Origin of the sequence: Nitratireductor sp. (assembly GCF_017794765.1) — a bacterium.
Lineage (GTDB): Bacteria > Pseudomonadota > Alphaproteobacteria > Rhizobiales > Rhizobiaceae > Nitratireductor.
Genome location: NZ_CP051236.1, coordinates 2,736,739 through 2,793,925 on the forward strand (window position 1 = coordinate 2,736,739; position 57,187 = coordinate 2,793,925).

At 58.8% G+C, this 57,187-nt stretch carries 53 protein-coding genes and 1 tRNA gene (1 of these 54 cut by a window edge); 28 read left to right on the forward strand and 26 right to left on the reverse strand.

The features are described 5' to 3' along the window. The first annotated feature begins 7 nt into the window (after positions 1 to 7). Complete coding sequence (locus HF949_RS13020; protein WP_292895880.1) at positions 8 to 871, forward strand: flagellar biosynthetic protein FliO; 864 nt, start codon at positions 8 to 10, stop codon at positions 869 to 871. 123 nt (positions 872 to 994) lie between these two features. Here the strand turns inward: HF949_RS13020 and dksA are convergent, their stop codons facing one another. After that, complete coding sequence (gene dksA / locus HF949_RS13025) at positions 995 to 1,411, reverse strand: RNA polymerase-binding protein DksA (RefSeq protein WP_223020818.1); 417 nt, start codon at positions 1,409 to 1,411, stop codon at positions 995 to 997. 265 nt (positions 1,412 to 1,676) lie between these two features. Between dksA and HF949_RS13030 the strand changes: the two genes are divergently transcribed. From HF949_RS13030 to HF949_RS13045, 4 genes are all read left to right on the forward strand, one after another. Then, a complete protein-coding gene (locus HF949_RS13030; protein WP_292895883.1) occupies positions 1,677 to 2,183 on the forward strand; it encodes a SixA phosphatase family protein in 507 nt (168 codons plus the stop codon). 70 nt (positions 2,184 to 2,253) lie between these two features. After that, the gene (locus HF949_RS13035) at positions 2,254 to 3,735 is read left to right on the forward strand and encodes a YcjX family protein (protein WP_292895885.1); all 1,482 of its coding nucleotides are present in this window, start codon (positions 2,254 to 2,256) and stop codon (positions 3,733 to 3,735) included. Further along, entirely contained in the window at positions 3,732 to 4,790 is a 1,059-nt protein-coding gene (locus HF949_RS13040) for a YcjF family protein (protein ID WP_292895887.1), read from the forward strand. Before HF949_RS13035 ends, HF949_RS13040 begins: the two co-directional genes overlap by 4 nt. A 200-nt stretch (positions 4,791 to 4,990) precedes the next feature. Beyond that, complete coding sequence (locus tag HF949_RS13045) at positions 4,991 to 5,536, forward strand: hypothetical protein (protein WP_441338374.1); 546 nt, start codon at positions 4,991 to 4,993, stop codon at positions 5,534 to 5,536. A 63-nt stretch (positions 5,537 to 5,599) separates the two neighbouring features. On the opposite strand, the gene folK is transcribed toward HF949_RS13045, so the two are convergent. Genes folK through folP form a run of 3 tightly spaced genes read right to left on the reverse strand, consistent with a single transcriptional unit; the run spans position 5,600 to position 7,322 of the window. Next, positions 5,600 to 6,109 carry a 2-amino-4-hydroxy-6-hydroxymethyldihydropteridine diphosphokinase gene (folK, locus tag HF949_RS13050; RefSeq protein ID WP_292895889.1) on the reverse strand — a complete coding sequence of 170 codons (510 nt, stop codon included), beginning with the start codon at positions 6,107 to 6,109 and terminating at the stop codon, positions 5,600 to 5,602. Between the two features lies 1 nt (position 6,110). Beyond that, positions 6,111 to 6,470 carry a dihydroneopterin aldolase gene (folB, locus tag HF949_RS13055; RefSeq protein WP_229449254.1) on the reverse strand — a complete coding sequence of 120 codons (360 nt, stop codon included), beginning with the start codon at positions 6,468 to 6,470 and terminating at the stop codon, positions 6,111 to 6,113. Positions 6,471 to 6,485: 15 nt separating this feature from the next. Continuing rightward, positions 6,486 to 7,322, reverse strand: a complete 837-nt coding sequence (gene folP / locus HF949_RS13060; protein WP_292895891.1) for a dihydropteroate synthase — start codon at positions 7,320 to 7,322, stop codon at positions 6,486 to 6,488. Between the two features lie 152 nt (positions 7,323 to 7,474). Between folP and HF949_RS13065 the strand changes: the two genes are divergently transcribed. Next, on the forward strand, positions 7,475 to 8,089 hold the full coding sequence (locus tag HF949_RS13065; RefSeq protein ID WP_292895893.1) for a DUF922 domain-containing Zn-dependent protease: 615 nt from the start codon (positions 7,475 to 7,477) through the stop codon (positions 8,087 to 8,089). A gap of 40 nt (positions 8,090 to 8,129) precedes the next feature. On the opposite strand, the gene HF949_RS13070 is transcribed toward HF949_RS13065, so the two are convergent. Together HF949_RS13070 and HF949_RS13075 are read right to left on the reverse strand one after the other, a co-directional pair. Continuing rightward, positions 8,130 to 8,450: a 2Fe-2S iron-sulfur cluster-binding protein gene (locus HF949_RS13070; protein WP_292895895.1), complete on the reverse strand. Its 321-nt coding sequence runs from the start codon at positions 8,448 to 8,450 to the stop codon at positions 8,130 to 8,132. A 149-nt stretch (positions 8,451 to 8,599) separates the two neighbouring features. After that, complete coding sequence (locus HF949_RS13075; RefSeq protein ID WP_292895897.1) at positions 8,600 to 8,953, reverse strand: Hpt domain-containing protein; 354 nt, start codon at positions 8,951 to 8,953, stop codon at positions 8,600 to 8,602. 269 nt (positions 8,954 to 9,222) lie between these two features. Between HF949_RS13075 and HF949_RS13080 the strand changes: the two genes are divergently transcribed. After that, positions 9,223 to 14,028, forward strand: coding sequence for a hypothetical protein (locus tag HF949_RS13080; RefSeq protein ID WP_292895899.1), 4,806 nt, complete (start codon positions 9,223 to 9,225; stop codon positions 14,026 to 14,028). Positions 14,029 to 14,239: 211 nt separating this feature from the next. Continuing rightward, positions 14,240 to 15,280 (forward strand): zinc-dependent alcohol dehydrogenase family protein, encoded by a 1,041-nt coding sequence (locus HF949_RS13085; protein WP_292895901.1) that lies wholly within the window; start codon positions 14,240 to 14,242, stop codon positions 15,278 to 15,280. 19 nt (positions 15,281 to 15,299) lie between these two features. On the opposite strand, the gene HF949_RS13090 is transcribed toward HF949_RS13085, so the two are convergent. From HF949_RS13090 to HF949_RS13105, 4 genes are all read right to left on the reverse strand, one after another. Then, complete coding sequence (locus HF949_RS13090) at positions 15,300 to 15,902, reverse strand: ABC-type transport auxiliary lipoprotein family protein (protein WP_292895903.1); 603 nt, start codon at positions 15,900 to 15,902, stop codon at positions 15,300 to 15,302. Between the two features lie 110 nt (positions 15,903 to 16,012). Continuing rightward, a complete protein-coding gene (locus HF949_RS13095; protein WP_292895905.1) occupies positions 16,013 to 17,386 on the reverse strand; it encodes an MlaD family protein in 1,374 nt (457 codons plus the stop codon). Positions 17,387 to 17,395: 9 nt separating this feature from the next. Continuing rightward, a complete protein-coding gene (locus HF949_RS13100) occupies positions 17,396 to 18,208 on the reverse strand; it encodes an ABC transporter ATP-binding protein (protein WP_292895907.1) in 813 nt (270 codons plus the stop codon). Positions 18,209 to 18,216: 8 nt separating this feature from the next. After that, positions 18,217 to 19,407, reverse strand: a complete 1,191-nt coding sequence (locus HF949_RS13105) for an ABC transporter permease (protein WP_292895909.1) — start codon at positions 19,405 to 19,407, stop codon at positions 18,217 to 18,219. 114 nt (positions 19,408 to 19,521) lie between these two features. Here HF949_RS13105 and dgcA point away from each other — a divergent pair, with 114 nt between their 5' ends. Then, the gene (gene dgcA, locus HF949_RS13110) at positions 19,522 to 20,505 is read left to right on the forward strand and encodes an N-acetyl-D-Glu racemase DgcA (protein ID WP_292895911.1); all 984 of its coding nucleotides are present in this window, start codon (positions 19,522 to 19,524) and stop codon (positions 20,503 to 20,505) included. 41 nt (positions 20,506 to 20,546) lie between these two features. Here dgcA and HF949_RS13115 read toward each other — a convergent pair whose 3' ends face one another. Continuing rightward, positions 20,547 to 21,377 carry a UDP-2,3-diacylglucosamine diphosphatase gene (locus tag HF949_RS13115; RefSeq protein ID WP_292895913.1) on the reverse strand — a complete coding sequence of 277 codons (831 nt, stop codon included), beginning with the start codon at positions 21,375 to 21,377 and terminating at the stop codon, positions 20,547 to 20,549. Positions 21,378 to 21,686: 309 nt separating this feature from the next. On the opposite strand from HF949_RS13115, the gene HF949_RS13120 reads away from it, so the two are divergent. Both HF949_RS13120 and HF949_RS13125 read left to right on the forward strand, forming a co-directional pair. Beyond that, positions 21,687 to 24,002 (forward strand): NADP-dependent malic enzyme, encoded by a 2,316-nt coding sequence (locus tag HF949_RS13120; RefSeq protein ID WP_292895915.1) that lies wholly within the window; start codon positions 21,687 to 21,689, stop codon positions 24,000 to 24,002. Positions 24,003 to 24,170: 168 nt separating this feature from the next. Then, positions 24,171 to 25,268: a DUF2865 domain-containing protein gene (locus HF949_RS13125; protein WP_292895917.1), complete on the forward strand. Its 1,098-nt coding sequence runs from the start codon at positions 24,171 to 24,173 to the stop codon at positions 25,266 to 25,268. On the opposite strand, the gene gltX is transcribed toward HF949_RS13125, so the two are convergent. Then, entirely contained in the window at positions 25,186 to 26,559 is a 1,374-nt protein-coding gene (gene gltX, locus HF949_RS13130; protein WP_292895919.1) for a glutamate--tRNA ligase, read from the reverse strand. The genes HF949_RS13125 and gltX overlap by 83 nt on opposite strands. A 46-nt stretch (positions 26,560 to 26,605) precedes the next feature. Continuing rightward, positions 26,606 to 27,823, reverse strand: a complete 1,218-nt coding sequence (locus HF949_RS13135) for an MFS transporter (RefSeq protein ID WP_292895921.1) — start codon at positions 27,821 to 27,823, stop codon at positions 26,606 to 26,608. A 147-nt stretch (positions 27,824 to 27,970) separates the two neighbouring features. Here HF949_RS13135 and HF949_RS13140 point away from each other — a divergent pair, with 147 nt between their 5' ends. Genes HF949_RS13140 through HF949_RS13150 form a run of 3 tightly spaced genes read left to right on the forward strand, consistent with a single transcriptional unit; the run spans position 27,971 to position 29,316 of the window. After that, entirely contained in the window at positions 27,971 to 28,285 is a 315-nt protein-coding gene (locus HF949_RS13140; protein WP_292895923.1) for an ArsR/SmtB family transcription factor, read from the forward strand. Then, positions 28,282 to 28,638, forward strand: coding sequence for an SRPBCC family protein (locus HF949_RS13145; RefSeq protein WP_292895925.1), 357 nt, complete (start codon positions 28,282 to 28,284; stop codon positions 28,636 to 28,638). The genes HF949_RS13140 and HF949_RS13145 overlap by 4 nt, the downstream gene beginning before the upstream one ends. A 39-nt stretch (positions 28,639 to 28,677) precedes the next feature. Continuing rightward, the gene (locus HF949_RS13150) at positions 28,678 to 29,316 is read left to right on the forward strand and encodes an ATP-dependent Clp protease proteolytic subunit (RefSeq protein WP_292895926.1); all 639 of its coding nucleotides are present in this window, start codon (positions 28,678 to 28,680) and stop codon (positions 29,314 to 29,316) included. Between the two features lie 21 nt (positions 29,317 to 29,337). Here HF949_RS13150 and HF949_RS13155 read toward each other — a convergent pair whose 3' ends face one another. The 8 genes from HF949_RS13155 to rpiA all read right to left on the reverse strand — a co-directional run bounded on the left by HF949_RS13155 (position 29,338) and on the right by rpiA (position 37,164). Beyond that, complete coding sequence (locus HF949_RS13155) at positions 29,338 to 31,023, reverse strand: NAD+ synthase (RefSeq protein ID WP_292895928.1); 1,686 nt, start codon at positions 31,021 to 31,023, stop codon at positions 29,338 to 29,340. A gap of 86 nt (positions 31,024 to 31,109) precedes the next feature. Beyond that, positions 31,110 to 31,703: a hemerythrin domain-containing protein gene (locus HF949_RS13160; protein ID WP_292895930.1), complete on the reverse strand. Its 594-nt coding sequence runs from the start codon at positions 31,701 to 31,703 to the stop codon at positions 31,110 to 31,112. Then, positions 31,700 to 32,131 (reverse strand): GFA family protein, encoded by a 432-nt coding sequence (locus HF949_RS13165; RefSeq protein WP_292895932.1) that lies wholly within the window; start codon positions 32,129 to 32,131, stop codon positions 31,700 to 31,702. The genes HF949_RS13160 and HF949_RS13165 overlap by 4 nt, the downstream gene beginning before the upstream one ends. Positions 32,132 to 32,231: 100 nt before the next feature. After that, complete coding sequence (locus HF949_RS13170) at positions 32,232 to 33,608, reverse strand: class II 3-deoxy-7-phosphoheptulonate synthase (protein WP_292895934.1); 1,377 nt, start codon at positions 33,606 to 33,608, stop codon at positions 32,232 to 32,234. A gap of 132 nt (positions 33,609 to 33,740) precedes the next feature. Then, complete coding sequence (locus HF949_RS13175) at positions 33,741 to 34,343, reverse strand: gamma-glutamylcyclotransferase family protein (protein WP_292895936.1); 603 nt, start codon at positions 34,341 to 34,343, stop codon at positions 33,741 to 33,743. Position 34,344: 1 nt separating this feature from the next. Next, positions 34,345 to 35,730: a glutathione-disulfide reductase gene (gor, locus tag HF949_RS13180; RefSeq protein WP_292895938.1), complete on the reverse strand. Its 1,386-nt coding sequence runs from the start codon at positions 35,728 to 35,730 to the stop codon at positions 34,345 to 34,347. A gap of 164 nt (positions 35,731 to 35,894) precedes the next feature. Then, on the reverse strand, positions 35,895 to 36,440 hold the full coding sequence (locus HF949_RS13185; protein WP_292895940.1) for a DUF2059 domain-containing protein: 546 nt from the start codon (positions 36,438 to 36,440) through the stop codon (positions 35,895 to 35,897). 22 nt (positions 36,441 to 36,462) lie between these two features. Beyond that, complete coding sequence (gene rpiA / locus HF949_RS13190; protein WP_292895942.1) at positions 36,463 to 37,164, reverse strand: ribose-5-phosphate isomerase RpiA; 702 nt, start codon at positions 37,162 to 37,164, stop codon at positions 36,463 to 36,465. Positions 37,165 to 37,309: 145 nt separating this feature from the next. On the opposite strand from rpiA, the gene HF949_RS13195 reads away from it, so the two are divergent. From HF949_RS13195 to HF949_RS13245, 11 genes are all read left to right on the forward strand, one after another. Beyond that, positions 37,310 to 37,993: an HAD family hydrolase gene (locus HF949_RS13195; RefSeq protein WP_292895944.1), complete on the forward strand. Its 684-nt coding sequence runs from the start codon at positions 37,310 to 37,312 to the stop codon at positions 37,991 to 37,993. 78 nt (positions 37,994 to 38,071) lie between these two features. Then, positions 38,072 to 38,146 (forward strand) — tRNA-Val (locus HF949_RS13200). A gap of 184 nt (positions 38,147 to 38,330) precedes the next feature. Further along, positions 38,331 to 38,534, forward strand: coding sequence for a hypothetical protein (locus HF949_RS13205; protein ID WP_292895946.1), 204 nt, complete (start codon positions 38,331 to 38,333; stop codon positions 38,532 to 38,534). A 163-nt stretch (positions 38,535 to 38,697) separates the two neighbouring features. Then, a complete protein-coding gene (locus HF949_RS13210; RefSeq protein ID WP_292895948.1) occupies positions 38,698 to 39,183 on the forward strand; it encodes a hypothetical protein in 486 nt (161 codons plus the stop codon). A gap of 498 nt (positions 39,184 to 39,681) precedes the next feature. Continuing rightward, the gene (locus HF949_RS13215; RefSeq protein ID WP_292895950.1) at positions 39,682 to 41,478 is read left to right on the forward strand and encodes a hypothetical protein; all 1,797 of its coding nucleotides are present in this window, start codon (positions 39,682 to 39,684) and stop codon (positions 41,476 to 41,478) included. A gap of 165 nt (positions 41,479 to 41,643) precedes the next feature. Continuing rightward, positions 41,644 to 43,611: a type I secretion protein gene (locus HF949_RS13220; protein WP_292895952.1), complete on the forward strand. Its 1,968-nt coding sequence runs from the start codon at positions 41,644 to 41,646 to the stop codon at positions 43,609 to 43,611. A gap of 21 nt (positions 43,612 to 43,632) precedes the next feature. After that, on the forward strand, positions 43,633 to 45,759 hold the full coding sequence (locus HF949_RS13225; RefSeq protein ID WP_292895954.1) for a type I secretion system permease/ATPase: 2,127 nt from the start codon (positions 43,633 to 43,635) through the stop codon (positions 45,757 to 45,759). A 13-nt stretch (positions 45,760 to 45,772) separates the two neighbouring features. Continuing rightward, complete coding sequence (locus HF949_RS13230) at positions 45,773 to 47,116, forward strand: HlyD family type I secretion periplasmic adaptor subunit (protein WP_292895956.1); 1,344 nt, start codon at positions 45,773 to 45,775, stop codon at positions 47,114 to 47,116. 91 nt (positions 47,117 to 47,207) lie between these two features. Continuing rightward, complete coding sequence (locus HF949_RS13235; RefSeq protein ID WP_292895958.1) at positions 47,208 to 47,702, forward strand: hypothetical protein; 495 nt, start codon at positions 47,208 to 47,210, stop codon at positions 47,700 to 47,702. Between the two features lie 157 nt (positions 47,703 to 47,859). After that, complete coding sequence (locus HF949_RS13240) at positions 47,860 to 48,660, forward strand: methyltransferase, TIGR04325 family (protein WP_292895960.1); 801 nt, start codon at positions 47,860 to 47,862, stop codon at positions 48,658 to 48,660. Positions 48,661 to 48,789: 129 nt separating this feature from the next. After that, complete coding sequence (locus HF949_RS13245; RefSeq protein WP_292900182.1) at positions 48,790 to 50,244, forward strand: TrkH family potassium uptake protein; 1,455 nt, start codon at positions 48,790 to 48,792, stop codon at positions 50,242 to 50,244. A 53-nt stretch (positions 50,245 to 50,297) separates the two neighbouring features. On the opposite strand, the gene HF949_RS13250 is transcribed toward HF949_RS13245, so the two are convergent. Both HF949_RS13250 and HF949_RS13255 read right to left on the reverse strand, forming a co-directional pair. Continuing rightward, positions 50,298 to 52,178: a L,D-transpeptidase family protein gene (locus HF949_RS13250; protein ID WP_292895962.1), complete on the reverse strand. Its 1,881-nt coding sequence runs from the start codon at positions 52,176 to 52,178 to the stop codon at positions 50,298 to 50,300. Positions 52,179 to 52,303: 125 nt separating this feature from the next. Then, positions 52,304 to 53,257: an alpha/beta fold hydrolase gene (locus tag HF949_RS13255; RefSeq protein WP_292895964.1), complete on the reverse strand. Its 954-nt coding sequence runs from the start codon at positions 53,255 to 53,257 to the stop codon at positions 52,304 to 52,306. Between the two features lie 47 nt (positions 53,258 to 53,304). Here HF949_RS13255 and HF949_RS13260 point away from each other — a divergent pair, with 47 nt between their 5' ends. After that, a complete protein-coding gene (locus HF949_RS13260) occupies positions 53,305 to 53,757 on the forward strand; it encodes a MarR family winged helix-turn-helix transcriptional regulator (protein ID WP_292895966.1) in 453 nt (150 codons plus the stop codon). Between the two features lie 30 nt (positions 53,758 to 53,787). On the opposite strand, the gene HF949_RS13265 is transcribed toward HF949_RS13260, so the two are convergent. Beyond that, positions 53,788 to 54,630 (reverse strand): AraC family transcriptional regulator, encoded by an 843-nt coding sequence (locus HF949_RS13265; RefSeq protein ID WP_292895968.1) that lies wholly within the window; start codon positions 54,628 to 54,630, stop codon positions 53,788 to 53,790. Between the two features lie 108 nt (positions 54,631 to 54,738). On the opposite strand from HF949_RS13265, the gene HF949_RS13270 reads away from it, so the two are divergent. Next, on the forward strand, positions 54,739 to 55,941 hold the full coding sequence (locus HF949_RS13270) for an MFS transporter (protein WP_292895970.1): 1,203 nt from the start codon (positions 54,739 to 54,741) through the stop codon (positions 55,939 to 55,941). 18 nt (positions 55,942 to 55,959) lie between these two features. Next, positions 55,960 to 56,310, forward strand: coding sequence for a VOC family protein (locus HF949_RS13275; protein ID WP_292895972.1), 351 nt, complete (start codon positions 55,960 to 55,962; stop codon positions 56,308 to 56,310). 6 nt (positions 56,311 to 56,316) lie between these two features. Here the strand turns inward: HF949_RS13275 and HF949_RS13280 are convergent, their stop codons facing one another. Both HF949_RS13280 and HF949_RS13285 read right to left on the reverse strand, forming a co-directional pair. Further along, positions 56,317 to 56,943 carry a pyridoxamine 5'-phosphate oxidase family protein gene (locus HF949_RS13280; protein ID WP_292895974.1) on the reverse strand — a complete coding sequence of 209 codons (627 nt, stop codon included), beginning with the start codon at positions 56,941 to 56,943 and terminating at the stop codon, positions 56,317 to 56,319. Next, positions 56,936 to 57,187: the 3' portion of a DUF971 domain-containing protein gene (locus tag HF949_RS13285; RefSeq protein WP_292895976.1), read on the reverse strand. The gene runs 102 nt beyond the window's last position; 252 of the gene's 354 nt are visible here — the last part of the coding sequence; the start codon falls outside the window, past its right edge; its stop codon occupies positions 56,936 to 56,938. Before HF949_RS13285 ends, HF949_RS13280 begins: the two co-directional genes overlap by 8 nt.

Sequence of the window (57,187 nt, forward strand, 5' to 3'; positions counted from 1 at the left end):
TGAACGAATGCGCGATTGGCTTGTGGGAATATTTGGAGAGGCTTACGCAACCGCGGCCTTCTGGACGATCATTCTCGTTGCCGTCGCGATTGTTCTTCTCGTTTTTGTACGGGTCAATCGTCGTTTTACTGCCGGAACCTTCATTTCTGGTACACGGGGCAGGCAGCCACGTCTGGCAGTAACGGACGCCACTCCTGTGGACAATAACAGGCGCCTTGTCCTGGTGCGCCGCGACGAGGTCGAACATCTTATTCTCATAGGCGGACCGACCGATCTGGTGATTGAAGCCAATATCGGAGGAACGCCTTCTGCTCAATCTGAGCCCAGTGTCCATACCCGCGAAGAGCGACCGTCACCGGCGGAACCGGAACCTTTGATCGTCGGTGAACCGGACAGCGAGGGAGATACGACCTCCTCCGCGCCCTCTTCGGGAGAAAAAGAAACGCCGGAGCCCGAGCGCAGGCCTGCAACGCCGCACCGTGAGATCCAGATAGCCAGCCGGCCGACACCAGCGTCCGCTCCGGCCCCAACCCCAGTACCCGCCCCGCGTCGATACCCGGCAGAGGGGGCGCAGCCTCTCCGTGAATCTGTCACATCGATCTCTGCACGGCCCGCCGTTGCTGCAACGTCGGCTGGTACTCTGGCCGCGGTAACGCCCTCCGCCCCAAAGCGCGAGCCAGCAGCCGATCATTTGAGTGAACGCCCGCAAACACAGGACGAGGTGCAAGCGCCCCGCACCAGTGACGCCCCTGTTGTCGACCTCGATGTTTCACGCGCGGAGCGTTCCAGCCCTCAGGAGAGCGCCAGCGAGCACACACTCGAAGATGAAATGAGCAGGCTGCTCGAAGAGCTTTCGGAGCAAAAGCACTGACGATTGGCGACAGCCCTTTTCGGGCACCTCCCATTCGAGCGCATTCCAGGCAAGAAAAAAGCGCCAACCCGGAGGGTGGCGCGTACAAACAAGACAAACTTCCGTCCAAGCCTGTAACAAAAATCAATCGTCGCGATAGACTTTCTCACGACGTTCATGACGTTCCTGTGCCTCGATCGACAACGTGGCGATCGGGCGCGCATCGAGACGTTTCAGTGAAATTGGTTCACCCGTCTCCTCGCAATACCCGTAAGTCCCCTCCTCGATCCGCTGCAGGGCGGCATCGATCTTGGAGATCAGCTTGCGCTGACGGTCACGCGCTCGCAATTCGATTGCACGATCCGTTTCGGACGACGCTCGGTCTGCGAGGTCCGGGTGGTTTGCACTTTCCTGTTGCAGTGCCTCGAGGGTCTCACGCGCTTCTTTCAGAATATCGCTTTTCCAACGCAACAATTTCGCACGGAAATATGAACGTTGGCGCTCATTCATGAAGGGCTCGTCCTCGGTGGGCACGTATTCGGCATTACTGAGCTCATTCATCGAGTCACCCTGAGATGTTGTGACGCCCGCGCCTATATATTCACCCGCCCCCACAACCACAAGCACAAAGGCCGCATGCTTCACGCTTTTGTTAATTGCGGCGGAAAAAGTGGATATCTCCTACTCCAGATGCGCGATGCGTATAAACTCCCGATAAGGCTGGAAGGAGTTCTACGGAGAGTGAAATGACAGAAAAACTTCCCATTCTCGGCTTGATCTGGAGTGTATCAGGCACGTTTCCTCCAGTTTTTTCCGGATTTCTTTAATGTCCCGGCTCCTCCTGCTCCGTCACGCGAAAGCCGGCTGGGCGGCGCCCGGCATGTCGGATTTCGAGCGCGCTTTGACCCATTCGGGACAGACTGACGCCAGAAAACTCGGTCAGCGCATGCGCACCAGCGGATTGATTCCCGATCTGGTTTTGTGTTCGCCGGCAAGGCGTGCCGTCGAAACCCTGGAGTCCGTCGTCTCAACGCTCTTCGAGCAACCGCCCAAAACGAATATGATCCGGGAATTGTACAATTCCGACGCAGCCGATTACCTCCAGGCCGTGCGCGAAGCTCCGGCGGCCAGCACACTGTTGGTGGTAGGGCACAATCCGATGATGGAGGATCTTGCATTCGAACTTCCTGCCGCGGGGGATCAACAGGCCATGCAGGCAACGGCTTCCGGCTTTCCCACTTGCGGCCTCGCGGTGATCAGCTTCGAGGGCCCGCTTTCCAAGGTGCGACGGAATGGCGGGCGCCTCGAAGCCTTCCTGAAACCGGATCGTTGAGGGAACGCTCTTCAATCACGGCTTCGGGTTCCTATATGCAAGGTCTTGCGATTTTTGAGGATTTCGCCATTTGGCTTCATTGACCACATACACAGACGAAGCGCGGATTGCTCTCGACACGCTCGCCGGTCGCGCTGCCGGTCTCGTTTCGCCCTCGCTTAGAATTGGGGTCACCGGGCTTTCGCGCGCAGGCAAGACCGTGTTCATCACCGCATTCGTGCACAATCTGCTGCATGGCGGTCGCCTGCCCCTCTTCGAAGCACAAAGCTCGGGTCGGATTTCAAAAGCCTATCTCGAACATCAGCCCGACGATGCCGTACCTCGTTTTCAATATGAAGATCACATTGCCGCGCTTGTTGAAAACCGCGTCTGGCCAGAATCCACGCGCGCCATCTCCGAACTCCGCCTGACCGTGGAGTTTGAGTCCGCATCGGCATGGAATCGACTGCTGTCGCGCGGAAAATTGTCCTTCGATATCGTTGATTATCCTGGAGAATGGCTTCTCGATCTCCCCCTCCTGTTGAAGGATTACGAGACTTTCAGCCGTGAGGCGCTGGAGATGGCAGTCCTGCCTGTACGAGCCGATCTCTCGGAGGAGTGGCGTGGCCAGACGCGCGATTGCGACCCGGACCAACCAGCCGATGAAATGACGGCACGTAGACTCTTCGAGGCTTTCTCATCCTATCTGCGTGCCTGCAAATCCGATCACCGTGCACTCTCGACACTGCCGCCCGGCCGGTTTTTGATGCCTGGCGAGCTTGAAGGTTCTCCAGCCCTGACTTTTGCTCCTCTCAACGTCCAGCCTGGCACAAAGGCCAGGTCCGGTTCACTCCACGCCATGATGGAGCGACGTTACGAGGCCTACAAAACGCATGTAGTTCGCCCATTCTTCCGCGAGCACATCGCCCGGCTCGACCGCCAGATCGTTCTGATCGACGCAATGCAGGCCATGAACGCCGGAGCTGAGGCGGTGACCGACCTCGAACGGGCACTGACGGAGATCCTTTCGTGCTTTCGTCAGGGGCGTGGAAATCTTCTGACCGGGCTGTTTTCCCATCGCATTGACCGGATACTCGTCGCTGCGACCAAGGCGGATCATATTCATCATGAGAGCCATGACCGGTTGCAGGCGATCGTGCGAAGGCTCGCCGACCGCGCCATTGCCAGGGCCGATTTCTCCGGCGCCACGGTGGACGTCCTCGCAATGGCAGCCGTACGGGCCACACGCGAAGGAACTGTGAGACAAGGCAGGGAAACACTGCCTGTCATTATCGGAACACCTCTCGAGGGTGAGACCATCGCCGGCGACACATTCGACGGCGAAACGGAAACGGCTGTTTTTCCGGGCGACCTGCCCGAAAAGCCCGGCCTGATCTTTCAACAGCCGAAACCGGATCAAGACAGCAGCAGCCCCGCTCCAGAACAATCGCTTCGTTTTGTGCGGTTCCGTCCACCGCGGCTGGAACGGACGGCAGAAGGCATTACCCTTTCACTACCGCATATCAGACTTGACCGGGCCCTTCAGTTTCTCGTCGGAGACCATCTTGCATGAAGAGAGCGCCCGCTTCATTTCGCATCGATCCACCGAAATCCGCCAATCCCGAAAAGCCGGCGACCAAACGGAAACCCCGGTCAATCGAGCCGGGCAAGGCGGTAGCGGTGGTCGCCGAAAGCGACGATTTCTTTGCCTGCCCGGACCCGGCATTCACTGACCCACCACCCGTCCCGCCTCGCCGCCGATCCCTCCTCGGGCGTGTGTTCTTCGCAGCATTCGGAATTCTCATTTCGCTGGCGATCGGCCTTTGGACCGACCGGTTGATCCGAGATCTTTTCAACCGTGCCGACTGGCTTGGCTGGCTGGCGCTGGGCGTGGCCGCGATCGCTTTGGCTGCCTTCGTGGCAATCATCGTTCGGGAGGTGCTCGGCATCATGCGGCTCGCTTCCATCGAAGCCCTGCGTCGGGATGCGACGGATGCGATCCTTCGAAATGACGCCAGAGAAGCCCGGAAAACGGTGGAACATCTCGTGGGTCTTCTTGCGCAAAAACCCGAGACGGCGGCCGGACGCAAGACTCTCCACGGTCTGAACGATGATGTGATCGACGGCGCGGACCTGCTCGCAGTTGCCGAGAAGGAACTCCTTGCCCCCCTCGATGCGTTGGCGCGCACGCAAGTTTTGAATGCTGCCAAGCGGGTTTCGGTGGTAACAGCCGTCTCCCCCCGTGCACTTGTTGATATCGTCTATGTGCTTTTCGAGGCCGCGCGGCTGACGCGACGCATCGCCGACCTCTACGGCGCGCGGCCCGGATTTCTAGGATTCATGCGTCTCGTGCGCAGCATTCTCGCACATCTTGCAATCACCGGCTCCATGGCTGCGGGTGAAACCCTTGTGCAGCAGGTCGTCGGCCACGGGCTCGCTGCGCGCCTGTCTGCAAAACTCGGCGAAGGCGTGGTCAATGGCATGATGACGGCGCGCATCGGCATTGCTGCAATGGATGCAGCCCGGCCGCTGCCCTTCAACGCCATTCCGCGGCCTGGTGTGGGAGATTTCCTAAAAGCGCTGACGAGTTTCACTGCAACCAAGAATGCGAGCAAAGACAGCGCGTAGGCGGAAACGACTCTTCCGCACACACGAGGCAGCCAGGTGAGTCTCAAAAGACACACCCGGCAAACATCATGTCTGGGCGCCAGGGTTTGATGCGCACAGCGGCTGCACCGAATCGCCCCGGTATGGTAGATAAAGCCTTAACCAATCTGCGGCAGGATTCCCGTCAGATTTTGTTTCAACCAGACCTGGTCATTTAGCTCATGCTGAAATTCGCGCTCAAGCTTGCCCTTTTGGCCGCTGCTGCAGCCCCAATGTCCGGATTGGCCGGCGCGGCGGAAGCTTCAGAAAGCGAGAGGCGTTTTTTCCAGTCCGTCGAAGGAAGCTGGTCTGGCCCGGGCGAAATCGTCGCCGGCAAGTACAAGGGAACGAAATTCGTCTGCAATTTCGACGGCGGCACCCCCGAGAAAAATATCGGGATGGCGCTGGACGGAACTTGCCGTGTCGGGGTTTTCACGCAACCAATGAAGGCCAGTGTTGTCCGCGAAAAAGGCGGCTACCGTGGCACATTCCTTGATGGCGCAGCCGGAAAGGGTCTCGATGTTACCGGAGGCAAGGTCATTGGGAACGATGTGGTCTTCGCGCTTCACCGCTCCTCACTGAGCGGTGCCATGCGCGCGCGCATCAGCGACAAAAATACCATGCACATCACGATATCCGTGCAGGTGAACGATGACATGGTTCCTGTGATCGGAATGAAGCTGAAGCGCACGGATTCCGGTGGCATTGAAGCCATCGCTCGCCAATAACCGACTGCACGATAGAGAGGCGTTCTCGCCTCTATAGAGTGAGAATCGCTTGTCGACTGCCTTCTATGCGCTGCCCTCGCGCCACCACCATCCGTCCCGTGTGATGCGCTCCATGCCGCTCTGATCAAGCGTTTCCAGAAGTGTCCTGACTGATCGTCCGCCGATCTCCAGCGCCGGCGCGATCTCGGCCAGCGGAGCCAGGACAAACGCACGCTCAGCCATGCGCGGATGAGGTATTGTCAACCCGGCGTCATCCACGACCCTGTCTCCATAAAAAAGTATGTCCACGTCGATGGGGCGCGGTCCCCACCGCTCCTGGCGCACGCGCTTGAGCGCGCGCTCAATCGTCAGGCATTGTTCAAGGAGCGGGTGCGGAGCAAGACTGGTGCGCACCCAGGCAACGGCGTTGAGAAAATCAGGCTGATCAAGCTTGCCCCACGGCGGCGTTCGGTAGAGCGATGAAACTAAACGGACTTCAGTATCATCCCTGGCATCCAACGTGGACAAAACCATCTGCATCGCGCGACGTGGATCGCCGACATTGCCACCCAACCCCAAATAGACATCCTGCATCTTATTGGGGCCAGGCCAGGGAAACCTCGACATAGTCCAAGACCCCGGGAACGGGTGCGTTGGGCTTGCGTATCGTGATTTCGGAGCGCGCGATCTGCGGGAAACGGGAAGCAAGGGCCTTCGCTACCTCGAGTGCCAACGCCTCGATCAGAAAGCGGCGTTTGCCGGAAATGATCTCTTCAATGACCTTGAAGGCGGCGCCGTAATCAACTGTCCCCTCAAGGGAATCGTCGCTAAGTGCCCTCCCGGGCTCTACGGTCAGCTCCGCGTCCACATAAAAACGCTGCCCCAGGCGCTCCTCTTCGTCATGCACGCCATGTCGCGCGAAGAAAGCGCAGTTCTTCATCCGGATTACATACATCATCGCCTCACCGGCCTATCTCTGAGCTGCAAGCATAGCATCCGCAATTCTCAGGGAATCCCTGTTGATTGCGACATTGTGCACGCGAAAAACGGCCGCGCCCTTCATTCTCAGCAGCGCACTGGTCGCGGCTGTTCCCACATCCCGCGCTTCGGCACTCTCCCGGCCTGTGACAGCCCCGACAAAGCGCTTCCGCGATGTACCGACAAGGAGAGGAAAGGCAAGCCCTGCCAGTTCTTCGAAACGGGCCATGATCTCGACATTCTCCGCCGTATCCTTGGCAAAGCCAAATCCCGGATCCAGTATGATCTGTTCGTCTCTGACACCTGCCTGACGAGCAATCTCCAGAGAGAGCCGCAGGAACGAGAACTGGTCTGCAATTACATCAGGCAGCTTCTCACGCTCGCGGCCCGTGTGCATGATGGCAAGCCCTGCCCCGCTTTTCGCAGCAACAGCCGCAATACCCGGCTCACGCTGGAGCCCCCAGACATCATTGACGATATGCGCTCCCGCCGCGACCGCAAGCCGGGCTGTCTCGGCCCGATAGGTGTCTACAGAGAGTAAAATGTCATCGCGGCCGGCGAGCGCTTCGAACACCGGCAAGATCCGGTCCTGCTCTTCGCTTGCGGACACAGGGGCACCGCCTGGACGCGTCGATTCACCGCCAATATCGACGATATGTGCCCCGTCTCCGATTAATCGCTCGGCCTGACGGAGAGCAGCCTCCAGACTCACAAAAGCGCCACCATCGGAAAAACTGTCCGGTGTAACGTTCAAAATGCCCATGATGATGGCATCTGGTCCGAGAACAAGTTCGCGCCCATGCGCAAGTCTCCAGACAGGAAAAGTCATAGGGCTTTCAGCCTCCGGATCACAATCAGGCGTTTTTGCGGCTCATTGCCGCCAAAATCAACCGCAATGTGTTTGACGGAGCGAGTCGGAAACCGCTCAGGCCAGGCTTGTCATCGTGCGGCCGAAGTCGCAGGGTGTTTTTGGGAGACAATATGAAACGCATCACGCTGACATTCGCCCTGCTGGCCTTTGTTGCATGGCCCGCCGAAAGCGCCGACATTTCCCGCACCTATAGTTACTTCTCGATCGGCGGGAAAACGCTGAGCGAGATAGAGCAACAGCTCCGTTCACGGGGGCCCCATGTGCAAAGCACCGGGCAACGTCACCCCGGCGCCACGCGTATGGAGTTCAAGACCAGGATTACGTACAAGGAACACAAGCGCCGTTGCCGCATCGCCGACGTGAAAGTCACAGTCGATGCGCGCGTTTTCCTTCCGCGCTGGCGCAACCGCAAGACCGCTGGCCCGGAAACCGCTCTCGTCTGGGACACACTCTCCAAAGACATCAAACGCCATGAAGAGAGCCATCTGGGGATCGCCAAACGCTACGCACGCAGCATAGAACGCGAAATCGGAGATCTTGCCCCGCACGCCTCGTGTGAAACGCTCCAGGCGCGCGCCGAACGCGTGACACAGAAGAAGCTCGAGGAACACGATGCAGCACAAGCGCGATTCGACCGGATCGAAAGCGGCAATTTCGAATGGCGATTGATGCGCCTGCTAAACTACCGGCTGGAGCAGCTCGAAAAAGGGCGAAACCCCGGGTAAAGCGCTTCGATACGCCCCTTGGCTTGCGAAAGCCAACAAGTCAGGCTTGTCGCTCGGGAATGCGAACAACGAGACCGTCCAGTTCGTCGCGCACAATGATCTGACAGGACAAACGTGACGTCGGCTGAACCTCGTAGGCAAAGTCCAGCATGTCCTCTTCCATGGCTTCAGGCTGTCCGACCGTGTCAGACCACTCTTCACCCACATAGACGTGGCAAGTCGCACAGGCGCAGGCCCCGCCACACTCCGCTTCGATGCCGGGCACGGCGTTGCGAATTGCGTTTTCCATGACCGTGGATCCGTTGTCGGCATCGACATCGAAGCGCGTGCCATCGGGGACGATATAGGTAATCTTCGGCATGCGGGCACTCAGCAGTTGGTGGGATTGTCGCAAATTGCGGGGCGAGGCACTGGAGGCAACAGCACATAGGCCACTACGCCCAAGTTTCGCGTTTCACTTATGTTTTTTGGACCGCAAAGGCAATCCATGGCTGCGCCTGCGGTGAAAGATTATCGCAATCTCGAAATGAATTCATTGGCTTCGCAGATTAATTTCGCCAATTGCGTTATGCCTTCATCATTTGCCGGATTCTTTTCGATCGCCGCAGCGCAGGCAGCAATCGCCCCTGCTCCAACTCCTCGCGCAGAACCGACAAGCGCATGTGCCATCTCGCGTCTCGATTGAAGGTCACATCCACGCATGCGCTCGCTCATTCCCTCGATCTGTCGCCGAAACATACCAAGGATTTCCAGCGCCAACACTTCATCGCCCATGGTTTGACGTGCCAGATGCTTCAGATCGAACGGTATCGCGCCCCTTGCTGAATGCCCCTCGTCAAAAAGCCCACCTGAAATGATCTGCACCCTGATCCCCGACTTCCTCTACGTCACCTTTCACACCCTATTAATGCCGGATGGACAACGGGTTAACGGCTTCAGTGCAAAGCGACTGTTTCACCATAAACGTCGTTAACCTTATGTTTAAACTTTTACACATCCGACCGATTGCGTGTTTTCAACGGAGCCTTGTCCCATTACGATACGCTTGGCTCATTTTGGGCATAGTGTCGGAGTACGAGGTTCCTCTGGTTTGCGTATGAGGCTCCGGCAGAGAGTAGCTGAGGTTTGGCGGTATGGCGCGTACAGTAGCAAAGAAGAATCAACCCAAGCGCGATTTTGCGAAGGAACTCGAGGATGCCCTCGACCTGGAGCTTGCAGACGGCTTGGAGAATGGCGACCTGGACATCGCCGCCTCCATGGAGGACCTGGAAGCGCAGATTTCTGCAGCGGCCGAGGAACTCGCGCGCGAAAATCGCGATCAGAACGGAGACGAGAAAGTCGCCGTGAGCGAGAAGAAAGACACCGCGCCATCCTCCAAGGAAACGGCTAAAAATGCCCCGGGCGCAAAGGCGAGCACTCCGGTTTCGACCGCCGCTGCGCCTGAGAAAGCCAGCAGCACCGTCGCCAGGCCCGAGAAATCCCAGGAAACCCCTGCCAACCGGAAGAACCTCACACCGGTCGATCCCGAGCCCGAGCACACTGCTGCCCAGCCATTTGCACCCGCCAACGACGACCGGGCCGGCGACTTCAGTGCAGTCATGCGCAAGTTCGACCGTCGCGCCCCGAACACTGCCTATTGGCTCGTCGCCATCCTTTCGGCCCTCTGGATTGGCGGCGGCCTTCTCCTCGGCCAGATGCTCTATGGCCCCGATCTTTGGCAAATCCGCTCTACCGATGCCCTTTTGGCGGCACCGCATGCAATCGCGCTGCTCGTAGGCATTGTCGTACCGGTCATCCTGTTCTGGGGCTTTGCCGTCATGGTGCGCCGCGCTCAGGAGATGAGGCTGGCCGCGCAATCAATGGCTGAGGCAGCCTTCCGCCTTGCCGAACCAGAAAACCTTGCCCACGAACGCATTATGACCGTTGGCCAGGCGGTTCGTCGCGAAGTGCAGGCGATGGGTGACGGCATGGATCGCACCCTCTCGCGCGCCGTGGAACTCGAAACACTGGTACACACCGAGGTAAGTGAACTTGAGCGCGCCTATTCGGAAAACGAAACGCGCATCCGCCATCTGGTGGATGGCCTCGGATCTGAGCGCGAAGGCATTGTAGGCCACGCAGAACGCGTTCGTGCGTCCATTGCCGGCGCACACGAGATTCTGAAAGATGAACTGGATACGGCCGGCGAGCGCATCCGCGCGACCATTGCCGATGCATCCCGACAACTTGCAGCCTCGGTGAACGCATCGAGCGAGGCCCTTCTGAAGCAGCTCGAGGGCACGGGTGGAAACCTCCACAAGGGCATTGACGATCGGATCCAAAGCCTTTCGGAGCGGATCACGACGTCGGGCGATGCCGTGGCAAGCCTTCTCGATACCCGCATCGCCTCCCTGACCAAGGGCACGGAAGATGCGACCCATAACCTCGCCACCTTGTTCGACACACGGATGGCCACCCTCGCGCAGAGGACGGACGAAGCCACCGAGAAGATTGGTGGCCTGCTCGATTCACGCGTCTCCGCGCTTGCCGATGGCGCCGAAGAAGCAGCCACCAAGCTTGGCAGCGTTCTCGACTCGCGCATCTCCACCTTCAGCCAGAACACGCAGGATGCCGAACAGACCCTGACAAAGGTTCTCGATTCGCGTCTCGGCACACTCACGAAGGAAACGCAGGAAGCCGCGCAGACACTCGGCAATCTGTTCGATGAGCGCATGGCGACCCTCGCCGAGCGCACGGACCAGACGACACGCTCGCTCAGTTCGCTGTTCGAGACCCGCAGTTCCGCTCTGATGTCTTCGCTCGGCGAGGCAACCGAATCTCTGACGAGTGAGTTCGACACCCGTCTCGGACAGTTGGAAAACGCCGTCACCGAGCGTGGCCGGGCTCTTATCGCCGAGTTCACCACGCGCGCCGAGGCGCTGGACGCGGGTACTCAGAAGCTGAACTCCGCTCTCGAAGCTCGGGCGCGTAGCATCAACGAGACCCTGGTCGAACGAACCCGGGAGATCGCGAACACCTTCGCCCAGGGCAAGGACGAGGTCTCGGCGGCTGTCGAGGCAGGCAAAACCGCCCTCAGCAGCGAGCTGTCCGACCTTGTGGCCTCGACCAGCATCATGCTGGAAAACACCGCAGGTGAGTTTGGCAAACGTCTCGACCAGAACTGGTCGCAGATGGCTGCCCAGTTCGACGAAGGCATTGAGCGTATCGACGCAACCCAGTCGCGCATGAGCGAGGCCGCGCAGCGTCAAATCCAGGCTTTCGAGGAGACACACCAGCGGCTCTCCGGCGCATTCAGCACGGATATGGAGAAACTCGATCTGGCACGCGCCACCTTCGAAGCCGGGATCGGCGAGCAGGTGCAGCAGCTAGCCAAGACACGCGATAGTTTTGGTGAAGCGCTCGACGCCAACATTGCCAGGATCGATGAACACCGCACCGCGCTCAACGCCGTGATCGAAGACGAAGCGATCCGCGTCAACGAGATCTTCACCAAGCAGACCGGGATCATCGAAGAGCGCACCCAGACAATGGAAAAAGCGCTTTCCATTGGCGTGGAAAATGTCCGCAGCACCCTGGAGAACAGCGCCGTTGTCGTTGCAGGCGCCCTGCGCGACAAGGTCATAGAGGCAACCTCGACACTGAACGAGGAAGCAGCCAAGGTGTTCGAAGATGCAGACAAGCGTATTGCCGCGCGCGCCGAGCAGACCGCGTCAACCCTCGGCGCACGCATTGAGGACATCGACCGGACATTTGACGATGCCTCGGCTCGCTTTACCGAACGTGCCGGCGTCTTCGCGCAAACCTTCGCAGAGGTCGACGGCCGGATCGCGGCACGCCTTGAGACGACCGCGGAGACGTTGTCGCAGCATACCAAGACAATCACAGACACCTTTGATGCAGCGGATCGCAAGCTTCTGAACCGGGTCGACCAGACCACCGAGCAGCTCACGGCGCGCACCGAAGATCTCTCGAAGACCTTCGAGAGTTTCGACCAGCGCGTCATCGCCCGCACCCACCAGACATCGGCCGAGCTCGACGCACGTGCCAGTGCCATGAGCGAATCGCTTTCGCAACTTCAGGAACGCCTGTCGAACAGTGCAAGCATGATCGCCAGCGCGATTTCCGGAGGCATCAACGAAGCCGATACGCGTCTGCGCGAAAGCGCCGAATCGGTTGCGCAACACGTCAACCAGCAGCTCTCCACCACGCAGGCCCGCCTCGTTTCCACTGCCGACACGATCGCTCAGACCTTTGCATCGGTCGACGAGCATATCGGCAAACGTACGAACGAAACCGTATCGAGCCTGGAAGAACGCACCCGCGAGCTCAACGCCATCCTGGCGGGTCGCACCGCCGAAATGTCCCGTATCCTGGATGAGACGGCGAAGCCGCTTGTGGAACGTTTCGCTGCCAGCGGCGGCGAGCTGCGTGACAGCATTCAGGCGATCACGACGGAAACGACGCAGCGTCTGCAGTCCGAGAACGCTGCTCTCCTCAATGCGCTGACCAACCGGACGAACGAAGCTCTGTCGGCTTTCGAAAATGTACAGACGAACCTGACCGGACATATCGACGAGCTTCTTCAGAAACTCGGCGTTTCTGGCCAGCGTTTGGGTGCGTTGATTTCCACGGCGTCGAAGAATCTCTCTGAGGTAGACGAACGCCTCAGCACCACTGCGACCAGCTTTGCTGAGAATGCGGAAAAGGCTGCCGAGACCTTCTCCAATTCGGCGAGCCTCATCAATGCAAATTCCGGTCGTCTGGCCGACTTCTCGGACAGGACACTTCGCGAAATCTCGGCCATAGCAAGCCGCTTCGAAGATCACAGCAAGGTGCTGGAGACAGCATCGGAGCTTCTGGAGCGCGCGCAATCGGGCTTGAGCGGCAATCTTGAGGATCGCCAGAAAGCGCTGGAAGCCCTCGCCTCCGGCCTTGCGGAAAAATCCGAGCACATCGAGCGCACCATGAACGCGTTCGAGGATTTTGTTGCCCGCACGCTCACCACAGCCGAGGGGCGCACGCAGCAGTCCGTCGAAGGCATCCGTCAGTCGATTGCCGAGGTCGTCGAAGCTGCCACAAGCCGCTTTAGCGGAGCAACAGAAGAAATCCGGCGCACGGCTGCCGAGATCCGCAACGAACTCGAGCAGACGCGCAGTGACGTGAAGCGCGGCATTGCCGAATTGCCGGCAGAAGCCAAGCAATCCACTTCGGCTATGCGCAACGCGATCACGGAGCAGGTGAACGCGCTGAAGGAGCTTTCTGATATCGTATCCAAGTCCGGTCGGATGCATGGACGGGATCGAGCGGGCGAAAATCGCCTGCCGGCAGACACGCCTCCACTGCGCCAGCCGTCGCCTTCGCCTGCTCCGCAGGCACCGGCTGGAGCTGCGCAGCCCGTCATCGAGAGACCGCGGCAGACCACCGCTCCGGCGCCGCGCCCCACGGAGACCGCGCGTGCGCCGCAGCCAGCCAGCCAGCCAGCAGCAGGCGGCGGCTGGATTCGCGACCTCCTGCGCAGCGCTTCAAACGACGAAGGTCGCGACGAGCGCGAACGCCCGGCCTCGTCCGTTCAGAAAGAAGACCGGTCAGCCCTGCATGTTGTGGAATCGCTGAACTCGCTCTCCGTAGATATCGCCCGGGCCATCGATCATGAAGCGTCGATCGATCTTTGGGACCGCTATCGTCGCGGCGAGCGGAACGTCTTTACGCGGCGTCTCTATACGCTCAAGGGACAACAGACGTTCGATGAGATTCAGAACAAGTATCGTTCCGATCCCGAATTTCATGCTGCAGTCGATCTGTACTGCCGCGATTTCGAGAAACTGTTGCGGGATGTCTCCCGATCCGATCGCGACAATATGATGACCCAGACCTATCTGACCTCCGACACCGGCAAGGTCTACACAATGCTGGCTCATGCCAGCGGTCGCCTCCGCTAGAAGTCGGTTTAGAATCCAAATGAGCGAACGGGCCCCATGAGGGCCCGTTTTCTTTTGCGATAGCAGGATTCGGATCCGCGTCTCCTGCAGTCAGACATCGGTTGCGCCAACGCACAATTTCTGCAGGAACAAGACAATCCCTTTGCCCCTGACACATCATCGGCAGCTCTGGTAACCCTGACCTCAAGATTTCAGCCATTGTGAGATCCGTATGAAAGCCGTTCTTTTCGAAAGTTTTGCGCAAACGCCGCGGATCGCTACCCTGCCCGACCCGACGCCGGTCAACCACGGCGTGGTGATCAAGGTCCAGGCCACTGGGGTTTGCCGCAGCGACTGGCATGGCTGGATGGGGCATGACCCGGATATCCAGCTACCGCATGTCCCCGGTCATGAATTGGCTGGCACAGTGGAAGCCATCGGCAAGGATGTTCAGCGTTGGAAGATCGGCGATCGGGTCACCGTTCCCTTCGTCGGGGGATGCGGCACCTGCCCCGAGTGCCACGCTGGCCACCAGCAGGTCTGCCACAATCAGTTCCAACCGGGCTTTACCCACTGGGGCTCGTTTGCAGAATTCGTCGCCATCGATCAGGCCGACCTCAACCTCGTCGCACTGCCTGAAACCATGGATTTCGTGACCGCGGCCAGCCTTGGCTGCCGTTTCGCAACGTCGTTTCGGGCGGTGGTGGATCAAGGCAGGGTTTCTGCCGGTCAATGGGTGTCAGTCCACGGCTGCGGAGGCGTCGGACTTTCCGCTATCATGATAGCCGACGCACTGGGAGCAAATGTGGTAGCTGTAGACATCGCCGACGACAAGCTTGAACTTGCATGTCGACTTGGCGCCACAAAGGCCATCAACGCCACCAAGGTGCCCAGTGTCGCTGAAGCGATCTTCGACCTGACAAATGGTGGCGCGCATCTCTCAATCGATGCGTTGGGTCACCCCGAGACCTGCTTCAACTCCATAGTTTGCCTGCGTCGACGTGGCAGGCATGTTCAGGTGGGATTGATGCTGGCCGAACACAGCACTCCGCAAGTGCCAATGGCCAGAATCATCGCGCATGAACTGGAACTGCTTGGCAGTCACGGCATGCAGGCACATCGATACGACGCGATGCTGGCCATGGTGCAATCGGGTAAACTCGCTCCAGATCAGCTTGTGGGACGAGAGATCAGCCTTGAAGAATCAATCCACGCCCTGATGGAAATGAACCGCTTCCAATCTGTCGGAGCCACCGTGATCAGCCGCTTTTGAGCCAAGCAGGCCTTCGGCCTCAGATATTGGAGACAGTCCAGTCCACCAGCCCGGCCATGGCCGTGCCGAAGGCACGGTCGAGCGCCGAGGCGAACGCTTGCCCGCCGTTTCCGCTCACGGGCACCGACGCGCTGAATATGCGGGAAGCCCGCACCACCCCGTTTCGATCATTCAGAATGCGAACGAAGATCTCGACTTCAGCGCGATCCTGCCCGTCGACACGAACATTGAAGGCGCGCAGGTCTGCCAGAATCTGGTAATCGATAGCCAGACCCTCGCCTGGCATACCGACACCTCCAAAGCGGCCCGAGCGCTGATAGAGATCGGCCATACGCGTCTGGACAATCCTCGGCAGGCGATCTGCCCACCGCACACCGCCAAGATACTGGATGGCGCCGCTTGACGTTTTAACGACAATATCCTGCCCATCCAGCATCTTTATGGCGGTGGGCTCAGTAACCAGGATTTGCTTCCGGCTGACGCGACGCCCATCCTGCGACACCGAGGGTGTGGTGAGGTCAAACGCATCGACAGGCGCAGGCCCGCCACCTGGCAAGGCAGCACAGCCGGACAGAACGCCCCCCAGCGCCAGCAGCGCAATAATCCTCGCCCTCGTCCTCAACAACCGCTCCTCAATCCGAACGCCGGTGAACCCGGCGGGACCAGCCCCTGAAATCGTTCAAAAAACTAAAGGCCCTATCCCAACTGGTTTGGGGTGATGCCGCATGAATGTCAACGTCGCACCCGCCCGTCGTAACGACGAATTGTCCCCTCTCCGCCGGTTATGATGCGCTGCGGGTTTTGCTCGAAGTCCGTGACAGCACTTTCAATCCGGTTGATGGAGCGGCGAGCGTCGCGCACCAGCGACTCGACTTCTCGCAATCCGCCGCCCGAAAAGCGCTCGAGATTTCCGGAGATCGCATCGACCCGAACCGTAAGTGTTTCAGCCATCTTGCGAAACGATTTGAGTGTCTCACGCGCATCGGCCATGAGGCCTTCACCGTCACCGGATTCGAGCATGCCGTCGAGCTTGGCGAGAACCGAATCCAGCCGCACCGACGACCTGTTCAGCTGGCTGGCCAGTTCGCTGGCATTGGTTATGAACTGATCGATGTCTTCTTTGCGCTTGTCCACAGTTTCGCTGACATCGGCGATGCTTTTGGCTGCCCGGTTCACCGTGGCGCTTGCCTCTTCGAAATTTCCGACGGCGGATTTCACCGTAGCGGGATCCACGCTGTCCAGAACACCATCAAGCTTGGCTAGCGTTTGGTTGGCGTTGGTCGAAAATGTACCGATCGAGCGCACGGTCTCCTCAACACTGGACATGACCGTATCGATGTTGCGGCTCGCCTTCTCCAGTCGACCGGAAAACTCGTCAAAATTGCTCACCATGGATGAAATCTTGTCGCGATCGACCGAAGCGATCAATTCCTCGGCGGCCTTCAGAGTGCTGTCGAGTTGACCCGACACGTTAGAGATTGTCTCTGAAAGCGAACTCACATTCGCAAGAAATGAATCGATGCCGGACGCGTTGCGCTCCAGGGCCTCGGAGAATCGCTGGACGTTTTTGACCGTGTCCGTCAGCGGTTGCCGGGCGTCCTTTGTAAATCCTTCAAGCTGCGACACCACATTGTCGGCCCGCGTCAAAAGGCTCTGCGCGGTCTGAAGAAGATTGGTGACAGCCGAAGGGCTCGCCTGAATTTCCGCGACCGTATCCTGCTCTTCTGCCAGATCAAAGAGGTTGGGCTCTCTGGGGTTACCACCGGTCAGCTCGATGTTGGCCGTGCCCGTAAGCCCGGCCAATCCGACATCTGCCTTCGTGGATTGTGTGATCGGGGTCAGGCGGTCGACCTCCGCATCGGCGATCGCAACGCTTGGGTTGGAAAGATCCAGATAAACGCGTCGAACATCGCCCACCTTTACGCCGTTGAAGAGCACCGCGCTGCCACGCGAAAGACCGGATGCAGAGCCAGGAATTCTGAACCGCAGCACAGCCGTATCGCCCCGGTCCCCTATATTCGCGCTCCAGTACACGAAACCGAATGCAGCCAGAATGACCAGCACGGTAAAGAAGCCGACAAGAACGTAGTTGGCTCTGGTTTCCATGGTAACCTGCTAATCTCTCGCGGTACGGTCGATCTGCCGAGCCCGCTTTCCTCTAAAATAGGCTTTCACCCAAGGATCGTCGCATGCAAGCATGTCCTCGACCGTGCCTTCCACGAGCACACGTTTGCCACCCAAAACGGCAATGCGGTCGCACGCCGTCAAGAGACTATCGAGATCGTGCGTGACCATATAGACGGTCAGGCCCATCGTGTCGCGCAGTTTCCCGACAAGTTCATCGAACTCGGCCGCGCCGATCGGGTCAAGACCGGAGGTCGGCTCATCCAGGAATACGATATCCGGGTCCAGCGCAAGCGCGCGGGCAAGCGCTGCGCGCTTGATCATGCCGCCCGAGAGTTCGGAGGGATATTTCGGCGCCGCACTACGCGGCAGGCCGACGAGCTCGAGTTTCAGGTAAGCCAGTTCATCCATCAGTGCGCGCGGCAGATCCAGATATTCACGCATCGGCACCTGGATGTTCTCAAGGACCGTGAGTGCTGAAAACAACGCGCCGTGCTGAAACAGCACCCCCTGATGCATGTCGACTTTCAGCCGCTCTTCATCCGTCGCCGCATCGAGATCCTGTCCCAGCAGGTGAATGGTTCCCGATCTTTTTCGGATAAGACCGAGGATCGTCCGCAACAGTACAGACTTTCCCGCGCCCGAAGCCCCGACAAAGCCCAGAATTTCACCACGGTACACGTCAAGCGAAAGACCGTCGAGCACCAGCGTGTCACCGAACCCCACTGTCACATCACGCACGGAAAGAACCACATCCCGGGATTGCGCCGCCTGCTCTTCCTGCCGTTGTTCGATCAGCACCATCCCGCCACCTAAAAATCGATTGCCGCGTAGAAAATGGCGAACATTCCGTCCACGACGATCACCACGAAAATGGCCTTGACCACCGACGCGGTGACATGTGTTCCCAGTGACTCTGCGCTCCCCCCCACCTTCATGCCTTCGATTGAAGCGATAATCCCGACGATCAGAGCCATGAAGGGTGCCTTGATCAAGCCGGCAAAAATCGTTGAGAGATCGATGGAATCCCTCAGACGATCGATGAATGCCTCCGGTGGGATGCCAGAGTAAAGCCAGGCGATCAGCATCGCGCCGCCGAGCGCTGCGAAATTGGCAACGATGGTGAGACAGGGAACTGCCACCATGAGTGCCACGAGACGTGGAAAGACGAGAACACCGACCGGATTAAGACCGATCACGGTCAGCGCATCCACTTCTTCGCGCATCTTCATGGAGCCGATTTCAGCGGTGATCGCGCTGCCGGAACGGCCGGCGATCATGATCGCGGTCATCAGCACCCCGAGCTCGCGCAGAATGAGGATCCCAACCAGGTCGACAACAAAGATTTCCGCGCCGAAATAACGCAGCTGGAACGCACCCTGTTGGGCGATGATGGCGCCGACGATGGCCGACATCAGCACGATAATCGGCACCGCGCCCACCCCCATCCGATCAATCTGGTTGACGATGGCGGCTGGATTAATGGCGTGCGCGCGGCCAAGCTTCATCTGGGCGCCGCCTATGGTAGCCCCCAGAATATGAGCGCCATAGACGATATCGTCCCGCGCCTCGTACATTGCGTGGCCGATACGCCCCAACAGATTGACAAGCAGCGAGCCTTTTTCCTGAGGCCTGCTTTCGCTGTCCTGTTCGACCGCGCCCCGCACTGCCGGCAGAAGTATCTTGGCGGCCTCGCTTTCGCCGCTGATCGAGACCTCGGCCCCGCGCCTCTGATGCGCATAGACGAGGCGCTCGATGATCCAGGCTCCTGCCGTATCGAGGCTGCTGATACCGGAAAGATCCATCAGGACGCGCTGTGGCTCATCCTGCGCTTCCAGTTTGCGCATACGGGCATCGACCCGCGCAACGGTGCGTGTGTTCCAGGCGCCGGTCAGGCGGCATGAAAGCACACCGTCTTCGGTGCCTGTCTCCAGGTGAGGTTCCTCACTCTGGCCGGCCGGGCTCCCCGCGTCGCTTGCGTCGTCAACGGAATTGGTCAACATGGCACCATCATTAGTGTGGAGCAGGTCCAAAGGGAACCGCTTGCCGGCTCACAGAGCCTCCATATAAGGCATGTTCCTCTGATAATTGAGATTTTTGCGAGAAGAAGGGCGGAAATGACACGCGAATTGGCCACAGGCATCGAGAGCTTTCCCATAGCTGGCGTTTTCACGATCTCCAGGGGGTCGCGCACGGAGGCGCGAGTCGTCACCTGCACGGTGAGTGAAAACGGCGTCCGTGGGCAGGGCGAATGTGTGCCCTACCCTCGTTACGGCGAATCTGAAGAGAGCGTGATCAGCCAGATCGAAGCAGTGCGTGGAGACATCGCCAACGGCATCACCCGCGCCGATCTTGTCAAATCCATGCCTGCCGGAGCTGCGCGCAACGCTGTCGACTGCGCATTGTGGGATCTGGAAGCGAAACTCTCCGGTCGGCGCGCTTCCGTAACCGCATGCACCATTCCGCCGCGCCCATTGCAGACGGCCTACACGATTTCTCTTGCGGAACCCGAGGAGATGGCTGCCCAGGCGCGCGCGCACGCAACCCGCCCGCTGTTGAAGGTCAAGCTCGGCGGCGAAAATGATGCAGCGCGCATTCATGCTGTCGCAGGCGCTGCCCCCGACAGCCGCCTGATCGTGGATGCGAATGAAGGCTGGACAGAGAAGAATATCCGCGAGAATATTTTGGCGGCGGCGGAATTCCACGTTGCTCTTATCGAACAGCCCCTGCCCGCCGGAAAAGACGAGATCCTGCGCGAAATTCCACATCCTGTGCCAATCTGCGCGGACGAGAGCGTCCACACCGCCGATAGCCTTCCAGACCTCGCGGGGCTCTATGACTTCGTCAACATCAAACTCGACAAGACGGGCGGCCTTACCGCCGCACTGGAATTGCGAGACCGCGCCCGTGAAATGGGCTTCGGCGTGATGGTCGGATGCATGGTGGGTACGTCGCTCGCCATGGCGCCGGCTGTTCTTCTTGCACAGGGCGCCGACTACGTGGATCTGGACGGGCCACTGCTTCTGGCCAAGGATCGCCCCCATGGGCTTTCCTATTCCGGCTCGCTGGTCTCGCCGCCATCGCCTCAACTTTGGGGCTAGAATTGTTCCGGGGCTAGAAGCGCTTCGGGGGTCAGGGTCGTTCAGGCGGCCTTGATCCGGTCTCTCTGGAACGCAGTCACCACACCGTTTTCCCGAACGTCGCCGGCAACGGGTTGCGCATCGAGAATCTGTGCCCACGTAATGATTTCGAAACGACCATCGAAATGTTCCACCAGGGCTGTGCAACTCTCCACCCAGTCTCCCGTGTTCATGTAGGTGACCCCGCCGATATCCTCCATCGCAGCATGGTGGATATGGCCGCAAATAACACCATCAACCTCGGACCGCTGGGCTTCCTGCGCAAGCACATCCTGGAACGAACTTATGAATTTTACAGCCTTCTTGACCTTGATCTTCGCCCATGAGGAAAAAGACCAGTAAGGGCGCCCAAGCACACGCCGTACGCGCCCGATCACGCGATTGACGACTATGGCAAGATCGTAAGCCTTGTCGCCGAGATAGGCGAGCCAGCGTACGTTATGCACGACCTGGTCAAACTGATCGCCGTGAATGACGAGGAACCTACGTCCGTCGCTCGTCTCGTGAACCACCCTGTCTGCCACGACGATTCCGCCGAAATGGACGCCCTGAAACGAGCGCAGAAATTCATCGTGGTTCCCGGCGATATAGGTAATCTCGGCTCCTTTGCGCGCCTTGCGCAGGAGCTTCTGCACCACGTCATTGTGTGCTGCTGGCCAGTGCCATGATCGCCTGAGGCGCCAGCCATCGACGATGTCACCGACCAGATAGATCTTCTCTGCATCGTGGTAGCGCAGAAAATCGATCAGAAACTCGGCTTTCGCCGGTTTCGAGCCGAGGTGAACGTCTGAGATGAAGAGTGCACGAAATCTGCGGTGTTCAGCGCCGGTCATTGTCCCGCCTGAGCCTTGTTAAGTCGTGCATTCTATGGCCCGATTCATGTCACAGACATATGACGACTACCGTTTCAATACGGAAAATCGGCTCCATCAGACCACGAAATATCCGGTCGGCACATGATTCCAGCGCATGAAACTGCTTCGCGACATTCAACGCTGGAAAAAGCCTCTGCGAGCGCCTAAGCACAGGAGATGAATCAGACCATGTAAGCGTCGCGATCTTTTCAAAAGTCTGGGCGACGCTTGGATGCAATGCCGCAAGCCAAACGGCCACGCCGCCAGAGCCATAATGTGGAGCCGCCAATGTCGTCCGACAACAAGAAGCAGCAGCGATCAGAATTCGACGAAGCCGCGCTCTTCTTTCACCGTTACCCCACCCCCGGCAAACTGGAAATCCAGGCGACCAAGCCCTTGGGCAATCAACGCGATCTGGCCCTGGCTTATTCGCCCGGCGTAGCCGCCCCCTGTATGGCAATCCATGACGATCCGAAGAGCGCTGCCGACTACACGGCCAGAGCGAACCTTGTGGCCGTGGTCTCCAACGGTTCGGCAGTGCTGGGGCTCGGCAATATCGGTCCACTTGCATCCAAGCCGGTAATGGAAGGCAAGGCTGTCCTCTTCAAGAAATTTGCCGGCATCGATGTGTTCGACATCGAGATCGACGCGCCCGAAATCGACCGCATGGTCGAAACCATCGCTGCCCTCGAGCCAACCTTCGGTGGCATCAACCTGGAAGATATCAAGGCGCCCGAATGCTTCGAAGTCGAGGAACGGCTGAAGGCCCGCATGGGCATTCCCGTATTCCACGATGATCAGCATGGCACCGCTATCATCGTGGCCGCTGCCGTGCTGAACGGTCTCGAACTGGCTGGCAAGGACATTGCTACCGCCAGGATCGTTTCGTCCGGTGCGGGAGCGGCTGCGCTTGCCTGCCTCAATCTGCTTGTTTCGCTCGGCGCAAAAACCGAGAACATCTGGCTGACCGACCGGCACGGTGTCGTTTACGAAGGCCGCAAGGAAGAGATGGATCGCTGGAAAGCGCCCTATGTGAAGGATACCGACGCCCGGAAGCTGGTTGACGTGATTGGCGGCGCGGATGTGTTTCTCGGGCTCTCGGCGGCTGGTGTTCTCAAGCCGGAAATGCTGGCGAACATGGCCGAAAAGCCGCTGATCCTCGCGCTCGCCAATCCCGTGCCCGAAATCATGCCGGACGTGGCACGTGAGGCAAGGCCCGATGCCATGATCTGCACCGGGCGCTCGGACTTTCCGAACCAGGTGAACAACGTTCTGTGCTTCCCCTACATCTTTAGAGGAGCGCTCGATGTCGGGGCGACCGCGATTAACGAGGAGATGAAGCGTGCCGCCGTGAAGGCAATCGCCGGTCTGGCTCGCGAAGAGCCCTCTGATGTCGCAGCGCGCGCCTATTCCGCCGAGACGCCCATCTTCGGACCGGATTTCCTTATTCCCTCACCTTTTGACCCCCGTCTCATCCTGCGCATTGCACCGGCGGTTGCGGAAGCGGCGATGAAAAGCGGTGTCGCAGCCCGCCCGATTGAGGATATGGACCAGTATCTCGATCGGCTGAACCGCTTCGTGTTCCGCTCGGGCCTGGTGATGAAACCCGTATTCTCCGCAGCCAAGGTCGCGGGAACGAAGCGCGTCATCTACGCGGACGGAGAAGATGAGCGTGTTCTGAGGGCAGCACAGGTCGTGATCGAGGAAGGCATTGCCGAGCCCATCATCATCGGCCGCCCGCACGTGGTGGAAACGCGCCTGAAGCGTTATGGCCTGCGCATTCGACCCGGCGAGGACTTCGCCATCATCAACCCGGAAGACGACCCACGCTATCGCGACTATGTCGATCTGCTGGTGCAACTGGCGGGCCGGCGCGGCGTGACACCGGAGGCTGCTCGGACACTCGTCCGCACCAACACGACGGTCATCGCCGCCATCGCCATGATGCGCGATGAGGCCGACGCCATGATCTGCGGTCTTGAAGGGCGCTTTGAAAAACACCTGCGCTATGTCGACATGATCATCGGCAAGCGCGACGGCGTGTGCGATCTCTCCACCCTTTCCATGCTGATCTCGCAGTTCGGTGTAACATTCTTCACCGACACCTATGTCACCCTTTGCCCAACGGCATCCGAGATCGTGGAAACGACGATCCTGGCGGCCGAAGAAATTCGGCGCTTCGGCATCGAACCAAAGGCGGCGCTGTTGTCGCACTCCAATTTCGGCTCACGCGATTCAGAGAGCTCGATCAAGATGCGCGAAGCCGCTCTGACGCTGAAGCGCGTCGCGCCCGATCTTGTATCCGATGGTGAAATGCACGGCGATTCCGCGCTCTCGGAAGTGTTGCGCCAGCGCGTCTTTCCGCAGGCGTCGCTCTCCGGCGAGGCCAATCTTCTCGTCTTCCCGAACCTTGACGCAGCCAATATCACGCTAACCACGCTGAAGATCATGACTGATGCGCTGCATGTCGGTCCTATCCTGCTTGGAACGGCCATGCCCGCGCACATTCTGACACCTTCGGTCACCTCGCGCGGGGTTGTGAACATGACTGCTCTGGCAGCCGTGGAAGCATTGCAAAAAAGCAAGGCGGTCATGACCAGCTGAGTGCCAGTCGCGCGCCGGAATGAATTGAGAGGCGCATCGGAGAAAGACTGATGTCTCTAACCGTAGCTTAACCTGGTTGCCTTATCTTCGCGGCTCAACCGGTGATGTATAGCAAAGCGCGATGCGGACTGCTCGCGCGGCAGCCGGAAAGTGCAGGCGGGGCACAAGATGCGTCTGGGTGGTAGATACCTGTTGCGATTGATTTTACTGGCTTTTACAGCCATGCCAGTCGTAGCGATCACAATTTCTCCTGCCCAAACGGCATCGCGCATTTGCAAGACACTTGAAGCGCGGCTCGCAGCCATGCCCTCCGGATCCTCCAGCAAAAGCCGGAACTACTCTCGAGCCATAGCGAAGCAGCAACAACAGCTTGGCATCGTGCGTGCGCGCATGAAGCAGGCGAAATGTGGCTTCGGCATTTTCGGCAATCGAATTCCTGAATGCGCTCAGCTGAGAAAGTCGGCTGCGAGCATGGAGAACAACCTCGCAAAACTGCGCAGGCAGCAAGGCCGTATCGGTGGCGGCTCCGAAGCTCAACGCTCGCGAATTCAGGCAAGGCTGAAAGCCAACGATTGCTATGACAAGGGTGCCGTAAAAACGCGCAAAAAAAGCAAAGAGCGCAGCAAGCAAAGCACGCCATCGGCGGCCCGCAAGCGGCAGCGCCCCAGCACGGTTTTTCAAACCATGTGCGTGCGGTCGTGCGACGGGTACTATTTCCCAATCTCGTTTTCAGTGTCCAGGGACAAATTCTCCCGGGATGAGAAGACCTGCATGGCGCGTTGCCCTGGAGCAGAAGTCGCACTCTATGCACATGACGTTTTGAACGAGGAAGCCGAGGACATGATTTCGACGGCAGACGGCACCCCGTACCGTGAGTTGCCGAAAGCATTCAGCTACCGTCGAACAGGGGTTTCTCGCGAAACGTGCAGCTGCCGTAAGGACAGACGGTTTACAATCCTGGCAGGAGAAAAAGCGGTCGATACCGAGAGCGCCTCAACTCAAGAGACCACTCACTCGTCAGACACCCAGGTGGTGGCCAAGGAGACAACCGGCGAAACGACATCAAGCTTTTATGTGGCGGTGCCTCCGAAACAGGAGTCAGCACAAAGTGAAGTCGCAGGACCGATCCTGGACGACACTCCTCAATCTCGCTCGTTCGATGATGAAGCAGCCCAACGCCGCGTCAGGATAGTCGGGCCAGCGTTTCTTCCCGACCCAAAAGAGGCAATAGACCTGCGAGCTCCGGACCCTGCTCCCGCCCCGTAAGGGCAATGCGCAGCGGCATGAAGAGCCCGCGCCCCTTGCGCCCGGTCTCGGCCTTGACTGCTCCGGTCCACGCGCGCCAGGTGTCCGCATCCCACGGTTCCTGCGGCAGATGTTTTGCGGCGGCCCGGACAAATTCCCGATCCTCTATCGGCAGATCCGCATGCTCGGCCGGGCTTTTCTTTACAATCCGCCACCAATCTTCTGCTTCGGAAACCGTCTCAAGGTTGCCGCGGACGGCGAGCCAGAAAGCCTCTGCATCCTCCCCGGCGATGCCCAGCCGCGAAAGACGGGCTGCTACCTGGCCGAATGGCAAAGCCTGAATGAGGTGTCGGCTGAGGCCCGATAATTCAGCAGGATCAAATTTCGCCGCCGACCGAGACGTGGAAGTCGGGTCAAAAAGCGCGGCCAGTTCTTCCATTGAGGGGGCCGCCGTCACGTTCTCCGACGTGCCGATAAGCACCGCCAGAGAAGCGACCGCCATGGGCTCTATTCCGGCCTCACGCAGGCTGGCGATGGAAAGGGCGCCTGTACGTTTTGACAGTCCCTCACCCGATGCGGTTGTCAAAAGATTGTGATGTCCAAAAGCCGGCGGCTGCGCCTCAAGCGCCCGGAACAGGGCAATCTGGGCGCCCGTGTTCGTTACATGGTCGTCACCGCGGATGATATGCGTCACGCCTAGATCAATATCATCGACCACAGAGGGTAGCGTGTAGAGATACGTGCCATCGGCGCGGATCAGTACGGGATCCGACATGGAAGCGAGATCAACAGTCTGCGGACCGCGGACAACGTCATCCCAATGCACCTCAGTTCGGCTGGGCGCAAATGGGTCGTCAGAGTAATTCGGCAGCAGAAAGCGCCAGTGCGGCTTGCGCCCCTCGGCCTCCATTGCAGCCTTTTCATCGTCGGTTAGCTTTAGCGCTTCACGGCCATAAACAGGTGGCAGGCGGCGTGAAAGCCGGATCTTGCGGCGGCGCTCGAGTTCTTCCGTGGTCTCGTAGCAGGGATAAAGAAGACCAGCGGCCTTTAACTTCTCGACGGCCGCGTCGTAGTGGGCGAAACGATCAGACTGGGCGACGGTGAGGTCCGGGTTGATCCCGAGCCAATCGAGATCACGGGCGATGCCATCGGCGTATTCCTTTCGGGAACGCTCCACATCCGTATCGTCGAAACGCAGAATAAATCGCCCACCCTGCTTCTTCGCGTAAAGCCAGTTGAAGAGCGCGGTGCGCGTATTGCCGATATGGATGTGGCCGGTCGGAGACGGCGCGAAACGAACGGTGACGGTCATGGGTGCGGGCCTATCCAAAAGCGCTGCAATTGGCAAGGAGAACCGACTATGCGGTTAGCTGTCGGGCAGCGAGGCCACGGGATACAAACAGAAGCATCACGCAGGCTGCAAGGCAGTAAATCCCCATTATCCCGATCTGAAGCGGATAGCTGACGCCGCGATCAATCAGGAATCCGGTAATGCCCGGGCCCATGGCGGTTGCGAAGACCATGATGGCCACGGTCAGCGCCCGGATGGAACCCAGATGCCTGATTCCATAGACCTCCGGCCACAGCGCACCGAAGAGAGTGGATGAAAACCCATAGGAGACACCCATCAGGCCCATAAAGACAAACGCACTCCATTGGGCATCGCTGGCCGCAAGTATGAGACAGGCCGAGCCAAGTGGAATGAGGAAGCCGGGAAGAAGCGCGACCGCAGAAAACCGGTCGATCAATTGTCCGGAGATCAGCGCGAATACAACCGTCATCGAGGCCATGAAGGTGAAGGAAGAGGCAAACACCTCCAGCGACCAGCCACGCAATTCCACCAGATAAACCTGATGGAAAAAGATCGTGGTGCCGATAAAGCCCGGCGCCATGACACCTAGCAGGAGCAGGTAGAAGACGGGATCGCGCAGAACCTCGCCGCGCGTCCAGTCGCGTGTGGTGCTGCGACGTTCGGCAGGATCGCTGGCGCGTGGCGCACGCTCAACGGCGATCAAGCCGGAAATGACCGGCAACGCAAACAGCAGAAGCAGGGCTGCGGCAATGAACCAGCTGTTGCGCCAGCCGACGAGAGCAGCCACCGCAACGAAGGCCAATGGCAGAATTGCCTCGCCCACATTGTGGCCGAGGGTCGCGACAGACACCGCGCGCCCGCGCTGCGCAGAAAACCAGCGCCCCATCGCCGTCAATGAATTGTGCGTCATCATCCCCTGCCCGAACAGCCGCAGCATGTAGATCGTCACCACCAGAACGAGGAGTGAATGCGATAGCGCCATGAAGATGCAGGCCAGCGCCAGAAGGGGAATGATGATGAGAGTGACCTTGCGCGCCGGGTAGCGGTCAACGATCTGTCCCAGTCGCGGCAGGGTGAATGCGCTGGCCAATGTCGCCACCATGTATAGCGTGCCAAACGCGCCGTGGGAGAGGCCATACTCTTCGCGGATCTCACCTGCAGAAAGCGAAATGAAGAATGTCTGCCCGAACGACGAAAATAGCGTCAGAAGAAATCCGCCCGCAAGCCAGCGCGCGTTCTCGCGAAGAAAGTTCAGGTAGGACATGAAAAGCTCTGATGTTTGACCCGTGAGGTCGTGGGACTGCCACAGATGCGGTTTGGCGCATCCTAGCCCGCCAATGCGAATGCGCAATGGGCCAGTCAACACAAGCCCTCTTGCACAAAACATAAGAATCAACTTATGTTTATACCCATGACGGAAGCAGAGATATTTAAAGCTTTGGCGGACCCCACGCGGCGGCAAATTATGGAGCGACTGTGCGGCGGCGAGCGTAACGCGACCGAATTGCGCGAAGGTCTGGCGATGTCGCAACCCGCAGTGTCGCAGCATCTCGCCGTTTTACGCGGCGCTGGGTTGATCGAAGAACAAAAACTGGGCCGGCAGATGCGCTATCGCATCAAGACTGGAGGGATGGAGCCGGTGCTTGATTGGCTGACACGCTATCGCGCCTTCTGGCCGGCGCGGGTCGACAAACTCAAAACGCTGCTCAGGGAGATGGATCAATGAGCGACGCCAAAGACGATAATGCAAATGAAAACATCGTTCTGGAGTATTTTTTGGAATCATCTCCCGAGAAGGTCTGGCGCGCGATTACCATTCCCGAGCTGGTAGAAATCTGGCTTGGGAAGCCGGATGAAGCAACAGGCACGCGGGACTATGAAATTCTCGACACGATACCTTTTTCCAGGGTTCGCTATGCCTGGCGCGACACCGAGACGAATATGCCGCACACCCTGGTGACCTTCGAAATCCGGCCGGCAGAAAACGGAAAGACCTGGTTTCGACTGACCCATAGCCCGCGCGCCCTGCCCCGCATGGCGGCAAACAGCAATGGAAGCCCCACGGCGCTCGCCGCCTGAGGTCCATCCTAACGACATCGACAACAAGGAGATTCGCGCATGCGCGACACGATGGCGCTCGTCCCCATGGTCGTGGAGCAATCACCGAGAGGCGAACGCTCTTTCGACATCTACTCCCGGCTCCTGCGGGAGCGGATCATCTTTCTGAATGGCGAGGTGAATGACGATTCGGCCGCGCTCGTCTGCGCGCAGCTCCTGTTTCTGGAATCGGAAAACCCGGAACGGGAAATTTCCTTCTACATCAACTCGCCGGGCGGCGTCGTATCGAGCGGCTTTGCCATCTATGACACGATGAACTTCATCAACAGTCCCGTGGCAACTGTTTGCATGGGCACGGCAGGTTCCATGGGATCATTCCTCCTGATGGCGGGCGCGCCTGGTCGACGTGCGGCCCTTGCCAATGCCAGCATCGTTCTCCACCAGCCTTCCGGCGGGTTTCGTGGCCAGGCATCCGACGTGCAGCGCCACGCAGAAGATATTTTGAAGCTGAAGCGCAGGCTGATCCGGCTCTATGCGGACCATTGCGGGCGCACTGAAGAGGACGTGGAGCGCACGCTCGACCGAGATTTCTTCATGACTGCACAGGAAGCCTGTGACTGGGGCCTCGTTGACCGGGTCTATTCAACCCGGAAGGAGCTGGAAGCGCAATCGAATACGGTGCCTTCTCAAGAGAAGTAAGGAAGCAAGGAAAGCATACACTTAGGAGCGATCCCTGAATCGGTTTGTGATCGGATAACGGCGGTCACGGCCAAAATTCTTCCGGGTAATCTTCACACCGGGTGCAGCCTGCCGGCGCTTGTATTCGGCAATATAGAGAAGATGTTCGATCCGGTGCACCGTTTCGCGGTCGTGCCCGCGCGCCACGATCGCGTCGACACTCATTTCTCCTTCAACGAGACATTCCAGAATGTCGTCGAGCACCGGATAGGGGGGCAGGGAATCCTGGTCCGTCTGATCCGGACGAAGCTCGGCAGACGGTGCCTTGTCGATGATGTTTTGCGGAATGACCTCACCCGAAGGCCCGAGCGCGCCGGGCGGAACGGTCGTGTTGCGCCAGGCCGACAGGGCATAGACCTGCATCTTGTACACATCCTTGATGGGGTTGAAGCCGCCATTCATGTCGCCATAGAGCGTGGCGTAGCCGACGGACATCTCCGATTTATTTCCCGTGGTCACGACCATGGAGCCGAACTTGTTCGAGACGGCCATCAGGATGGTGCCGCGGGTGCGGCTTTGCAGATTTTCCTCCGTCACACCTTCTTTGGTTCCCTCGAAGAGTTGGCCAAGCGCGTTGGAGAACCCATCCACCGGTTCAAAGATGGGAACGATGTCGTAGCGGCAGCCGAGCGCACGGGCACAGTCTTCCGCATCCTTGAGCGAATCCTTGGAAGTATAGCGGTACGGCATCATGATGCAGCGGACCCGCTCCTCGCCCAGTGCATCGACCGCCAGCGCGGCACAAATGGCAGAATCGATGCCCCCCGAAAGACCCAGAACGACATTCTTGAAGCCATTCTTGTTTACATAATCGCGCAGGCCCAGCATGCAGGCTCGATAGTCGGCTTCTTCCTTCTCGGGGATTTTCGACATGGGACCGTCATCGCAGCGCCACCCCTCTCCCTCGCGTTTCCAGGTCGAGATGGAAACCGCTTCCTCGAACTGGCTCATCTGAAACGCGAGAGACTTGTCAGCCTGAATGGCAAAGGACGCCCCGTCGAAGACCAGTTCGTCCTGTCCGCCAAGCTGATTGGCATAGAGTATGGGCAACCCACTTTCGATGACCTGACGAATGACCACCTGATGGCGCACTTCAACCTTACCGCGGTAATAGGGCGAGCCGTTCGGCACAAGGAGTAACTCTGCGCCCGATTCAGCCAGCGTCTCACAAACATCGAGGTCGCCCCAGATGTCCTCGCAAACTGGAATTCCAATGCGGACACCGCGAAAATTCACGGGTCCCGGCATATGCGGGCCTGGCTGAAAGACACGCTTTTCATCGAATTCGCCGTAATTGGGCAGGTCGAGCTTGAAGCGCTCGGCGACCACCTCGCCGCCATCCAGCACCATCACCGCATTGTGCAGCCCGCTGTCGCGTTTCAGCGGCACCCCTATGATGACGCCCGGACCACCATCCCTTGTCTCTTCAGCAAGCTCGCGAACCGCCCTTTCGCACGCGTCGACAAAGGCTGGCTTCAGCACCAGATCTTCCGGCGGATAACCGGCAATGAAAAGCTCGGTGAAGAGAAGGAGGTCGGCACCATGACGGGCTGCATCCGCCCTTGCCTCTCGTGCCTTTGACAGGTTGCCAGCCACATCGCCCACAATCGGATTGAGCTGAGCGGTGGCAATGCGCAGAATGTCGGAAGGGGCAGACTTGGGGGCCATGACGTTCCTGTTCGATGTATCTGAGGACGCGAAGTGCCTTAAGCGTGTAGCCGTTGCCCCCCCTGCTGGCAACACTGCAGCTCTGGTCAGATACCGACACCCAGCCCCTCTTCGCTGCGATCGAGAATGAGCGGAATGATCAGGTCTTCCTCATCGCCCAGATGACGCAGGAGCATGGCGAGCAGCACCTCGTTTTCGCTCGCATAGGCGTCTGCGGAAAAGCGTTCGCGACCGTTGTTTGCCTGAAGCGCCTGCAGTAAGGACGTGCCGGCCTGTGCATTGCGCTCCAACGCATCGTGGATCACATGGTGATCGCTATCGAGCAAATCAAAGCCGCGCTTCATGCGCGGCTCGGCTTTCGCGAAAACCGGGAAGTAGTGCGTATCCTCGATATGATGGTGCCCCTGAAGCTGTTGAAGAAAAAACCGCAGCCTCGGAGCAAACCAGCGCGCAAAATCATGCGAAGCGAACTTATCCTCCCGATAGTCTGCGACACCGGCCTTCAACATTCCGCCAAGCTCACGAAACATGTCATGGCGCTGCAGCCAGAACCGCGCCATCTCGCCAAGATTGGGGTGTGTCTGCCAGTCCTCACGAGGGTACTTTTCCACGAGACAACGCAGGTCCGCGGGGAGGCCGACGCGCGTTTCAAGCTTCAAAGGCTCCGGAACTTCAGTCACTTCTCCTCACACTCGTCCGCGACGATCACGCTGGGGCTACCGCGCAGATATTGCGGCAACCCATCCGAGATATCGTAAAAATCGCCTCTGTCGGCCACGAATATATGGCTTTCAGCAGTCAGTCCGGAAGGCGGGTCGAATGCACCAGCCAGAATGGAGATCTTCTCGGCCTCAAGCCGTTTCCAGAACAGGGCCGAACCGCATGTCCTGCAAAATCCACGTCGCGCAAAATCGGAAGCCGCGTACCAGGTGAGATGATCCTCGCCCTCGATGACGACGTTGGAGACGTCGACATCCGTCGCTGCGTAGTAAAGCCCCGTCTGCTTGCGGCATTGCGAGCAATGACAATAAACCACCCCGCGCAATGCGCCCCTGGTACGAAAACGGACCGCACCGCACAGGCACGATCCGCTACATTCTTTTGTCATGGCTCTCTCCCATCACGATCAAGTCGTATCAGGGACCATGTTTACCAGCGGCACGCCGCACGCGACATCAATTATCGCTGAAGCAATGGCTCAATCCGTTTCACCCGTTGGCAACCTTGCCGGCCGGCAATGACTCGCGGTCTTTCTTCAAAAGCTCCGCCACCAGGAAGGACAGTTCCAGCGCCTGATCGGCATTGAGACGCGGATCACAATGCGTGTGGTATCGATCCTGCAATTCCTCATCGCGAATGGCGCGCGCACCGCCCGTGCACTCGGTGACGTTCTTGCCGGTCATCTCCACATGCAGCCCACCCGGATGCGATCCCTCGGCGCGGTGCACCTCGAAGAATGTCTGAACCTCCTTGAGTATCCGATCGAAGGGCCGTGTCTTGTAACCTGCGGCGGTGACAGTGTTGCCATGCATGGGATCGCAGGACCAGACGACCTTGCGGCCTTCCTTTTCCACCGCCCGAATGAGCTTGGGCAGATACTCGCCCACCTTGTCCGCACCGAAGCGGGCAATCAGGGTCAGGCGGCCCGGTTCGTTCTCCGGGTTAAGGATGTCGATCAGCTCCAGCAGGCCGTCCGGCGTAAGCGAAGGACCGCACTTCAGGCCCAGCGGGTTCCTGATGCCACGGCAGTACTCCACATGCGCGTGATCGGGCTGGCGCGTGCGGTCGCCGATCCAGATCATGTGACCAGAGGTGGCATACCAGTCGCCGGAGGTGGAATCGACACGCGTGAGCGCTTCCTCATAGCCAAGAAGCAGACCCTCATGGCTGGTGTAGAAGTCCGTCTCGCGCAGAGCATGCGTGCTTTCGCCGGTAATACCGATAGCGCGCATGAAGTCGACCGTTTCAGAGATACGATTGGCCAATTCCTGATACCGCTCCGCCTGCGGACTGTCGGACAGGAAGCCCAGCATCCACTTGTGAACGTTTTCGAGGTTGGCAAAACCGCCTTGTGCGAAGGCACGAAGCAGATTGAGCGTCGCGGCCGACTGGCGATAGACCATCTCCTGGCGCGAAGGATCGGGGATGCGCGAGGCTTCGTTGAACTCGATGCCGTTGATGATGTCGCCCCGGTAGCTCGGGAGAACCACATCGCCCTTGGTTTCGGTATCGGAGGAACGCGGCTTGGCAAACTGGCCGGCAATGCGCCCGACCTTCACGACAGGCTGTGATCCGGCATAGGTCAAGACCACGGCCATCTGCAGAAACGCACGGAAGAAGTCTCGGATATTGTCCGCGCCGTGCTCGGCAAAGCTCTCGGCGCAATCGCCCCCCTGAAGCAGAAAACCGTTGCCTTCGGCCACCGCAGCTAAATGCTTCTTAAGCTTGCGGGCCTCACCAGCAAAAACGAGTGGCGGATACGTGGCCATGCGTGCCTCGACCTCGGCCAGGGCGTCAGCGTCCGGATAGGCCGGAACCTGCTGGATTGGCTTGTTTCTCCACGAATTCGGCGACCACTTCGTCATCTTGCTTACTCGACAGTTGCTACAGGATCATGCCCTCTATCCGCTGAAATCTCAAAGACGGATACTGGAAGGCCGCTTCTTAACCAAAGGAAGCGCCCGATACTAGCCCGCAATTGTGGCACAGAGGAAACACTAACGCACGAAAGATGCAAAATCAGGAATTTTCTGCATTAAAAGTGCATCGAAGAACGCCTCTTCCTCGGCCTCAAGCGTCACCGCACGCGGATAAGTCGGCGTCTTGCGATCCGCGATCACTGCAGCATCGAACCCATCAGTGTCGCGAACAAATCGCTCGACCCCGGCACGGCCGTGTTCCCGCAGGAAGCCCTGAAGCACCGCATCCAGATAAGATTGTATGATCTCCAGGCGAACGTTACCCAGCGCAGCGGACGCCTCGTAGACGTAAAGGGGGCAATCAGACGGCAAATCTGCGGATAGCTCCAGCTCGGCTGCGTCGAGCCGCACACGCCGGTAACGCTCTTCTCGCAGATCAACTGCTGCCAGATTTTCCGCACGATCAATGACAAGCAAGCCATCAATTGTAGAACAGCTATCACGCCTGACACTCAAAAGCGCTCGACTGCTCCCGGCATCACGCCGCACCCACTGCCGACGCCAGCCCTTGAGCCTCGCGGGCTGGGCATCGAGTATCTCGGTGCGATGGGTATCGCGGTTGACGAGCGACCCGTAGCCGAAATACCCGACCAGACCAACAGCGCCCACGCTCTTCCCCATGTCAGTCGACCCGATGGCCCTTCTCGACGCGATAAGTCGGCTGGTACATCGTCACCAGTTCTTCTGCCGCAGACGGGTGCACTGCCATGGTGCGATCAAAGTCGTCCTTGCTGAGCCTTGCCTTGAGCGCAATCCCCAGCACTTGTGCCATCTCGCCGGCATCCGGCCCCATAACATGCGCACCAAGAACCCGTCGGCTTTCGCCGTCGACGACGAGCTTCATCAGCATCTTCTCCTGACGGCCCGAAAGCGTATGACGCATGGGACGGAAGCTCGCGCGGTAGATCTCCAGCGTCTCAAAGCGCTGTGCAGCCTCGTCCTCGGAAAGCCCGACCGTGCCGATTTCCGGCTGGGAGAACACCGCCGTGGCAATCGTGTCATGGTCGACCTCGGTCGGATTGCCCTTGTATTCGGTCTCGATGAAGCACATTGCCTCATGGATTGCGACAGGCGTCAGTTGCACCCGGTTGGTCACATCACCCAAAGCCCAGATATTGTCGACATTGGTGCGGGAAAAACCATCGACCGGGATTTCACCAAGCTTACCGGTCGTCACGCCGGCGGCCTCCAACCCGAGCCCTTCTGTGTTGGGGATGCGACCGATGGCAAGCATCACCTGACCAGCCTCAAGGGTGGCACCGGATTTCAGTTGAACGAGAAGGTCTCCCTCCCCGCGCTTTTCGACTTTCGTCAGGACGTCCTGACACAGGATGTTGATGCCTTTGGCTTCCATCGTAGCATGAAGCTCACGACGCAGATCCAGGTCGAAACGCGAGAGAATTTCCTTGCCCCGGTAAACCAGGGTCGTCTTGACGCCGAGACCATGGAAAATGTTGGCGAACTCCACGGCAATATAGCCGCCACCTTCGATGATGATGGAGCCAGGCAGTTTTTCCAGATCGAATGCTTCGTTGGAAAAAATGCAGTGCTCATGGCCTGGAAGCGCCAGGTGAGGATTGGGGCGACCTCCGACGGCGATGATGATCTTGTCCGCGGTCACGCGTTTTCCACCGACATCCAGCGTGTGCCGATCCACCAGCGTGGCGCGCGCCTCGAAGATCTCGGCGCCGGCATTCTCGAGCCCTTTGCGATAGAGCCCTTCAAGCCGGGCGATCTCACGGTCCTTGTTGGCGACGAGCGTTTTCCAGTCAAACGTGGGTTTGGAGACCGACCAGCCATACCCGGCGGCATCTTCGAAATGCTCAGGAAACTGCGAGGCATAGACATAGAGCTTTTTGGGTACGCAGCCGCGAATGACGCATGTGCCGCCGAAGCGGTACTCTTCGGCAATCGCAACGCGTTTACCAAGCCCCGCTGCAAGGCGCGCAGCGCGCACCCCCCCGGATCCACCGCCAATCACAAACAGATCGTAATCGAAATCGCTCATTGTCTGATCCTCGCCCCTTGAACATCAGGAGCTCGCCACGCCCATGCGCTTTTCGAGCTCCGCAGCAACAGGAATGCTGCATCGCCGCATTCACTTAGAAACGCCGGCAGAAGAATAAAAGCCCGGTGCGAAGACCGGGCTCTAACTGTTTCGTGATCGAAAGCTTACTGAGCTTTCGTGCCCTCCTCGGACGCCTCACCATTTCCAGTCGCTTCGGTTGCAGCCTGGATCTGCTGCCCGACCATCTGAGCGAGATCACGCGCGATACCGCGACGCCAGATTTCACCAGCCTTCAGAACCTCGCGAGTGACGATCGGTCCATCCTCGATCAACTTCATGCCTGTGGGAGAGGTATAGAACTGCGCAATCTCGGTGAGCTCCTGCTCCGAGAAGACGCGGGCATAAGCCTGTGCTGCTTCGCGCTCCAGATCGACCCGGCGGCTCGCCAGCTCAATGGCCTTTTCGTCAACCGTGGCATTTATCAGTGCAACCATGTCCGGATTCTTGCGAATGAGCTCGGACTTCAAGGCCGCCGCCGCCTGTGGCAGAACGCCATCGAAATCATCTGTCGCATTGATCGCATCGATCGCGGAGCGCGCCGCGGCAAGATGCGAAGCGGAAATCTCCTGCGCTCCGGCAGGGGTGAAAGCGAACGTCATCGCCACGGCTGCGGAAGCTGCAACAAGGCGGATGCGGGTTGCCAGATTCATATGTTTCTCACTCCATTCTTGTTCATGCGGCCCCGAGGGTTCGCACCTCGCCATCACCAGCCACGAAGGCGGTGTCCGCAAGGTCCAGGAACAGGCCGTGTTCTACAACACCCGGTATGGCGTTCAAAGCGCTTGCCAATGCTCTTGGATCGGGAATGCGGCCAAAAGATGCATCGACGATCAGATGGCCACCATCCGTAACGAACGGTGCTCCGTTCCTTTCCCGAACCTCCAGGCTCCCGTCGAGTCCGAGCTGGCGTGCAACTTTGCCGATTGCCCGCACCGTGGCGCCAAGGCCGAACGCATTGACCTCGATCGGCAACGGGAAACGACCGAGCGTTTCAACGATTTTCGACTTGTCGGCAATGACGATCATCCGTTCGGAAGCCGCTGCCACGATCTTTTCGCGCAGCAACGCACCTCCGCCTCCCTTGATCAGCCCGAGTTGCGGCCCGATTTCGTCGGCACCGTCGACAGTCAGATCCAGTTCTGGTGTTTCCTCGAGCGTGGTAAGCGGCACACCAAGTTCGCTGCACAACGCCGCCGTGCGTTCGGAAGTGGGAACACCGATCACGGACAGGCCACCAGCAACACGTTCGGCCAACAGGCGGACGAACTCCTCGGCGGTGGACCCTGTCCCAATTCCGAGTCGCATACCATCTTCAACCTGATCAAGTGCAGCCCGAGCAGCCTCGATCTTCAATTCCCGCATATCCGCCGACATTTCGCCCCCGGTCGTATCTCAGCGGTTCCTAACCCGTTTTATCGCTCCCCGCAATGCAGGCCTACGCACCTGCGCCCGGACAGTACCCAACTTGCTTCACCCAGCCTTGCGCGGTATCCCAGTGAAACTCAACGAAGGGGACATCATGTCAGCGCCAATCATTGTCTTCGATCTCGATGGAACACTGGTCGACACGGCTCCAGACCTGCTCGACAGCCTCAATCACTGCCTCGAGACTGTCGACATGGAGCCGGTGAAACAGGAAGACATCAACCGTATCGTCGGTTTTGGCAGCCGCGTGATGATCGAGCGGGCTTTCGCCCTCCGCAAAAGGCATCTCTCCAGGGACCAGTTGGACACACTTCAGGCGATCTTCCTCGATCACTACACAGCCAACGTTCCCGGACATTCCCGCCCCTTTCCAGGAGCAATCGAGACCATCGAACGCTTTCGGGCGGCCGGGTACACCGCGGCTGTGTGTACCAACAAGCTGGAAGGCATGTCCCTTTCGCTTCTTGAAGCGCTCGGTCTTGTCGGGCATTTTCGGGCAATATGTGGCGGCGACACCTTCCCCATGCGCAAACCCGATCCAGGCCATCTCCTGAGGACCATTGCCATGGCAGGCGCAGATCCGCAACGGGCAGTGATGATTGGCGATTCGCGTACGGATATCGACACCGCGAAGGCCGCCGGCATCCCCGTCATTGCGGTCGATTTCGGCTATACCGATCAGCACGTAAGCACATTCGAGCCCTCGCGCGTGATCTCCCGTTTCGACGAGCTGACGGTCGAAATGGTGGAAAATCTGATTGCCGCGACAGCATCCTGACTGCAGGGCCGAAAGCCCGCTTGACACCCCCCCGCCCCGCCCCTTATATCGCGGCTCGCTTGACGATACTTCGTCAGCGGGCGCGTAGCTCAGCGGGAGAGCACACCCTTCACACGGGTGGGGTCGCAGGTTCAATCCCTGCCGCGCCCACCATCGCATCTTACCTTATTCAGCTTTTCTGACAGACCTGACGGCCACGCTTTCCGCGGCATCACGCCCGGCCGGATCATTAGAATTTTATTCTTATCTTATTGTTTTTACTTACTTCTCCTTCATCAGAATCATTGATCTCCTAACAGGCAAGGCATGGAGATCAACCCGATGCAGGAGACGGGAGATGACATCCCGCTACGAAATAATCCTGGACCCCTCAGAGCTCTGGACTGTCTGGGACAATCTGCGAAACGAACCGGCAATGATCGGCATGACGGTCGTGGCCGGTATCAGCAAATCTGAGGCAGAAGACGCCTGCTATGTTCTCAATGAGGTAGAGAAGCGCCGCCTCGCGCGCGAGGAACGCAAGAAAGTCGCCAACTCCTGAGCGGGTGCATACGGCTCTTTGCCGCGGGTAGAACGCACCCGCTATAGCGATGGTGGCGCGCCAACGATGCCGAGACCTTGCGCTGAAGTTGCGATTCCAGACTTTTCAAGACCCGCGGATCAGCCTAAGCGGAGGGAGTGACTGAATACCGGAGTGATCCCGCATGAACCGCACAGCGTCCGCCTTTCTTCTCGTTGCCGTTTTAACGGGATCGCTGGCAGCCCTTGGGTTTGCGCTTCAGATCAAGGGATACGGCTTTGGCAGCCTCGGCAATGAAAGGCTTGACGGATTGGCCAGCGCAACAAGCTTCGTGCCACTGGCCGCTCTCTACGCCCTCGCAGCCATGCTGGTCACGATACTGCCCATCCGGGCAGCAGCGGTGGTCCATGCAAGCGGCACGACCCCGGTCTATCTGGCGGCTGTTGTTCTTTTGGCGACGATAGTCGGTGTCCAGGGAGCGCGACTGGCTTTCGGCAATACGGAAGCACTGCGAGCGCTTCTCGATTGGCAGTTCCTTTTCGCCGCGGGAATCGTAGCGGCTCATCTTTCGCTCGACACTCTAAGGCGCAATGTGCTCCTGCGGACACTGGCATTTATCGGCTTCGGCGTGGCTACTCTCGCCTGTCTCTACTGGACTTTCCGATTCTGACAGGTCTCCCATACTGACGGCCCGTCGAATCGCTGCGATCCCGTACAGTAGCCTTATAGGTACAAAGCTGTGGAAAGCGGCATATTCCGGCCATGCGTTCCCCGACTCACCCAAACCTGGCTACCCCGTCTCTACCCATTTTGATGTGGTGGGTGGACCTATGGTCAGGCCTCGGTGCGCCCCAATCGACCGAATTTGCAGGTTTTTTGTTCGCTGCCCCGGCACGACAATTCCTCCCGTCGGATAAGCCCGTCCCTGACGTGAAAACTGTTCATGGGTCGCAACGATGATGTGGGCGGTGGGGATTCACACCTGGTTCACGGGTCTCATCCGGCAGAGGGAGGAGTGCATCTTCATTCGATGTCCGAACGTGGCTCTGCACTTCCAAAGGCGGCCCTTGGGTCGCGAAACAGCAGGACCGTGTAGACACAATATCACCTGAGAGATGAACAGTGATCGTGTCCACACGGTTCTCATTTTGAGGATGAGGACACGATCATGCCCAAGCAAAACGGTTTTGGCGTTTTCTTCCCTGGCTGGCCTGGCAACAATCAGGACCAGGACCAGCATCAACATCAGCATCAAGGTGAATGGCAGCATCAGGGCCAGGAACAGACCGCAATCAACGCAGCGGAAAACACCGCGGGCAACAATGCGGACAACGGCGCTACCAACGATGCCGATAACACCAGCAACAATGCCGGTACGAACGTCGCATCCAATGCGGCGCAGAATGCAGCAACCAATCAGGCTGGCAACACTGCTGAAAATGCGGCCACCAATGCAGCTGACAATGCTGCCAGCAACAATGCCCGCAATGCGGCGCAGAACAACGCCGAGAACAATGCGACCAACAATACCGACGTGGCCACCAACGTCGCCACCTCGGTCAACACATCCGTGAACGTCGGTCTGGACGGCTTTGTGCCTACCGACAACGACTTCGCTGATGTGGACATCTACGGAGGTGGAACGGTCGACCAGCTGTTCATCAACCGCGATGGCGAGATTTCATACGACCCGGGCGACGACATGTCGTTCGACGACATTCTCAACAACTCGCTCAATGGCGGTGGAAACGACAACGCCTTCGTGATCGGTCAGGTGAACGATCTGGTCGACAATGACACTCTTGAGAACCCGAACGTCTCAAATGAGGCCGCGTTCAATCAGAACGGCCATGCGACGGGCGGCAATGCGACAGCCGATGATGGCATCGTAGCCGGCGGCGACGGTGGCGAAGGCGGCGGCGATGCCGACGCGGATGGCGGCAATGGTGCGCACGGTTATGCCGACGGTGGCTATGCCCGCGGCGGCATGGCTGACGACGCCAAAGCCTATGGCGGCAACGGTAACGGCGCTGCAGGCGGGTCAGGCGGAACGGCGACCGGCACGGGTCTCGGCCTTGGTGGTCTGGGCGTCGGCGTCGGTCTTGGCGGCGATGGTGGCACAGGTGGTGCCGGCGGCGCAGGCGGAACTGGTGGCGCAGGCGGCCTGGGCGGTTATGGCACAGGTGGCGCAGGTGGTACCGGAACGGGTGGCGCCGGCGGTGAAGGCTCCGGTGGCGAAGGCGGCTCGGGCGGTGAAGCCGGCAGCGGCGGAAACGCTGCAGCAGACGCCGCAGCTGCAGCCGATGCAGCCGCAGCTTCCGGCGGTCTCGGACTTGGCGGTGCAGCAGACGCAGCCGCTGCCGCCGATGCGGCCGCAGCCGCAGGTGGTGCAGGCGGCGCAGCTGGCGCTGGCGGGGCCGGCGGAACCGGTACCGGTGCTGCAGGCGGTGAAGGCTCCGGCGGCAACGGCGGAACAGGCACCGGCGGCGACGGCGGTGTAGGCGGCATGGGCGGTATAGGTGGCCTGGGCGGCGCAGCCGATGGCGGCGCAGGCCTCGGCTTCGGCCTTGGCGAAGGAGAAGGCTTCGGCCTGGGCGCTGCACGCGGTGGCGACGGTGGAAATGGTGGCAACGGCGCAGGCGGTTGGGCTTCTGCTATCGGCGGTGACGCTGGTGACGCATGGGCCGGACCGGTCTCAGGTGGCAACGGCGGCGCCGGCGGCATGGGCGGCATCGCGACCACAGGTGCAGGCGGCGCAGGCGGCGCCGGTGGCATGTGGGGTTCCAACAATGGCGATGACGGCTATGTGAATGGCATCTCAGAAGCAAGTGCGGATGCACTTGTCGACACCAGTGCCTTCAATCAGCAGATCGTCATGGGCGCGAACGTGCTCGGCAACACCGTGGATACCACAGTGGTAGGCGGCGATCTCAACAGCACCGTCGTCGGTGAAGACGACGCCTGACGACAAGCGACTTCCGGCGCCCACCCCCCTGGGCGCCGGAATCGGAGGTTTGCGCCATTCACCCTTCGTCTGACACCCGCAAACCTCCGCACCTTTCGAGCGGTGCACAGGCAATGATGGTCGGCAGAATGTCGATCCAGCCAGGTCGAAGCAAGGTGATGCTTTATGCATATGGATCAAACCACGGAAGCTATCGCCCACTTCATAGGACTGTTCTCCCAGGCCGTTGAGGAAGCCAGGCTGCGACTGGACTATGAAGACTTCAAGGCGTTGCCCGACACCACTCTTGAGCCAAACGAACTTCTCAATGTGAAGATTAACATTGTCAGCCCTTACGCCCTTGAAGGCTTCTCCCCACAGATCGAATACACTCCACCGCCAACCGATGGATTTGACGCTCATGTCATTGTCCATGTGCGTTACAATCCAATCCCCTTCCAGCTCGGCGGCCAAAGCGCTGGTCCTGTTCCGACAGTTGGCGGCACACCCTCCTCGGCAGGCGACACGGAGTTCTTTGCCGAATACCAGCCGCCCGGCTCCCTCGCGTTTTATCTCAAGCAGCAGGCGTATCTGGAGGACAATGATTATCTGAGCATAGGAAATCACGGACTACGCCTCACCCCTGTCGCTGACGCTGACGCGGCACTCGCAAACCTCATCGAGGCAGCCTCGCCTCTACAGCCGTTTTCCGATCTTGAGGAGCCCGGCTCCGCGGCGGAGATCGGCGACTTCATAATCCATGCTCCCGACCTCGCCGATGCGTTCATCAGCACACTTGGCGAAGGTGACGGTGTGATTGTTCTGCGGGGCGAATCTCTCGAAGGCAGCTTTCTGAACGGTGAGGAAGTCGAGGAACTACCTGACTTGGAAGCGCATCTCCCAAAGAAAATCACGGGAAATGAAGACGCGGACCCGGTCGAGACCGATTTCTCAACGCAATCGACAATGCATGTAGAGGCGGGAGCGAACGTCCTGGTCAATGAAGCGACCCTCGTGAACGACTGGTACGGAGCTCCCGTACTCGCGGTAGCCGGCGACTATGTCCATTTCAACGCGATCAGCCAGTTGAACGTATGGAGCGATAACGACACGACGAGCGCGGCGCTCAACGGCTGGAAATCGCTGATCGAAACGCCAACCAAAGCTTTCAACACGGCCACCATCCAGACGATCGACAACCCGCCTCCGGCCGGTCTCCAGAATGCAGAAGGTGCCCCTGTGTTCCCGACTCACTGGCAGGTTTCAAGAATCGACGGCGACCTGATGCTGACCAACTGGATCAAGCAGGTTAGCTTCGTGGAAGACAACGACATAACCATAATGTCGGTTTCCGGTGGCGGAACGGAGATCATTCTCGGCAACAACACCGTCATCAACGCATCGTCGCTTGCCGAACTGGGCAATTATTATGACCTCATCATCGTCGGCGGCAATGTCTACCACGCGAACATCATAAGCCAGACAAACATCCTTCTGGACGACGATGTCGTGGGAACGGTCGGCGACTTTCAGACCGCTGGTTCTGCCTCGTTGTCGACTAGCGGAAATCTCCTCTGGAACGAGGCTTCCATCACCCAGTATGGCACAATGTCGTTCGATGCGATGCCCCCGTCCTACATGGAAGCATTGAACCAGTTGGCCGGTGGGGCAGGCCCTGCCCCGCAATCGCTTCTTTCGTCAGTGGATTTTGCCGGAGTGCCAGCCATTCGGGTTCTCTACATTTCCGGCGACGTGGTCGATCTACAATATGTCAGCCAGACCAATGTGCTGGGTGATGCAGACCAGGTCGCGCTTGCAAAAAGCCAGAGCTCGGCGCACGCCGATGCATCATGGGAGATTTCTACCGGCTCCAACGCACTCGTCAACCAGGCGTCCATTATCGATGGGGGCGTTAACTCGACGACTTACACTGCGGGCTCTGTCTATTCGGACGAGTTGCTCATTCAGGCTGAACTGATCTCCAGCGATACCAACCTCTATACGCAGAGTGCTGACGCATTGATCAGCGAGGCCGTGGTGTTTCTGAGCGATGATCTCGTAGCGCCAGGCGAAGGAGACGCTAACCAAAATCCGTCCAATGCCTCCAACCCTGACGGTGGCACAGCGGACGTGATGCAGACAATGCTTGGATAGCAGAGAGCCGGGGGGAACAACATGCTGGACAAACCTACAAAGCGACCGGCCCATGTGAATGATGCATCGTCCTGCGCGCCAGGCATGGAAGACCAAGCGCGCAAGCAGCGTATTCTGCGCGCTGCCGATGAAGAGATTTCACGCATTTTCAGGGAAGTGGATGCGCGGGCTGCAAAGCAAAGCCCGGAAGTGGGGAAGGAAAAATCCACTGACGATTTCATCCCCGGAGATGACAACGCGTCTGGGACGCCCGAGGACAAACCGGTTGCCAGGTCAGCGTGTCCCGACGACATTCCCGCCGAGGCACCGGTTCAGCACCCCCAAAGTGCCCCCGGGCAAAGCGAAGTCCATGAAGCTCGATCAAGCGGCAAAACTGCGGAAATGGCGAACAGCAGCGGCGCCAAAGGCTCGTTTCACCGCCGGCTTGGTCCAGTAGACTTTTCAAAGAGCCTCACCGCGGGCCTGTCAGCGGTTCGCAAAAACATGCTCATGGTGCTCCTCTTCACCAATGCGAGCAACATCCTCGTCCTCGCCATCCCGATCTATCTCTTTCAGATTTCCGACCGCGTTCTGACAAGTCGCTCAACCGATACGCTCATTATGCTGACGATTGTCATCGTGGGCGCGGTGCTGCTCCAGGCCGTTTTCGACGCTATAAGAAGATTTATCCTGATGCGCACTGCGGTCGAGGTCGCGGCTCAATTGGGGGCGCCGATCTTGAGTGCGGCGGCGCGCGCTTCGCTGCACGGAACCGGACGCGAGTACCAGACCCTCGGCGACCTGCAGCAACTGCGCTCATTTCTGGTGTCAGGCACGCTGCTCGCCTTCCTCGACATCCCTTTCGCCCCGATCTTCGTGCTGGCCGTATTCCTGGTCCATCCTCATCTGGGAAGCATAGTGGTCCTGTCGGCACTCCTCCTTACCCTGGTCGCCTTCATCAACCAGCGCGCCACAGCCGCCCCGTTTGGCGAAGCGAATGTCTATCAAAGCAAAGCCAATCTGCATCTCGACTCCATGGCGCGGAATTCGCAGATCATCAACGCTCTGGCGATGATCCCGGAAGCGGTGAAGATCTGGGGGCAGGACACGGCCGGTTCGCTGAAGGCTCAGGTCAAGGCACAGGACCGCAACATCGTTTCAGCAGCCACCTCGCGCGCCATCCGCCTTCTGACGCAGGTGGCCCTGCTTGGCTGGGGGGCATATCTCGCCATCCAGGGACACATAACCGGTGGCATGGTGATCGCTGCCTCCATCATCGCAGGCCGAGCACTGGCGCCGATAGAAGGTTCAATCGAAGGCTGGAACCAGTTCATTCTTTCCCGGGGAGCCTACCGGCGGATCAGCACGCTGCTCCGCTCCTCTCCCCTGAATCTCGAACGGCTGGTTCTCCCGAAGCCCGAAGGCAGGCTGGATGTGGAACGGGTGCTGTATGTGCCGCAGGGCACGAAACGGGTCGTTCTCAACGGCATCAATTTCTCTCTGCGACCAGGGGACTCCCTCGCCGTGATCGGCAATTCCGGCGCAGGAAAGACGACGCTCGGCAAAATGCTCGTGGGGTCGATATTGCCCACCTCGGGCAGCGTCCGGCTGGACCTCATGGACCTGCGCAACTGGGATCAGCGGCAATTCGGCGACAATATCGGTTATCTCCCGCAGGACGTTCAGCTCTTCCCCGGTTCGATCAAAGCCAACATTGCGCGCATGCGCGACGATGTGGAGGATCAGGAAATCTATCAGGCGGCAATTCTCGCCGATGTGCATGAGATGATCGCAACATTCCCGCAAGGTTACGAAACAATCGTGGCGGCCGACGGCTCCCCCCTGTCAGGTGGACAAAAGCAGCGTATCGCCCTCGCCCGTGCCTTCTTCGGCAATCCGCGCATGATTGTCCTCGACGAACCGAATTCGAACCTGGACAGCGCCGGCGATGCCGCTCTTGCGCGGGCGTTGAAGCATGCCAAGCAGAACCGGATCACTGCGGTCGTGATCACCCAGCGCCCGTCCCTGCTCCAGCATGTCGACAAGATCCTGCTGATGACGAACGGAACGATTTCCATGTTCGGCCGCCGCGAGGACGTGCTGCGCGCCCTTGCAGCCCATCAGGCCGGTCAATTGCAAAATGGCCCTCTGGCCACTCAGCTTCCCTGAAGGCAGGCTTCCGATGAGTTCCTCAGATATCGCAAAACTCCAGGACATGACATGGTACGCGGAAGTTCCGCGTTCGATACGCAAGCAATCCATAGCCGGGGTCGTTCTACTGATTCTTTGTTTCGGCGGTTTCGGTGTCTGGGCGAGCTTTGCCCCTTTGGCCGCGGCCGTCATCTCGCAGGGCAGTTTCGTCGCCACTGGTCAGAACAAGATCGTCCAGCATCTCGAAGGCGGCGTCATCAAGGAAATTCTTGTTTCGGAAGGTGACCATATCATCGCCGGTCAACCCTTGTTGCAGCTTGATGAGACGTCAGCTCTTGCCAATGAGCGGCAGCTTTTTCTCCGGCGCGCCCGCCTGCTGGCCATCGTCGCCCGATTGAGCGCAGAGTATCAGGAAAGGGATAATATCGACTTTCCTGACGAGCTGACGGAGCGAATGATCGATCCGGAAGTCGCTGAAATCCTCGATAGCCAAAAACTCAACTTCGCGTCCTCAAAACGTAAATTGAACAGTGAAATTGAGCTGCTGAACAACAACATCGCCGCACTTGAAATTCGCGGCCGCGGCTACGAGGCTCAGCATCAGGCACTCACCCGCCAACTTGCGTTTCTTTCCGACGAGTTCAACGGCAAGCAAAAGCTCTATGAGCAGGGGCTGATGCGCAAACCGGAGATTTCGGCGATCAAACGGGCCATGGCCGAAGCTGAGGGACAGATCGGACGCCTTGCCGCCGAGGTGGATGAAACGCAGGCGCAGATCGCCCGGTACCGTCAGCAGGCAGCTCAAACCCTTGCAGCCTATCGACAGGCCGCCCTCGATGAGCTGCAGGCAATCGAAGCAGAGCTTGATGCGGTGCGCGAACAATCACGCGCAGCCGAAAACGTCTTGCGCCGCGCCACTATCAATGCGCCCGTTACCGGTACCGTCATAAGACTTTATTATCACACCCCGGGTGGCGTCATCGAAAGCGGCAAGAGTATCGCTGAAATCCTGCCTTCCGATGTTCCCCTGATCATCGAGACCCAGATACCGCGCACCAAGATCGACAGCGTGCGAGTAGGCCAGGAGGCCACGGTCCGACTGACCGCACTCAATCAGCGCACCACACCTGTCCTGATGGGCGAAGTCTTCTATGTTTCCGCCGACGCTCTGCGTGATCAGTCCGCTGCCGACAAGAGCGAGATCTATCTTGCGCGCGTGCGCCTGCCACCAAGCGAACTCGCACGTGTCCGGGGTTTTCTGCCGACACCGGGCATGCCAGCGGAAGTTCTGATCCAGACAACGGAACGCACCTTCTTCGAATATCTCTCGAAACCAATCATGGACAGCATGAACCGCGCCTTCCGTGAGGACTGAACGGCTTTTCAGTGGCAGCGTGGACGCTGGAAATCAGCAGTGCTAGCATGGCTTCATTGAGCCATCCGAGCTGAGTGCGAGAAGTCTTGCGATGAAGGAAGGCAACCCGCGTTTCCGCGACTTACTGACCCTGCTGGGACAGCTGAACTACACATGGACCAACACGGAAAGTCTTCTGATCCATCTTATCGCGGGGCTCGCCCGGGTGGACATGGAAACCGCCACGGTGATTTTCCTGACCCTCAACACCTCCAGAGCCCGTGTCGATCTGGTTGAACGCCTCGCCAAGCTCGGTCGAACTGATCCGCAGATACGTCAGGACGTTCTAGGCGTCACACGCAGCATGATGAGTGAGGCCAGGCTTCGGAACAAGTACAATCACTGCATTTATTCCTTCGATGACGCCGGAGAGAATGTCTCGACACTACTCATGCGGATTTCGGATTCCGGCGACCGTCTGAAGTATGGAAAGGTCGATGCAATCGATGATGCCGAAATCGCCAACATCACCACTTCCATCAATCGTCTGATCGCCACGAACCGTGAGATCTGGGCGCTGGCGAAGAAGCATGGTTTTCCGGTCTGAAGCCTTCGGCATTGTGCGTCCTCCCTGCTCTCTAACCCGATTGGCTCTCCTCTCAGCCGGATTGATGAATTGGTAGATGCAGGCCGCTGAGGTTACGGTTTCGTCAGAACATCCGCTTTTTTGAGAAAACGGACGAAACGGGCCAAAATCTCCGAAAATGTCGCTGAACCATCTCAAACAGGGCCTCAAACAAGCGCATGGAACAGCGCTCCTGCCGTTTCGGGCGGCGGCGGGCCGCATACGGATGGTCGCGCATCGTTCGGTGCGCTTCTCCGGCGTCTACGCCAACTATGACGATGCCTTGAGCGCCGCCAGCCGGCGCGGTCTTGCCGGGTACGATCATGACGCAGTCGCTGGCGTGGCTTTCGAGCAGATGTGCCGATTGATGCCGTGGGACTACCCGGTTCTGTTCTGGCTCAGTCAACTACGGCAAGACATCCGTTCACTGCTTGATGCAGGTGGCCATATGGGCACGAAATTCCGCGCGTTCAGAAGCATTCTGCCTGAAATCGACTGCCTTGAATGGACCGTTTACGACTTGCCTGCCATTGTCAAAGCTGGAGAAGAACGCGCGCGCGACGATGATATCTGGAGTTTGCGCTTTACGGGCAGCCTGGACGATCGCGGCCCCTACGACCTGTTTCTCGGATCAGGCTTGTTGCAATATCTCGATCTTCCGTTGGCCGTTCTTCTGGGACGTCTGGTGGCGCTCCCAAAACATCTGCTCCTGAACAAGGTGGCACTGCGGAAGGGAAAAACCATCGTCACGCTGGAACGGATCGGGCCGGCACTGGTCCCCTACCACATCCGTAGCGAGGCCTCGTTTCTGGAAGCGATCGAAGGGATGGGCTATCGGGTCGTTGACCGCTGGAATATTCCTTCACTTTCTCACGTCATCGACACGCACCCCGAATACGGTGCGAGCGAAAGTGCCGGTTTCTATTGCGTAAGGGACTGACCGGCATCACGCACCGGGTACCAGTACCCACAGTCATGCCGATTGCGCATGTCTGCACTTCTCCTGTGTCTCTTTCCTTGGAGCGCATTCTCCTCTACCACGGAGCCGGTTCATTTCGAGGTAGAGAAAGTGCAACCATCCACGATCCGGACGGCCACCTATCCAGCGGCGATTTTCGCTGTTTATGTCGCTGCTTCGATGCTTCTCCCAGCTGCAGTTGATCTCTATTACGGAAATGATGATTGGCAGATTTTCGTTGTCTGCTCGTTGGCGACGGGCGCCATCGCCCTCACAATTGCTGCAGCTACGCGTGCGCCGCTCACTCGTGGCTCCACGCAGTCGACGTTTCTGGTCGTGGTGCTGCTATGGCTAATGCTTGGCCTGGTTGGTGCCCTGCCATTCTACACGGCGTCGCTGAAACTCGACCTTGCCGAGGCCGTTTTCGAATCGGTGTCTGCCATCACCACCACAGGATCGACCGTCATCGCCGGACTGGACACCCTGCCTCCCGGGCTGCTGCTGTGGCGCTCGATCCTGCAATGGATTGGCGGTATTGGCGTGGTCGCGCTCGGCCTTTTCCTGCTGCCGCTGCTCAAGGTGGGTGGCTTTTCCTACTTTCGGGTCGAATCATCGGACATCGAGAACCGTCCCTTTGAACGCTTCATCAGCTTTCTCATCGCGCTTGTCGGCATCTACTGTCTTTTGACAGCGCTTTGCGCCCTTGCATATGCGGCCGCCGGCATGAGCAATTTTGATGCGGTCAACCACGCCATGACCACCATCGCGACAGGTGGTTTTTCCACGCATGACGCATCCTTTGGCTATTTTGAAGGCAATGCCGTGTTGTGGGTGGGAACAGTCTTCATGCTGCTCGCCGCCCTGCCCTTCTCAATCCTGGTGTTGTTCTTCGCGCGTGGGCGCCTTGACGCCCTGCGTGACCCGCAGATCAGGCTTTTCCTGAGTTATGTGGCGGTGATCGTTCTTGTTCTGGCCGTACAGCGTCGCCTTGCCAGCGGTGATCCATTCGACGACATTCTTGCGTCCACCGCTTTCAATTTCGCTTCGATCATCACCACGACCGGCTTTGCCAGCGAAGATTATACGCTTTGGGGGCCGTTCGCAGTGACATTGGCCTTTTTTGCGACCTTTTTGGGAGGTTGTTCCGGTTCAACCTCCGGCGGCGTCAAGGCATACCGCTTCCTCATTCTGGGAGCGATGCTGCGCAACGGCCTGCGTTTGCTCATTCATCCCCATTCCGTCCAGGCCCTGCGGTATGGCAAACGCGTCGTCGACGAAGAGATGCAGCGCTCCGTGGTTCTGTTCGTGACCGGCTTTCTGATATCGTGGGTGGTGGCAACGCTTTTGCTGGCTGCAACAGGTCTTGACTTCCTGACCTCGATAACCGGTTCGCTCACCGCGTTGACCAATGTTGGTCCCGGACTGGGGACGACGATCGGCCCCGCCGGTAATTTCGTACCGCTCAGCGATTTCGCAAAATGGGTCCTTTCCGGGACAATGCTGCTCGGCCGGCTGGAAATCCTCGCAGTTGTGGTTCTCCTGGTTCCGACATTTTGGCGCGACTGACCGGTGGCATGTTCGGTCCGCCGGGCGGTATCTCCCGCCGGGGCGGGGCGCAATCAGATGCTGGAAGAACGCAGATCCGTGGTCTTCTCCAGCGCAGCTTTCAAGTGCGCATCGCGCTCGTATATATCACCATGATAGGCAATCACCCCATCCGTCTGCGGCCAGGCAGTGAAATAGCCGATATAGACCGGTATGTCGCGCTCGACCTTGCGCCGGGTGGGACGGCTGCGGTCGCCGGTCTCGATAGCGCGCGAGACCTCGTCAACAGAGATGCCGAGGACCGCTGCCGCCATGGCGCGCGGGTCCGCAAGCCTAACACAGCCGTGGCTGAACGCGCGCGTGTCTCTCTGAAACAGGCTCTTGGCCGGTGTGTCGTGCATGTAGATCGCATGGCGATTGGGAAAGAGTATCTTAAGTTCGCCCAGCGCATTGCTGCGTCCGGGCTTCTGGCGAACGCTGTAGGGAACATTCGCTCCATAGCGTCCCCAGTTTACGGCGGAAGACGAGACCTTGCGTCCCTGACTGTTGATCACCTCATAGCCATTCCGGTCGAGATAGCTCGGGTCGCGCCAGAGCTTCGGAAGCATCTCGTTGACGATGATGGACCGCGGAACGCCCCAGTATGGGTTGAACTCCACGGTTTCCAGCTTGTCGTAGAAGAAGCTCGTCTGATTGGCATTGCGTCCAACCACCGTGCGCATGGAAAGCCGCGGTTCTCCATTCTCGAAGAAATCGACGTTGAAGGCGGCGGCATTGATGACAACGCGCGTATCACCCAGTTCCGAGGGGTGCCAGCGCAACCGTTCGAGCGCATAAAGCACCTTCTCGATCCGCGCGGTTTTTGAAACGCCCGCGATCGCCGCGACCGTCCGTGGCCCAATGATGCCATCCGGTTTGAGACCGTGAATTTCCTGCGCGGCCTTGATCACCGGAACAAGGGCATCATCGTACGCTTCACTGCCCTGATGCTCCTTCAAAACAGCGCCATGAGCCTCCAGAAAGGCATCGCTGGCATCACGTTCGATGATTTTGAGTAGCTTGGCGAATTCAGTAGATCTTCCACCGGGTCGGACAAACGCCTTCGGGTCAACGATGATCTCCCGCTCGGCAGCGCCGCGCAAAACCTCCAGCTCGGCACGAAGCTGGCGATAAACGTCATTGCGCGGGTGCAAACCCTCAAGATAGAGATCCGCCTCCGTCATGTTCGCCATGAAGCCAATGCTCTGAACCAGATCCATCGGTTTCTCGGGAAAGTCATGATAACCGGAGAGCTTGTTGGGATTGACACGGCCAGCATGCGCATCACGCGCGTACCGCAGAGCACGTGCGGTTAGCGTCATCTCGAAGCGGATCAGCTCTTTCTGGCGGCTTGCGATGTCGTCGTAGGAAAAGTCGCTCGAAGGGACCCCGACCGTATAATCGACATCGGACAGCCCGTGGCTGGAGGCTTCCGAGAGCACCCGCAGAACGCGTTTTGCCCGTTCGTTGACCTGGTAACCGGAAACCCAAATGAAGTCGGGATTCTTCGAGTAAAACGCTACGATTGCCTGGGCAATGTCCTTTTCCGCGTATAACTCGACCCCTTCCACCATGGGTAGGGCTTCCCGGAAGGATACGCCCTCAAGGGTCGGCGCGAATGCCCCTTCAGCCGGCGAGAGCGAAATCTCGGAAAACTCGACATGAGCGAGCGGTTCCGCCTTGTAGCTATAGTATGAGGGACCGGCAATCCTCGGCGCTTTGGCAGGCTTCCGCTTTACCGGAGCGGGCTTGACTGGCCTCGGGGGCTCGCTTCGGACTCGGGCAGGTTTTCGATTGATCCCTCCGAAGAGCATGTCAAAAAGATTATCCGACTGCGCATGGGCCTGCCCCACACCTCCAGCGAACAGCATAGCCGCCATACAGGTCAGCCCGCTTTTGCGCATGGACTTCAACATAATCGATCACCCCGCCGAGATTCGAACTCGTTGCCACAACCAGAATAGTCAGTTTCACAACCAAAATAACAGGTCTCCGCCACAAGGTCGCGGGCTGATCGATAAAATTGTTATGAAATTCACGCTCAATCGGAGACTGGTAAACAATCTTCTAATGCTACAGTGGCAGATGGCTTCAACCATCTGGACCTGCGCGTTGCCACGAAGGCCGCGGCACGTGCAGCAATGGCTCCGTCGGCAAGAATGCGGCGATGTCCAAGGCCGGGCGCCCATACCACGGTGACATGCTCCCCCGCCCCGCCCATTGCACTCGCATCCGATGCCGGCACCTCCTTGTCTTCCGGAGCGTGTATGACAAGTGTGGGAATCTGGATCTGCCGCAATTGATCAGCAGCGACGAACGCCTGCAAAGGCGTTCCGGCGATGTCCTCGACACAACCTTCAAGTGCCTTTTGTGTCCGTTGACCAAGACCGAAAAAAGCACCGAACTGTGAGAAGAGCTCTGGAAGCGCATTGGGTGACGCAATGGTCACCAGACGTCGCACACGCACGGGCGCGATCCCCCCGACGGAACCCGCAATCGCATTGAGCGCAACCGCTCCACCAAAGGAATGCCCCACCATGGCATCGAACGGCCCCAGCCATTGAGCGGCAGAACTTACCGCAGCAACTGCCTTGGGTAGATTCAGGTTTCTCCCACCTGACGCTCCATGGCCAGGCAAGTCGACTGAAACGACTCGAAAACCTCGCTGAAGCAATGCTTCCACTATCACCCGCATATGTTCCGAACGTGAGCGCCACCCGTGAAGAACCAGTACTGCCGGACCATCGCGCCGAGCGCCCCAATTCGTGAATTCATAAGCGACGATCTCGCCATGCGACGTCGTCAGCGAGTGTCTGCGTGCCTGTTGCATGAACTCCCTGGACTGGGCGAGTATACGCCTTTCCTTCTCTGTCAGTCGCCTCGGGTCGGGCGTTCTGCAAAACAACCAGAACGCCACACGACCGCCGAGACTTGGCGCGACATATTCGAATGTGCCAAAAAGGTGTTTCAGGATGAGCAGGCTGAAACGAGTCATGGTGGAAACCCAGATAATGTTCAAGCATGAACAAAGTTAGTTCAATCATGAACAAAATACAAGAACTCCCCTGGGACAATCCGCGCTTTCGCACATGGATCGCCGTTGCACGTGCTGAGAAAGCCATTGTGCGAGCGCTCAGCAAGTCGCTCGAGCCCCTCGGCCTGAAGATTGCGCAACTCGACATGCTGATGAACCTCTATCGTCATCCCGGCCAATCTCAGCATGATCTCGCCCGGCGTCTTCTGGTCGGACGCTCAAACATCACCATGCTGTTGCCCCAACTTGAAACACAGGGATTGGTACGTCGCGAAAACGACGCCAATGACCGGCGTGTGTTACGCCTCTACCTGACGCCGGATGGCGAGGAGCGCTTGATGGAAGCGCTTGCGGTTTACACCAAGCTCATTGATCGCGTGATGGCACAATCGACGCCTGCACAATGTGAAGCGATGGGGGAGCAAATGCGCCGCATCAGTGAGGCGCTCGCCGAAGATTGAAGAGCCGGTTTTCGACCGACGCTGCCTTTCTTACGTGTCGCTTTCAGCGTCCGGTGTTTTCAGATAGTTGCGCGGCGATGCACCCAGCATTCGCTTAAACATCGTCGTGAAGGCAGCGACGCTCTCATAGCCCAGGTCCAAAGCCACAGTGGTCACGGCTTCTCCGCTTGCCAGCCTCGGCAACGCAGCAAACAGGCTGGCCTGCTGGCGCCAAAGCGAGAGGCTGAGCCCCACCTCCTGCTTGAAACGTCGAGTAAACGTGCGGCGGCTCATGCCCGCCGAATACGCCCATTGATCAATGGTGACGCGACTTTCCGGTGTTTCAAGAAAGGCACGACACATACGCGCAAGCCGCGGGTCAGACGGAAATGGCAATCCCAGCGGCAGTTCGGGCAAACGCGGAATTTCATGCATGATGAGCTCGTAGAGCAAACCGTTCCGGCCGGTCGGCTGAGCCACATGTGGCAGCGACGCCACTTCTTCCAGAAGGCTGCGCATAAGCGGGGTGATACGGACAACCCGGGGCCGCGATGGCAAATCAGGGATCGCTTCAGGCAGAACATAAACCGATTGCATACGCACATCGGTCATCATCTCCACCGCATGCTCCAGCCCCGAGGGTATCCAGATCGCCTGTCCGGTCGGTACAATCCAGTGGCCGAACCCTGTTTTGACCAGCGCCACCCCGCGGCTGGCATGAAGGAGCTGCCCCCGCCTGTGTCGGTGGACCGGCACCTCGGCATGTGCCGCCTGCGCGATTTCACCGATGACAAGATCGCCCTCAACTTCCTCGAGCCATGAGCGACGCTTTTCATCGTCGACCGGCCGGTCCCTGTTGAAAACAACCTTATTGGGACTGGGGGGAGAATTCATTTGGCCCACTTGCGAAAAAACTAGACCAAATCACCGAGGCAGGTCATTTGCAAGAGGCGTATAAGCGGCTGCCCTTCAATTGGCAGCCTCTTCCCATGGAGCATTGACGTGACCGACACCACCGCCGACCGGCCCTCCGTACCAGCAGAACAGACCGCGTTCGCGGTACTTATGGCCGTCAGCTTCTGCCACATGCTGAACGACATCATGCAGTCGATGCTTGCGGCGATCTATCCAATGCTGAAAAGCGATTACGGGCTGGATTTCTGGCAGATCGGTCTCTTGACCATGGCATTTCAGGTGACCGCATCGCTGCTCCAGCCGGCAATCGGGCTGACCACCGACAAGAAACCCATGCCCTACTCCCTGCCGGTTGGCATGGGTTCGACCTTCATCGGATTGCTTCTGTTGGCGACGGCCGCCAACTACTCGCTGCTCCTGATCGGCGCTATGTTCATTGGACTGGGCTCAGCAATCTTTCACCCAGAATCCTCCCGTGTGGCGCGTCTCGCCTCGGGTGGACGGTATGGGCTGGCGCAGGCGGTTTTCCAGGTGGGCGGCAATGCCGGCACGGCAATCGGTCCGCTGCTCGCCGCATTTATCGTGGTACCAAGGGGTCAGGGCAGTGTCGCGTGGTTCTCTCTCGCAGCACTCCTCGGCATGATCGTTCTGTGGCGCGTAAGCGCATGGTATGCCGCATACCGCCAGCGCACTGCAAAACGTGCAGGACCTTCTCCGGCCCTCAACCTACCACGCGGCAAGATCGCCATGTCGCTTGCGATTCTGATCTCACTGGTGTTCGCGAAGAACGTCTACATGGCAGGAATTTCAAGCTATTATACTTTTTTCCTGATCGAAAAATTCGGCGTCACCGTCCAGCAGTCGCAGATCCTTCTGTTCGTTTTCCTCGGCTCGGTCGCGGCCGGAACCGTTCTGGGCGGATTGATCGGTGATCGTATCGGATCGAAGACGGTGATCTGGTTTTCCATTCTTGGCGTCTTGCCGTTCACCCTGGCTCTTCCCTACGCCAACCTCTTCTGGACTCCGATCCTCACTGTCGCGATCGGCCTTATCCTCGCATCCGCTTTCCCGCAGATCGTGGTCTTCGCGCAGGAGCTGCTGCCGGGCCGTGTGGGCATGGTTGCCGGCATGTTCTTCGGCTTTGCCTTCGGCCTCGGCGGCCTCGGAGCAGCGGTGCTGGGGATCATCGCGGACAGCTCGGGGATCGAGTTCGTCTACAAGATCTGCTCCTTCCTGCCGCTGCTTGGCCTGTTGACCGTGTTTCTTCCAAACCTCAAGAAGACAGGGTGAAGCTGAACGGAGCCTGACGTGAAAGTAAAGCGAATTGTCGCCAACATCGCCTCGGACCAAATCGACAAGGCGAAGCAATTTTATGCCGATGTCCTTGGGCTCGACATCCTGATGGACCAGGGCTGGATCGCAACCTACGGCGCGCAGGAGAAGATGAGCCTGCAGGTGAGTGTCATGTCACAGGGCGGATCGGACACGCCAGTGCCCGATCTTTCCATAGAGGTGGACGATCTCGATGAGGCACTTGAGAGGGTCCGGAAGGCAGGATACCCGGTTGAGTACGGGCCAGCTGTAGAGCCCTGGGGCGTCAGACGCTTCTACACCCGGGACCCCTTCGGAAAGCTGGTAAACATTCTCGTTCACCGCTGAGAGAAACTACCACATGGTCTTTCGGGCACGGCCGGACCACTCCCTGTCATAGGAAGCGCCGTCGATCTCCGCCCGGCTCGTCACCTGGAGAATCTGCCCGGGCGTCGGCAGGTCCTTCGGATCCACATACTTTTCGCTGTTCCAGAGGTCGGAACGAACGATCGCCCGCGCACACTGGAAGTAAACCTCATCCACCGAAAGGACGATGACCGAACGCGGTGCGGCTTTGTCGACGGCAAATGAAGCACACAGGTTCGGATCGGCCGAAAGCCTCGCACGACCGTTGACGCGCAGCGTGGTTCCCGTACCTGGAATAAGGAAGAGAAACGCAACCCGTTCATCACGAACGATATTGCGCAGCGAATCCATACGATTGTTGCCGCGCCGGTCGGGCATCATCAGCGTTTGCTCATCATGGATGCGCACAAAGCCGGGTTTGTCGCCGCGCGGCGAGCAGTCAATCCCCTCAGGCCCGATGGTGGCGAGGGCGACGAAGGGCGACGCTTCGATCAGCGTCGCATACTCTGGTATCACCCGGTCCGTGACCTTGACGAGTGAGGCTTGGCCGGGCGTCCCGTAAAGCGCTTCAAGGGCGTCAATCGACGTAATGGAATGTGCGTCCTGCTCAAGCATCACGGCTCAATCCTTTTTGCTGCAAGTCGTCCAGATACCACTGCCACTTGGCCTGTTTGCTCGTGACGAGTTCATGCAGATAGACCCAGGTGAAAATGCCGCTTTGATGCCCGTCGCTGAACACAAGCCGAACAGCATAGTTGCCGACGGGCTCTGCCCGACTGATGGTTACATGCCGTTTTCCAGAAACTGTCACGCGCTGTTCGGGCGAGTGTCCCTGAACCTCAGCCGAGGGGGATAGCAC

What these genes read in the sequence shown, in the direction of transcription:
- rpiA (WP_292895942.1), bottom strand. Translation starts at nt 37,164, where the DNA reads ATGTCGGCGGATATGCGGGAATTGAAGATCGAGGCTGCTCGGGCTGCA.
- HF949_RS13240 (WP_292895960.1), top strand. Translation starts at nt 47,860, where the DNA reads ATGTCGCTGAACCATCTCAAACAGGGCCTCAAACAAGCGCATGGAACA.
- HF949_RS13250 (WP_292895962.1), bottom strand. Translation starts at nt 52,178, where the DNA reads ATGTTGAAGTCCATGCGCAAAAGCGGGCTGACCTGTATGGCGGCTATG.
- folK (WP_292895889.1), bottom strand. Translation starts at nt 6,109, where the DNA reads ATGCAGGATGTCTATTTGGGGTTGGGTGGCAATGTCGGCGATCCACGT.
- HF949_RS13125 (WP_292895917.1), top strand. Translation starts at nt 24,171, where the DNA reads ATGCGTCTGGGTGGTAGATACCTGTTGCGATTGATTTTACTGGCTTTT.
- HF949_RS13170 (WP_292895934.1), bottom strand. Translation starts at nt 33,608, where the DNA reads ATGACGAAGTGGTCGCCGAATTCGTGGAGAAACAAGCCAATCCAGCAG.
- HF949_RS13080 (WP_292895899.1), top strand. Translation starts at nt 9,223, where the DNA reads ATGGCGCGTACAGTAGCAAAGAAGAATCAACCCAAGCGCGATTTTGCG.
- HF949_RS13280 (WP_292895974.1), bottom strand. Translation starts at nt 56,943, where the DNA reads ATGCTTGAGCAGGACGCACATTCCATTACGTCGATTGACGCCCTTGAA.
- HF949_RS13095 (WP_292895905.1), bottom strand. Translation starts at nt 17,386, where the DNA reads ATGGAAACCAGAGCCAACTACGTTCTTGTCGGCTTCTTTACCGTGCTG.
- HF949_RS13255 (WP_292895964.1), bottom strand. Translation starts at nt 53,257, where the DNA reads ATGACTCGTTTCAGCCTGCTCATCCTGAAACACCTTTTTGGCACATTC.
- gltX (WP_292895919.1), bottom strand. Translation starts at nt 26,559, where the DNA reads ATGACCGTCACCGTTCGTTTCGCGCCGTCTCCGACCGGCCACATCCAT.
- HF949_RS13195 (WP_292895944.1), top strand. Translation starts at nt 37,310, where the DNA reads ATGTCAGCGCCAATCATTGTCTTCGATCTCGATGGAACACTGGTCGAC.
- HF949_RS13165 (WP_292895932.1), bottom strand. Translation starts at nt 32,131, where the DNA reads ATGACAAAAGAATGTAGCGGATCGTGCCTGTGCGGTGCGGTCCGTTTT.
- HF949_RS13045 (WP_441338374.1), top strand. Translation starts at nt 4,991, where the DNA reads ATGCTGAAATTCGCGCTCAAGCTTGCCCTTTTGGCCGCTGCTGCAGCC.
- HF949_RS13070 (WP_292895895.1), bottom strand. Translation starts at nt 8,450, where the DNA reads ATGCCGAAGATTACCTATATCGTCCCCGATGGCACGCGCTTCGATGTC.
- HF949_RS13065 (WP_292895893.1), top strand. Translation starts at nt 7,475, where the DNA reads ATGAAACGCATCACGCTGACATTCGCCCTGCTGGCCTTTGTTGCATGG.
- HF949_RS13020 (WP_292895880.1), top strand. Translation starts at nt 8, where the DNA reads ATGCGCGATTGGCTTGTGGGAATATTTGGAGAGGCTTACGCAACCGCG.
- HF949_RS13085 (WP_292895901.1), top strand. Translation starts at nt 14,240, where the DNA reads ATGAAAGCCGTTCTTTTCGAAAGTTTTGCGCAAACGCCGCGGATCGCT.
- HF949_RS13100 (WP_292895907.1), bottom strand. Translation starts at nt 18,208, where the DNA reads ATGGTGCTGATCGAACAACGGCAGGAAGAGCAGGCGGCGCAATCCCGG.
- HF949_RS13225 (WP_292895954.1), top strand. Translation starts at nt 43,633, where the DNA reads ATGCTGGACAAACCTACAAAGCGACCGGCCCATGTGAATGATGCATCG.
- HF949_RS13115 (WP_292895913.1), bottom strand. Translation starts at nt 21,377, where the DNA reads ATGACCGGCGCTGAACACCGCAGATTTCGTGCACTCTTCATCTCAGAC.
- HF949_RS13230 (WP_292895956.1), top strand. Translation starts at nt 45,773, where the DNA reads ATGAGTTCCTCAGATATCGCAAAACTCCAGGACATGACATGGTACGCG.
- HF949_RS13145 (WP_292895925.1), top strand. Translation starts at nt 28,282, where the DNA reads ATGAGCGACGCCAAAGACGATAATGCAAATGAAAACATCGTTCTGGAG.
- HF949_RS13185 (WP_292895940.1), bottom strand. Translation starts at nt 36,440, where the DNA reads ATGAATCTGGCAACCCGCATCCGCCTTGTTGCAGCTTCCGCAGCCGTG.
- HF949_RS13210 (WP_292895948.1), top strand. Translation starts at nt 38,698, where the DNA reads ATGAACCGCACAGCGTCCGCCTTTCTTCTCGTTGCCGTTTTAACGGGA.
- HF949_RS13105 (WP_292895909.1), bottom strand. Translation starts at nt 19,407, where the DNA reads ATGTTGACCAATTCCGTTGACGACGCAAGCGACGCGGGGAGCCCGGCC.
- HF949_RS13260 (WP_292895966.1), top strand. Translation starts at nt 53,305, where the DNA reads ATGAACAAAATACAAGAACTCCCCTGGGACAATCCGCGCTTTCGCACA.
- HF949_RS13140 (WP_292895923.1), top strand. Translation starts at nt 27,971, where the DNA reads ATGACGGAAGCAGAGATATTTAAAGCTTTGGCGGACCCCACGCGGCGG.
- HF949_RS13155 (WP_292895928.1), bottom strand. Translation starts at nt 31,023, where the DNA reads ATGGCCCCCAAGTCTGCCCCTTCCGACATTCTGCGCATTGCCACCGCT.
- dksA (WP_223020818.1), bottom strand. Translation starts at nt 1,411, where the DNA reads ATGAATGAGCTCAGTAATGCCGAATACGTGCCCACCGAGGACGAGCCC.
- HF949_RS13150 (WP_292895926.1), top strand. Translation starts at nt 28,678, where the DNA reads ATGCGCGACACGATGGCGCTCGTCCCCATGGTCGTGGAGCAATCACCG.
- HF949_RS13220 (WP_292895952.1), top strand. Translation starts at nt 41,644, where the DNA reads ATGCATATGGATCAAACCACGGAAGCTATCGCCCACTTCATAGGACTG.
- folP (WP_292895891.1), bottom strand. Translation starts at nt 7,322, where the DNA reads ATGACTTTTCCTGTCTGGAGACTTGCGCATGGGCGCGAACTTGTTCTC.
- HF949_RS13135 (WP_292895921.1), bottom strand. Translation starts at nt 27,823, where the DNA reads ATGTCCTACCTGAACTTTCTTCGCGAGAACGCGCGCTGGCTTGCGGGC.
- dgcA (WP_292895911.1), top strand. Translation starts at nt 19,522, where the DNA reads ATGACACGCGAATTGGCCACAGGCATCGAGAGCTTTCCCATAGCTGGC.
- HF949_RS13215 (WP_292895950.1), top strand. Translation starts at nt 39,682, where the DNA reads ATGCCCAAGCAAAACGGTTTTGGCGTTTTCTTCCCTGGCTGGCCTGGC.
- HF949_RS13235 (WP_292895958.1), top strand. Translation starts at nt 47,208, where the DNA reads ATGAAGGAAGGCAACCCGCGTTTCCGCGACTTACTGACCCTGCTGGGA.
- folB (WP_229449254.1), bottom strand. Translation starts at nt 6,470, where the DNA reads ATGTATGTAATCCGGATGAAGAACTGCGCTTTCTTCGCGCGACATGGC.
- HF949_RS13120 (WP_292895915.1), top strand. Translation starts at nt 21,687, where the DNA reads ATGTCGTCCGACAACAAGAAGCAGCAGCGATCAGAATTCGACGAAGCC.
- HF949_RS13205 (WP_292895946.1), top strand. Translation starts at nt 38,331, where the DNA reads ATGACATCCCGCTACGAAATAATCCTGGACCCCTCAGAGCTCTGGACT.
- gor (WP_292895938.1), bottom strand. Translation starts at nt 35,730, where the DNA reads ATGAGCGATTTCGATTACGATCTGTTTGTGATTGGCGGTGGATCCGGG.
- HF949_RS13040 (WP_292895887.1), top strand. Translation starts at nt 3,732, where the DNA reads ATGAAGAGAGCGCCCGCTTCATTTCGCATCGATCCACCGAAATCCGCC.
- HF949_RS13030 (WP_292895883.1), top strand. Translation starts at nt 1,677, where the DNA reads ATGTCCCGGCTCCTCCTGCTCCGTCACGCGAAAGCCGGCTGGGCGGCG.
- HF949_RS13265 (WP_292895968.1), bottom strand. Translation starts at nt 54,630, where the DNA reads ATGAATTCTCCCCCCAGTCCCAATAAGGTTGTTTTCAACAGGGACCGG.
- HF949_RS13175 (WP_292895936.1), bottom strand. Translation starts at nt 34,343, where the DNA reads ATGGGGAAGAGCGTGGGCGCTGTTGGTCTGGTCGGGTATTTCGGCTAC.